Below are 57,434 nucleotides of genomic sequence, written 5' to 3' on the forward strand. Positions count from 1 at the left end.
TCGTCGTCGACGAGGTCACCCATCACTGGGTCTCCTACATCAAGCCGGTCGCCTACGCGATCCTCGGGCTGGCGCTGATGATCGTGGCGGCGACGATCGACATGAACGTCGCCTGGATCATCGTGCTGCTCGCGTTCGGGCTGGTCGGGTACGCATTCTGGCGGGCTCTGGTGATCAGCCGGGACCGGTTCGTGGTCACCAACATGCGGATCTTCCGCGTCCATGGCGTGCTCTCGAGCGAGCTGGCGACCATGCCGCTGGCGCGAGTCCTCGACATCACCGTGAAGCAGTCGTTCACCGGCCAGATCTTCAACTACGGCCACTTCGTCTTCGAGTCGGCCGCTCAGGAGCAGGGCCTGAACAACATCTACTTCGTCGGGCGGCCCACCGAGCGTGACCTGACCATCCAGCGCGTCGTCCAGCGTGCGGGTCTCCGCGGCAGCGTGGGATAAACCACCGTCGGTTGGCCGCTGCGCTGGTCCCTCCTCATAGGATTGAGAACATGACGCAGCAGCCGTTCTCCCGTCCCGGAGCCGTCGACCTCTCCGGGCTCGCCAGCACCACTCCCGCACAGGGCGCCGCCTTCGGCGGTCCGGCCGATGCGGCTCCCGCCCAGGGGCGCAGCGCCGGCTCCTACACCGTCGAGATCGACGAGCAGATCTTCCAGTCGGTGCTCGAGGCGTCGATGACCGCGCCGGTCGTCCTGGTCTTCTACTCGGCCTCCCGCGCTCCCGAGAGCGTCACCTACGCGGGCGACGTCTCGACGGTCGTGGAGGAGTACGACGGCCGCTTCCTGGTCGGTTTGGTCGACATCGACAAGAACCCGCAGATCGCGCAGGCGCTGCAGGTGCCCCAGGTGCCGCTCCTCTACATCCTGCTCGACGGCCGGCCGGTCACCCAGCCGATCCCGGGCGCGCTCAACCTCGAGGAGCTGCGTACGGTCTTCCAGCAGCTCGGGCAGCAGCTCACCACCCAGGGGATCGGCGGGCGGCACAAGCCCAACGCCCTCGGGGGTGCGGTGGCGACCGAGGACGGGGACGAGCCGGCGATGGATCCGCGCTACGCCCCGGCACAGGACGCCCTGGAGCGCGGCGACATCGACGCCGCCGTGGCCGAGTACGAGAAGCTGATCGCCTCCAACCCCGCCGACTCCGAGGCCGCCGCCGGGCTGGCGATGGCCAAGGTGCTGCAGCGTACGCAGGGGGTCGACCTCAACGCGGCCCGTGCCGCCGCCGCGGGCGCGCCCGACGACGTCGAGGCGCAGACGCTCGTCGCCGACCTGGACCTGCTCGGCGGCCACGTGGAGGACTCCTTCATCCGGCTGGTCGAGCTGGTGCGGCGTACGTCCGGGGACGAGCGCAACAAGGCGCGCGAGCACCTGCTGGGGCTCTTCGCCGCGGTCGGCAACGACGACGAGCGAGTGCTCAAGGGTCGTCAGTCGCTGGCTTCTGCGCTGTTCTGACCCGCGAGGGCTGTCAGCACGGCGGTCACCGCCGGCGAGGCGGCCATCGTGCGCCGGTGCAGCGCGAGGACCTCGCGTGTGGGGACCGGGTCGACGACACGTACGGCGACCAGGTCCTCACCCAGCGCCGCGCGTCCCATGCGGGGAATGAGCGCGATCCCGAGGCCGGCTCGCACCAGCGCGAGATGGCTGTCGAACTCCATCGAGACGTGCGCGATCCGCGGCAGCTGGCCGGTGCCGGCGTACATCCGGTTCAACCACTGCCGGCAGATCGTGCCCTCCGGCGTCGCGATCCAGTCCTCGGCGACGAGGTCGTGCGGGGTCACCTTGGCGAGCTGGGCCAGCGGGTGGTCGCGATGGGCGATCACGTCGGCGATGTCGCGGTGGAGCTCGGTGGTGACGAGATGGTCGGGGATGGAGAGCGGCACGTCACCCCAGGAGTGCACGACGCCGATCTCGCTGTGACCGGTGGCGACCAGGTCGACGGTGTCCCACGGCTCGCGCTCGGAGAGGGTGAGGGCGAGCTCGGGATGGGCGGTGCGGAGCTTGCCTGCGACCGGCGCCACCATGCCTCGCATCGCGGTCGAGAAGGCGGTCACCCGCAGTCTCCCAGCCACGGTCGTCGCCTGCTCGTGCAGCCCGGACTCCAGCGACTCCATGTCGGCGAGCAGTCGCGAGCCCTCGTCGACCAGGTGCCGGCCGGCGTGGGTGAGCATGACGCCGCGCCCGATCCGCTCCAGAAGAGGTACGCCGACCTGCCGCTCGAGCCGCTTGACCTGCTGTGACACGGCGCTGGGCGTGAAGCCCAGGGCGTCGGCGGCCGCCACCACCGAGCCATGGGTGTCGACGGCGCGGAGGGCGACGAGCGAGGCGAGGTCGATCATGAAGCGATGCTACGTCATCGGATGAAGAATCATTCGCTGGTGCTTCATTGTCTTTGTTGTCATCGTTGATGGTGTGACTCGCCGTGACTCGCTGCTCGCCGTCCTCGTCGCCGTCCTGTGGGGCTTCAACTTCGTCGTGATCGACTGGGGCCTCGAGGAGCGCGACGGGCATGCGGTGCCGCCGCTGCTGCTGCTCGCCGTGCGCTTCGTCCTGGTCGCGTTCCCGGCGGTCTTCCTGCTTCCGCGGCCGAAGGCGCCGTGGCGGGTCATCGCGGCGGTCGGGATCTTCATGAGCCTGGGCCAGTTCGGGCTGCTCTACACGAGCATGGCCGCCGGGATGCCGCCCGGGCTCGCCGGCCTGGTGCTCCAGGCGCAGGTCGTGCTCACGATCGTCATCGCGGCGGGAGTGCTGCGCGAGCGGCCGACCCTCATGCAGGTGGTCGGCGTCGTCGCCGGCGCCGTCGGGCTGGTGGTGGTGGCGCTCGGGCGGGGCGGTCACGTGCCCGCCGTCGCGCTGGTGCTGTGCCTGCTCGCCGCGCTGTCGTGGGCGATCGGCAACGTCATCTCGCGCGCGGCCAAGGTGCCCGGCGGGCTCTCGCTGACGGTCTGGTCGGCCCTGGTCGTTCCGCTCCCGCTGTTGGCGCTCTCGCTGGTCCTCGATGGGCCCGAGGGGGTCCGCGAGGGGGTCGCCGCCTTCGGCTGGGAGGCGCTCGCCTCCACGGCCTACACGGTCGTGCTGGCCTCGTTCGTCGGCTACGGGATCTTCAACTCGCTGCTCGCGCGGCACCCGGCGTCGTCGGTGGTGCCGTGGATCCTGCTGGTGCCGCCGGTCGCGATCGGCTCCGCGTGGCTGCTGCTCGGCGAAGTGCCGAGCGGCGGCGAGCTCGCCGGTGGCGCCCTCCTGGTGATCGGCGCGCTCGTCGCTCAGGGAGTCGTACGCCTGCCCCGGTCCGGATCAGGTGGGGTCGCGGGGCCGCTCCCGGATCTCGTCGAGAGCGGGAAGCGCCGCTGAGCGCTCTCCTGACCTGAGCGACGGACTGGCCGCATTCGGCCAGTCCGTCACTGAGCCTCCCGTCATACGTGTGACGTGCGCCATACTGAACCTCCGTTGGAGTTGAATCGTTTCAGGAGGTGCGATGAGAGCCCTGCTCACCCTTGCGTTGGTGGCGTCAGCCGTCGGTCTGATGCCGTCCGCGGCGGTTGCGAGCGACCCGTCCGACGGAGTTGCCGCCCCGGCGCGGCTCAGCGTCGGAGGGGTGAGCGACCCGATCGGCATCGACGACCTGACCCCGGATCTGCAGTGGCGCAACGGCGCCGGCGTCGCCCGGCAGACGGCCTACCAGGTCCGCGTCGCCTCGACCCGCAGCCGGTTGGCCGACCCCGACCTCTGGGACAGCGGCCGCGTCCGCTCGGCCGTGATGGCGACCTCATATGCAGGTGATCGCCTCGCCTCCCGCGACAAGGCGCTGTGGCAGGTCCGGGTCTGGGACGCGGCCGGCCTGGTGAGCGAGTGGAGCAGGCCGGCCTCCTTCGAGATGGGCCTGCTCGACGAGTCCGACTGGCAGGGCCGGTGGATCACCGACGAGCGCTGGGCCGCTCCGCTCCACCAGGACGTTGCCATCGGCGTCCAGGAAGCCCGCTACGTACGGCTGACCGTGATCGACCTCGGGCGACCCGGCGAGCCGCTCGATGACCCGAACTGGAAGCCACGTCTCGAGCTCGGCGAGATCGAGGTCGCCAATGGCACCGGCGGGGCCAACCTGGCCGAGGGCGCCACCGTGACGGTCTCCGAGGAGAACTCCGAGCCGGGCGTGTGGGACCCCTCCTACCTGACCGACGGCAAGGTCACCACCGCGGAAGACCCGCGCGGCTACCGCAGCGACTACCACCCCGAGACCGACGTCCAGGACCAGCCGATCGTGATCACGATCGACCTCGGTGAGCCGACGGCGATCGACACGGTCCGGCTCTACTCGCTGTGGGACGCGCCCAGCGACTACGGCACCACGCCGAACTTCCCCCGCGACTTCCAGGTCTCGGTCTCCGCCGACGACACGACCTTCACCAAGGCCGGGCCGCGGACCAAGGTCACCGCGGTGTCCAACCTGCACACCTCGCCGGAGGGGCTGCCGGTGCTGGCCCGGGACTTCACCGCGGGTGACAACATCGCCTCCGCACGGCTCTACGTCACCGGCGAGGGCGTCTACGACGCCTCGCTCAACGGCGAGCCGGTCTCGCCCGACCTGCTGCAGCCCGGCAACACCGAGCACAGCGTCCGCGTCCCCTACGCGACGTACGACGTGACCCGGCTGCTCCGCAAGGGCAGCAACACCTGGGGGATCGAGCTCGGCAACGGGATCTACAACGTCTTCAACACCCCCGAGATCCCCAAGCGCTACATGAAGGCGGCCGCCGGGCACGGCGCCCCGCGGGCGATGGGGCAGCTCGAGATCACCTACCGCGACGGTCGGCGCCAGACGGTCGCGACCGGCTCCTCGTTCAAGTCGACCCTCGGCGAGGTCACCTTCTCGAACTGGTACGGCGGCGAGGACCACGACGCCCGGCGGGGCCTGGGCGCCTGGAACGAGCCCGGCGCGACCCGCGACGGCTGGCTCGACGCGGTCGACATCGGTGCCCCGGCCGGCGACCCGGAGCTGGTGGCTCAGCAGAGCCCGCCGATCCGCGAGGTCGACACCCTGGAGACCGTTGCCGTCAAGGAGCCGAAGGCAGGGACGTACGTCTTCGACCTCGGCACCAACTTCGCCGGCTGGCAGCAACTGACGACCAGCGGCCCGGCCGGGACCACGATCACGATGCGCCCGGCCGAGAAGCTCAAGGCCGACGGCACCGTCGACCAGGGCAGCGTCGGTGGCGACATCCGAGACCGAATCACCCTGGCCGGCACCGGCGAAGAGACGTTCACCCCGAGGTTCGTCTACCACGGCTTCCGCTACCTCCAGGTCGAGGGCCTGACCACTACGCCGACCGCTGAGACGGTGAAGGGGCTGGTGCTGCGCGCCAACGACCGGGCGGTCGGCTCGTTCACCACCTCCGACCCTCAGATGACCGGGATCTACCGGATCATCGACCGCTCGGTGCAGTCCAACATGTACTCCGTCTTCACCGACTGCCCGCACCGCGAGAAGCTCGGCTGGCTCGACCAGACCAACCTGGTCTTCGACACCCTCGCCTACGGCTACGACGTCCAGGCGCACTACCGCAAGATGCTGCAGGACGTCGTGGACGCCCAGCAGGACAACGGGCTGATCCCCACCACCGCACCGGAGGACGCCCTCTTCGCCGGGGCCTTCCGGCACGACGCCAACTGGGGCGCGACCCTCGCGGTCTCGTCCTGGCAGATCTACCAGTGGTACGGCGACGACAGCGCCATGCGCGCCCACTGGCCGCAGATGGTGGAGTACGCCGACTACCTGGCCTCGATCTCGACCGGCGGCATCGTCTCCGGTGGCCTCGGTGACTGGATCACCCCGGCCTCGCCCGCCACGCCTCCGGCATTGACCCAGACCTGGGCCTACCACCGCATCCTCACTCACATGAGCCAGATCGCGGCCGCCCTCGGGCGCGACGCGGACGCCGCTGCGTACGAACGGAAGGCGGCAGATGTGGCCACCGCCTTCCACACGACCTTCTACCACCCGGACACCGGGCTCTACGGCAACGGCGACCAGGCCAGCCAGGCCCTGGCTCTCCAGGAGAACCTCGTCCCGGCCGACCTGCGCGCCGGAGTCCTCGATCGGTTCGTCAAGCAGATCCGCGCCGCCGACGACCACATCGTCGTCGGCGAGGTCGGTCTGTACGCAGCCGTCGACCTGCTTTCTCGGGAACGGCTCGACGATGTCCTCCACGACTGGGTGCAGCGCGACGACGGGGTCAGCTACGGCAAGTTCCTCGCCGCCGGCGCGACCTCGCTGCCGGAGAGCTGGACCAGCTCCGGCGCCTCGCAGAACCACTACATGCTCGGCGCGATCGACTCCTGGTTCACCGGTGGGGTCGCTGGCATCACCCAGGCCGAGGACTCGGTGGCCTGGAAGAAGGTCGTGATCGAGCCCGCGCTCGTCGGTGACGTCGAGTCGGCCGCGTCCTCCTACGAGTCGGTCCGGGGCACGATCTCCAGCTCCTGGGTCCGGACGGACGGACAGGTCCGGCTCACCACCACGATCCCGCCGAACACCACCGCGACCGTCCGGGTGCCGGCTGCCGAGGGTGTCCGCGTCACCACCCCGACCGGCGCACGCCGAGTGCCTTCGACGGTCCCCGGGTTCGCCGAGTTCGAGGTCGGGACCGGCACGTACACGTTCATCACCAGGTAGGGAGCAGAACATGATCCGACTCACCGGCCTTCTCGCCGGCACCGCGGCCCTGGCGACATCGCTCGCGCTCGGCACCGTACCCACCGATCCTGCGGTGGCGACCCAGGCGACCGAGGCGGCGACCGAGGCACGCGGCTTCGATCCGGCGGCCTTCGCCGACCCGCCCAGCGACAGCCGCCCGGCCTTCTACTGGTACTGGACGGGCAACGTGACCCCGGACGTCGTCGACGCGCAGATGGCGGAGATGCGTGACAAGGGCGTCTACGAGGCCGTCCTCTTCCCTTACGGCGGCGACAAGATGCAGCCGGCGTTCTTCACCGAGGCCTGGTTCGACATCGTCGAGCACGTCCTGCGGGAGGCGCAGCGCACCGGGATGCGGATCTGGCTGTTCAACGACAGCAACTTCCCCAGCGGCAAGGCGGGCGGCATCATCGCCAACGGCGGCACCGTCGGGGACAAGACGTACGAGCCGAGCCCCGAGCTGCGGCTGAAGGCGCTGCAGCGCTCGACGCGGGTCGTCGAGGGGCCGGCGACGATCGACCCGGCCGAGTCCAGCGGTCTCAGCGTCGAGGGCGGACGGCTCGTCGTGGACGCGGCGATCCGCGAGGGCGCGCACCCGATCAGCTCCGGCGCGACCTGGGGCGACTACACCGCGACCGGGAAGGTCACCCTGACCGCCTCCGGCGCGCAGCTCGTCGTACGCGCCTCCGAGGACGGCAGCCGCGGCTACCTCGTCGACGTCGACGTGAAGGGCAAGGCGAGCGTCTGGCGCCTCGACGGAGGCTCGCGGACCCGGCTGACCACCGGCGTGAACACGCCGGGCTTCTCGCCGCGGCGGGAGCAGTCGATCAGCGTCACCGTCTCCGGTGACCGGATCCAGCCGGTGATCAACAAGACCGTCCAGCCCGCGGCGGTCGACGCTACGTACGCCACGGGTGCTCCGGCGGTCAGCGCGGAGCTCGGTGGCGTCGGGATCGAGGACGCGGTCGAGGGCCTTCAGCGCGTGCAGTGGAACGACCTGACCGTGACCGACCCGGCCGGGGCGACGCTGTGGTCGCAGACCTTCGACGGCAGCGAGGCGATCGGTGACTTCGGCGGCCCGCTGGTCAGGCTGAGGGACACGGTCGCGGCCGCGGCTCGCCCGACGGGCTCGGCCGACGGCGACGACCTTGTCGAACTCACCCCGAGTCTCGAGGACGGCTCCTGGACGGTGCCGGCGGGGCGCTGGCAGGTGGACACCTTCGCCCACACGACCCTGGTCGACGACACCAGCGGCTATCACCGCGGCTACCTCAACCTGCTCGACCCCGACGCGACCGACCGGCTGCTCGAGGTGGTGCAGGGGGAGTACCTGCGACGCTTCGACTGGGCGATGGGCTCGGTGGTGCCGGGCTTCTGGGACGACGAGCCGTTCATCTCCTCGGCCGAGCCGTGGCCCTTCAAGCGGCTCGCCTGGTCCGACGGTCTCGAGGACCTGATCGAGGACGCGGGCGGGTCTCCGGGCGTCGCGTTCACCGCCGCCTCCGACCAGCTCGGCCGCACCGGTGAGCAGTACGCCGGGACCTACTGGCGCGCGGTCAACGACGCGTTCGCGACCAACTACTACCAGCGCCAGGCCGCCTGGATGGGCGAGCACGGGCTGCAGCTGATCACGAACCCGCTCCTCGACGAGGAGGGTCCGCAGCAGCGGATGCACAGCACCGGCGACCTCGCCAAGAACAACCAGTACGCCCAGGTCCCCGGCACCGACATGATCACCACCGACTACACCGCGGGCCGGCAGACCACCCTGATGCGCAACGCCGCCTCGGCGGCGCACCAGAGCGGTGCCGAGCGCGCCCTGGTCGAGGTGTTCGGCAACTCCGGATGGGGAGTCGCGCCGGAGTACATGCACGCCACGATCGGTGCCCTGGCCACCCGAGGAGCCAACTTCACCGCGCTGCATGCCATGTGGACCGACGAGAAGCAGGTCTACTTCGCTCCGCCGTTCGGCCCAGCCAGCACCTACTGGGACGCGATGGGCGACGTCGACGCCTGGATCGGCCGGGTCATGGAGCTCGGCCGGGGTGACTCGCTCGCCCGGACCGCCGTGGTGCAGCCGCAGCGGGCCGCGGAGCAGACCCGCAGCACCGATGCCGAGCACCAGGTGGACGACCACCTCAGCGGGGCCGCCTTCGCTCTCGAGCGCGGCCAGGTCGACTTCGACCTGCTCAGCGACGGCTCGCTCTCCGGCGACCCGGGCACTCGCTATCAGGCGCGCTCCGACGACGGCGTGCTGAAGGTCGGCGAGGCGAGCTACCGGATGCTCGTGCTGCCGACGACGCCGGTGCTGGACCTGGAGACGGCCCGGACCCTGAAGAAGTTCGTACGCAGCGGCGGCCGCGTGGCGGCCGTCGGCCCGTTGCCCGAGCTGGAGGCAAGCGGTCGGACCGCCGAGCTGGACCGGGAGCTGAGCTCGCTGTTCGGCGGAGCCTCGGAAGGATGGACCCGGCACGGAGACGGCCATGTCGCCGTCGTCGCGGACGCGGACGCTCTCGGTGGGCTGGCGGCTTCCGCCGGTGTCTCCGCCGCCGACCTCAGCCCGGCCGCGCCTGCGGTGCGGGTGCTGCGTACCAGCCGGGACGGGGACGTCGCGTTCCTGGTCAACAACGAGAGCGACCAGGCTGTCACCACCTCGGCGACCCTTCCGGTCGACGGCGTGCCGGAGATCTGGGACCCGCGCGACGGCAGCACCGAGGTCGCCGCGACGTACGACGAGGGCGGGAGCAAGGAGACCACCGTGCCGCTGCGGCTCGACCCCTACGAGACGCTCGCGATCGTCTTCCAGAAGGGCACCAAGGCAGGCGCGCACCTGGTCGGCGACCAAGTGGCCGAGTCGGTGAGCACAGAGGGGAGGTCGCTCGAGGCGACCGTCCTGGTCGACGAGCCCGGGACGACCACCCTCACCGGCACGGACGGGCAGCGGACCTACCGCGGCGAGGCCACGGTGACCGACCCACTGCAGCCGATCGCGCTGAACGGCCCGTGGACGGTGAAGCTCGAGCGTGAGGGCGAGACGGAGCAGACCCGGCCGCTGGGATCGTGGACGACCATCGACCCCCGCTTCTCCGGGAGCGCGACCTACCGCACCTCCGTCGACGTCACCGCCGCCGACCTGGCCGGCCGGCGGATGCTGCTCGACCTCGGCGAGGTGCGCGACATCGCGCAGGTCACCGTCAACGGGGTCGTGCTGCCGCGGGCGCTGTGGCGTCCGTACGTCATCGACGCCACCGAGGCGCTCCGTGCCGGCGCGAACACGATCGAGGTCCGCGTCACCAACACGCTGCTGAACCAGCGCGGCAAGGCCAACCAGGTCCCGCCGACCTCCGGTCTGCTCGGGCCGGTCAGCCTCCGTCCGCGGGCGGTGGTCGTCGCGGAGCTGACGCCGTCGCGGTGAGGTAGGCGCTAGGGGCGGCCCGACTCGGTGTAGCCGGGGCCGCCCCGCAGCGCGGCGAGGGCGGCCTCGACCCGGCGCGCGGTGAAGTCGGCGGCCCGCTCGCGGACCTCGTCGAGGGTGCAGAACGCCACCGAGCGGATCTCGCGCGGCTGGAGGGTGGTCCGCTCGACGATCGAGGCCGGGTGGACGCCGCCGTCGAAGATCAGGCAGACGGCGTCGTCCCAGCCACCCCACGGCGGCAGCCAGTCGGTGAGCAACAGGTCGCCGGCGGGAAGGACGAGGGCGAGCTCCTCCTCGATCTCGCGGGTGGTGGCGAGCTTCGGGGACTCGCCGACCTCCACGATGCCGCCGGGCAGGTCCCAGTCCTTCTTGTAGGTCAGCTGGCACATCAGGACGCGCTCATCGGCATCGCGCACCAGCATCTGCCCGATCGCGCGCTTGCGCGGGAGGAAAGAGTTGAGCAGCGCCCGGAAGCCCTCGGGTGCCTCCACCGGGGCATCGCTCGCGACCCGGGCGTAGAGCATCCGGTCCTTGCCGCCCGCCACACCGCGGAGCAGGCCCTCGCGGTGAAGCCCCGACCAGGTCGCGGTGCGCTGCTCGGTCGGGTCGTCCGGGTCGACCAGCGCCTCCACCCGATGATGGGTGAGCAGCGCGGCAGCCACCTCGCGGCGTACGACATCGACGGCCTCGCCCGCGGCCCACTCGATCCGGGCAACGCCCTCCGCCACCGTCGTCGTCTCTGGCTCGCTCACGCGACCACCCTAGCGAGCCGGGACTGTCACAACCCGGGGGTCGTCGGTGTCTGGATGGTGACGAGATGCTCCGCACGACACAGGAGGGCAACGATGCCCAGTACGTTCAGGATCCCGAAGGCAGATCTGACCGGCCTCTACGGCGCCGTGGTGCGGCGGGTGAGCAAGAAGATGTACGGCGAGGTCCCCGATGTCGGCTACGTCTACTTCCACCACAAGCCGCTGCTGCGCGCGGTGATGGGGTTCGAGACAAAGGTGGGGAAGTGGAAGGCGCTCGACCCGACGTACAAGTCGCTGGCCGAGATGGCCGCGGCGAGCACGATCGGGTGCAGCTGGTGCCTGGACTTCGGCTACTACCTCGCCCGCAACGCGGACCTCGACCTCGAGAAGATCAGCCAGGTGCAGGTGTGGCGGACCGCTGACGTCTTCGACGAGACCGAGCGGAAGGTCATCGAGTACGCCGAGGCGATGTCGTCCACGCCGATGACCGTCACCGACGAGATGGTCGCGTCCCTGCTGGCCGAGCTGGGCACCGAGGCGATGGTGGAGCTGACCCAGATGATCGCGCTGGAGAACATGCGCTCCCGGTTCAACTCGGCCGCCGGGCTGCAGAGCCAGGGCTACTCCGACGTCTGCGAGATCCCGCTCGCGCCGCCGGTAGGGTCGCACGCATGAGCCAGCCGTCCGGCGACGATGCCGCCACGAAGGTCTTCGTCGCCCACCGCAACCTGCTCTTCACGGTGGCCTACGAGATGCTCGGCTCGGCCGCCGACGCCGAGGACGTGCTCCAGGAGACCTGGCTGCGCTGGGCCGAGGTGCCGCTGGAGGAGGTCCGCGACCATCGCGCCTACCTGGTGCGGATCACGACCAGGCTCGCGCTCAACCGCATCCGGACTCTGTCGCGCCGCAAGGAGACGTACGTCGGTCCGTGGCTGCCCGAGCCGCTGCTGACCGCGCCGGACGTCGCCGAGGACGCCGAGCTCGCCGACTCGCTCTCGACCGCGGTGCTGCTGGTGCTGGAGACGCTCTCGCCGACCGAGCGAGCGGTCTTCGTGCTGCGCGAGGTCTTCGCGCTCGGCTATGACGAGATCGCGGCAGCGGTCGACAAGTCGCCGGCCGCGGTGCGCCAGATCGCCCACCGGGCGCGCGACCACGTCGCCGAGCGGCGGCCGCGCGAGTCGGTCTCGGCGGCCGAGGCGCGGCATGCCCTGGAGCGGTTCCGCGACGCCGCGACCGGTGGTGACCTGCAGTCGCTGCTGGACGTGCTCGCCCCCGACGTCGTGCTCTTCTCCGACGGCGGCGGTGTGGTGCAGGCGGCCCGCAAGCCGATCCACGGTGCCGAGAAGGTGCTGCGGTTCTTCGCCGGGCTGGCCACGAAGTACGGCATCCCGAGGTTCGAGCTGACCAGCGTCAACCAGGCCCCCGGGATGCTGATCTACTTCGGCGAGGAGGTCGACGGCGTCGTCACGCTGCACGTCGAGGACGGCATGGTCACCGGCCTCTACTACGTACGCAACCCCTCCAAGCTCAGCGGCGTCGTCGAACAGGTCCATCTGGAACGCTGAGGCCGACGCCGGCGCTGAGGTGGCGCGTGGGAGGGTGACGATCCACGTGCTGCTGCTTGGAGGTTGGCGATGGAACAGCGGGTCGAGAGCCGGCCACTGCTCGCGGTGCTGGTCACGCTCTGTGTGACCGTCACCGCGGCGTACGGCGTCCTCTACTACGCCTTCACCGTCCTGCAGCCCCGGATCGTCGACACCACCGGGTGGTCGGCGGCGGCGATCACCACCGCCTTCTCTGCCGGCACGCTCGTCGGGGCCGTGGCGGGCATCCCCGTCGGGCGAATCATCCAGCACTTCGGGCCGCGGTGGGTGATGGCCGGGGGCAGCCTGCTGGGAGCGGTGTCGCTGCTCGTGGTCGCGGCTGCGCCTTCGTACTGGATCTTCGCGCTGGGCTGGCTGCTGGTCGGGCTCTCGACCGCCGGCACCTTCTATCCGCCGGCATTCGCGGCGCTGACCCACTGGTTCGGTACGCGGCGAGTCGATGCGATCACCACCCTCACCCTCGCCGGCGGGTTCGCCTCGACGATCTTCGCGCCGCTCACCGACGCGTTGGCGGGATGGGTGGAATGGCGATGGACGTACGTCATCCTGGCCGCCGCCTTCGTCGTGCTGACGTTCGTGCCGAGCATCGTCGTGCTCGATCTCGCCTGGAAGCCGGCTGCTCCGGCTGACGGTCGACCTGTGCGGGACCGGGATGTGCTGCGGAGCAGTCGGTTTGTGCTGCTCACGCTTGCTGGCACGCTGGTCTCGATGGTCGTGTTCGCCTCGATCGTCCACCTGGTCCCGTTCCTCGTCGAGCACGGGCTGAGCGCGACCACCGCCGCCTGGGCACTCGGGCTCAGTGGCGCCGGCCAGGTCGCGGGACGTGCGTTCTATCCGATGCTCGCTCGGAGGTTCGGCGTCAGGGCCCGGATGATCGGGGGAGTGCTGTGGTTCGCCGCCTCCGTCGCGCTGCTTCCGTTGCTGCCTGCTGTCGGCTGGGTGATGATCGTCGCCTCGGTGATCACCGGCACCGCTCGCGGGCTCTACACGCTCATCGCGGCGACCGTCGTCAGTGACGTGTGGGGGCCGGAGAGGTACGCCGCGCTCAACGGGGTCTACTCCGCTCCCGCTGGGGTTGCTGGTGCGCTTGCTCCTGCTGTGGGGGCTGCGCTCGCTGCTGTGCTGGGTGGGTATGACGCGCTCTACTGGGTGCTTGCTGGGACTGTCCTCGTTGCTGCGTTGCTTGCTGGGGTTGCGTTGGCGTCGTTTGGGCGGCGGTGACTCAGTCCCTGGGCTCTGTTCGAGAGGGCCTAGGGAACGACAACGGCACGTCCGCGAAGCGTGCCTTCGTGAAGTCGCCGGTACGCCTCCGGCGCCTCGTCCAGGGAGAACCGCTCCGTCTCCACGTGCACGAGCCCGACGCGGGCGAGGTCGAAGACCTCCATCAGCTCCGAGCGCGAGCCCCAGTACGGAGCCCGGATCACCGCGTCGTACGGCTTGGAGAGCGCGCCGACCTGGGCGCTGGCGGTGCCGATGCCGACGATGACCAGGTCGCTCTCCACGCCGATCACGGACGAGGCCAGGTCGACGGTCGGCTGGGCGCCGACGAAGTCGAAGACGGCGGTGACGCCGCGGGCGCCGACTACCTTGCGGATGTTGTCGGCGGCCGTCTTGTCGGACAGGAAGGCGTGGTGGGCGCCGACGTCGGTGGCCAGGGCGAGCTTGTCCTCGTTGAGGTCGAGTGCGATCACGGTGGCCGGGGAGAGGGCCCGCAGCAGCTGGATCGCGACGTGGCCGAGGCCGCCCGCGCCGATCACGACGGCGGTCGAGCCGGCGACCAGCTTGGGCAGCGAGCCCTTGATGGCGTGGTAGGGCGTCAGACCGGCGTCGGTGAGCGCCACGTTGGCGACCGGATCGAGGTCACCGAGTGGCAGCAGGTGGCGGGCGTCCGGCACGAGGACGTACTCGGCCATGGTCCCGTCGGTGCCGAGCCCTGGTGGGCTGATGTGGAGTTCGGCGGCGCGCTCGCAGTAGTTCTCCTTGCCCTGCGCGCAGGGGTAGCAGCGGCCGCAGCCCTGCGGCCCGTAGATCGCCACCGGCTCACCGGGCTCGATCCCGTGCACGCCGTCGCCGAGCGAGTCGACAACCCCGACGCCCTCGTGCCCGAGCGTCATCGGCAGCGGGTAGCCGAACGACTGCCAGGCATCCTCCGGCAGTCCCATCAGGAAGGAGTCGGAGTGGCAGGCGCCGGCCGCGGTGATCCTCACCCGCACCTGGCCCGGTGCCGGCTCCGGCACCGGAACCTCGCTGATCTCCGGCGCAGCGCCGATCGTGACGTACCTCAGAGCCTTCATCGTCGATCTCCAGACCGGCAGGACCCCCGCCCGCCGCTGCGTCCCGTTCTACCCTGGCGTCCGCGGGGACGCCAGGGTAGAAGCGGGTCCGGCTACTGCCCGAAGACCTGCAGCTCCGCCGCGTGGACGATGGTGCCGCGGTCGGAGCCGGTCTTGCAGTCGGTCGTGGTGAGCGGGTCGGCGTCCTGCTCACCGGCGTAGCCGGCATAGCCCGTGCACTGGTTCTCCAACGCCACCAGACGGACCGCCGCGGCGGAGGTGTCGGGGACGTCGAAGGTGCGCAGGTTGAGGTTGGGCGCTACCGGCCTGGGGCGCTTTGCGGGGAAGGCGTCGTCGGCCGAGGTGTAGAAGCGCTTCCAGGTCGCGCCGGCCGTGTCGCACGCGGAGACGCATGCCTCCAGTGCGAACTTCCGGAGTGCGGTGAAGCGCGACCCCGAGTCGGCGTCCGTGTCGGTCGCCGGCGACAGATAGGCGCTGACGTTGACCGTCTTCACGGTGCGCGTCCCGCCGGCCAGGTCGACGGCGATCGAGGGCGTGGTGGCGTCCACGTTGTCCGCGGTCACCCCACCCCAGTTGGTGCTCTCGGTGCCGTCGATCAGGGCACCGGCGTTGCGCGAGCCCTCGGTCGCGGTGAGCACCTTGGCTCCGTTGACGGCCGCGGCCAGGTTGGTCCCGGTCGCGAACGAGACGGTCTTGGTGATCTCTGTGGGGGAGACCGTGACCGTCTTGCGCTGGGCGCCCCCGGTGGCGGAGACGTAGAGGAGCTCGTACGTCCCCGGCACGAAGTGAGCCACCGACCCGAGCGCGGTGTTGGAGAGCGTGTCGGCGATCGGGGTCGCCCGTGCCTCGAAGCGGCCGACGTAGACCTTCCCGGGCGCCGGAGCGCTGAAGGTGACCTTGACGTTGCGCGAGGCCGGCGAGGCGAAGCTCGGGGTCGGCTCGTGGTCGTCGGCGGTCGTGGTGGCGTACTGGCCCATGCCGCGCCGGGCGAACGCATCGGCGATCACCTGGCGGTTGGCGCCGCCGAAGCGCATCTGGTCGGCGGCGAGGAAGGCGTCGCGGGCGTCCAACATCGAAGTCGCACCCTGCTGGAGCAGGAACGAGTCGAAGACCAGCTGGATCCAGCGGCGGTTGCCGGGGCACTTGTCGGCGGCCAGGGGCGACGCGGTCGTCGTCCCGACCGAGCAGCGCCGCTGCAGGGCCTTGTCGGTGTAGGGATAGGTCACGTTGTACTTGTCGACCAGCGCCTGCCGCACCGACCACATCGTCCCATTCCAGATCTCGCCGTCGGCGTGGACCTCGGGCCCGGTGCTGTCGAAGCCGTAGTCGGAGAAGTTGAGCGGGTTCTTGTCGACGGCGAAGTCGCGGATCGCGACGTCGGTGTTGCCGGTGGCGTAGGAGCCGACGGCCCACGGGCTGCCGCCGTTGTAGAGGTCGTGGGCGAACATGTGCTCGGCCGCGGCCAGGTCGCTCCAGGACTCACCCATCGCGCCGCCCTGCTCCGAGGTCAGGCCGTCGTCGGGACCACCGACCATCCGGTTGGAGATGGCGTGGGTGTACTCGTGGCCGACGATCCCGAAGTCCAGCGAGCCGTCGGTGCAGGGCGCGTAGAAGGCGCCGGCGGCTGGCTGGAAGAGGTACTGGTTGGTGACACCCGGAACGCCGTCCATCAGGGTGAGCTGGTTGGCGTTGTTGCGACCGGTCAGGAGCCCGCTCTGCTCGATGATCTGCGAGTCGAACGCGGCGGCCTGCGCGTTGCCGACCTCGGCGTCGAGGCCACGACCGCCACGGCCGAGGTTGTCGGTCTGCAGGTTGTAGTTCTCCTCGGTGAAGCCGAGGAAGTAGGACCAGTCGTGCATCCGGTTGTGGCTGGCGAACAGGTTTCCGACCACGTAGTTCACGTCGTTGCCGCCGGGGACCAGGGTCGTGGGCGAGCACTTGGAGTTGTTCCAGGCGTCGGTGAACGTGCCGGTGTAGTCGCGTACCGGCGAGATCGGCGCCTGCTCGAGCCCACCGGCGGCGAGCGGCGAGAGCCAGCCCTCGTGGGTGTTGGCGTTGTTGCCGATCGTGGTCAGGCTCGGCACCCCGACGGCCGTGTTGAGCAGCGTGTCCCACGGACCGGCGTTGGCCAGGCTCTTCAGCTCCGGCGCGGTGCACTCGGCCACCTTGGTCCAGCACGCGATCACGTCGTTGGCCGGAACCGCTTCACCGCCGGTCGAGGCGGCGTCGGGCGTGCCGGGGAAGTAGGACCAGCGCGGGTTGCTGCCCGGCAGGTCACCGGTCTCCGCACCGGCATCGGAGGAGGCGACGGTCACCGTGTAGCTGCCGACAAGAAGCGAGTCGTCGAAGGGACAGACCTGGACCGCGTACGTCCCGGGGTCGATCTTCTCGGCGGTGTAGGTCGCGGTCTCGGGGCTGGTGAGCAGGTCACCCTCCACGAGCAGCTTCCCGTCCGGGGCGAAGAGCTTCACGGAGAAGTCGTCGGTCGGCAGCCCGACCGCGACCGCGGCCAGGGTGCGGGTCTTGTCGTCGGAGATCTCGAAGGTGTGCTTCGGGCCGCAGGCGCCGAGCGCGGTGCCGGTGAACGGACCCTCGACGTCGTTCTCGTGGTTGACGTTGTCGCGGCGCAGGAGCACCTCGCCGGTGACCGCGTCGACCAGCACCGTCTGCCCCAGCAGAGTGGCGGCGGCGGAGTCGACGACGGTGGCCTGGAAGACGGGACGTACGCCCTCGCCGGGGACGGGGAGGGCCCGCAGCCGCACCAGCTGGTCGGTCGCCAGCCCGGGGACCGTCAGCTTGGTCCAGTCGGTCAGCTTCGCGGCGACGTCGGTGACGATCTCGCCTGCCTTCGCGCCGGAGATCGGGCGTCCGGCCGAGGCCGCCGCCTTCAGCCACGCCTCGGTCGGGGTCAGTTCGGCCTTGGCCGGGGTGCCGGTCACCTTGGACAGCGAGGAGGAGACGTAGTTGATGTCACCGCCGGCCACGCCCACGGTGACCATGCCCTCGGTCGCGGCGGACAGGCCGTCGTAGGTCTGCCGGAAGAGCACCGCATGACCGCCCCCGCCGGCCAGCTTCTGGTCGCTGACGAGCTCGAGGTCGGCCATCTGGGCCGCGGTGAGCCCGAAGACCGCCGCGTTGTCGTCGAGGAAGCCCCGGGCGGCGGCGACCGGGTCCGAGGAGCCGGCCGTGGCCAGTACGCCGTCGGCGGAGATCAGCGAGGTCGGAGTCCCGTGGGCGTTCCAGCGGATGTCGACGGCGTCCAGGGCCTGGGCCGCGGACTCCTGGGTCGAGGTGGGCAGCACGCGGTCGCGTACATCCAGGCCGGCATCGGCCTCGTGACCGAGCAGCCCGCCGGAGCGGGCCGCGTCAGCCATGGTGTTGGCAGTGTCATCAGTAGTGGAGAGCGCGGCACCCGAGACCGGCGTCGCCAGTACGACAGCGCCGAGGGCGATGCTCAGCGCGGCACCGAGGCTCACCCTGGCGCGACTGGAACGAATATCGGTCATGTTATTGAAACGCCCCTTTACCGGCCGGGGTTACGCGATACACGCAACGCCTGTACCGCGAACCGGCACACAAGAGGTGGAAGGCACCCGATAGTGTTCCGGACACATGTAACCGCCTTCACAGACAGGGGAGCGCCACGATGGGTGACTTCGTCAACCTCACCGTCGAGGACGGCATCGGCACGATCCGGCTCGACCGGCCGAAGATGAACGCGATCAGCTTCCAGGTACAGGCCGAGCTGCTCGAGGTCGCAACCGAGGCGGCAGCCGACGATGACGTACGCGCGGTCGTCGTCTACGGAGGCGAGAGACTGTTCGCCGCCGGGAACGACGTCAAGGAGATGGCCGGCCTCTCCTACTCCGAGATGGCCAAGCGGGTCGCGGGCGTGCAGGCCGCGGTGACCGCCGTCGCGGAGATCCCCAAGCCGGTGGTGGCCGCGGTGACCGGCTACGCGCTGGGCGGAGGCTGCGAGCTGGCACTCGCGGCCGACTTCCGGATCGCCGCCGACGACGCGACCTTCGGCCAGCCGGAGGTCCTGCTCGGCATCATCCCGGGCGCCGGCGGCACTCAGCGGCTGGCACGCCTGGTCGGGCCGTCGAAGGCAAAGGATCTGATCTTCTCGGGCCGCTTCGTCAAGGCAGACGAGGCGCTTGCAATCGGCTTGGCCGACCGGCTCGTACCGGCGGCCTCGGTCTATGAGGAGGCGCTCGCGTGGGCGAGCCAGTTCAAGACGGCGGCACCGTACGCTCTGGCGGCGGCGAAGACGGCGATCGACAAGGGCCTCGGGGTGGACCTCGCCACCGGGCTGGCAATCGAGCAGCAGCAGTTCGCCGGCGTGTTCGCGACGCAGGACTCCCAGACCGGGATGGCATCGTTCCTGGAGAACGGCCCCGGCAAAGCCAACTTCGAAGGGAAGTGAATCTCGTGTCCGACACCAAGACGTCCACCGGCCCGGGCATGGTCCACACCATCCGGTCCTACGCGTCCAGGGTGGTTTGGGCGATCGCGCTGCTCGCCGCGCTGGCGCTGGCGATCGGTGCGCTGCTGATCGCGCTCAAGGCGAACCAGGACAACACCCTCGTGGCGTTCATCCTCAACCTCGCCGACATCGCCGATCTCGGCCTGTTCTCGCGGGAGAACGGCATCAAGCAGTTCAGCGGTGAGGACGCCGAGATCAAGAACGCGCTCTTCAACTGGGGCATCGGTGCGCTGGCGTGGCTGATCGTCGGCCGCATCGTGGCCGGTGTGATCCGGCCCTGAGCCCATGTGACATTCTCAACGCGTAGGCACCTGTCATCCGTATGTGACTGACGGGTAACATCGCTGGCGAACTACGACCATTCCAGGAGGGGCCGGCAAGGCCGCACCATCATGAACATTGTTGTGCTTGTGAAGTACGTGCCGGACGCGACCGCGGACCGGCAGTTCGAGGACGACTTCACCGTCGATCGCGTGAACGTCGACGGTCTGCTCTCCGAGCTCGATGAGTACGCCGTCGAGCAGTCGTTGCAGATCAAGGAGAAGCGTGAGGGTGAGGAGATCACCGTCACCGCGCTGACCGTTGGTCCGCAGGCTGCCGAGGCCGCTGTGCGCAAGGCGCTGCAGATGGGCGCCGACAAGGGCGTCCACGTCGTCGACGACGCCATCGCCGGCTCGGACTCCATCGCCACCTCGCTGGTTCTCGCCAAGGCGATCGAGAAGCTCGGTCCGGTCGACCTCGTGGTCGGCGGACTGGCCTCGACCGACGCCGGCATGAGCGTCGTCCCGGCGATGCTGGCCGAGCGCCTCGGCCTGCCGCAGGTGACCCTGGCCTCGGTCGTCGAGACCCAGGGCGACCAGATCCGGATCAAGCGTGACGGCGACGTGGCCACCGAGGTCATCGGCGGCACGCTGCCGCTGGTCCTCTCGGTCACCGACCAGTCCGGCGAGGCCCGTTACCCGTCGTTCAAGGGCATCATGGCGGCCAAGAAGAAGCCGCTGGAGACGTGGTCGCTGGCCGACCTCGGTGTCGACGCCGGCCAGGTCGGCCTCGGTGCTGCTTACACCGCGGTCGAGGAGACGGCGGCCCGTCCGCCGCGTACCGCTGGTGAGATCGTCACCGACGAGGACGGCTCGGGCGCCAAGGCGCTGGCCGAGTTCCTCGCGTCCAAGAAGTTCATCTGAGGCCGGGAAGGATTCTGAATCATGGCTGAAGTTCTCGTTCTCATCGACCACGTTGGTGGTCAGGTCAAGAAGCCGACCTACGAGCTGCTCACCCTGGCAGCCAAGCTCGGCGAGCCCTCCGCTGTCTTCATCGGTGGCGCCGACGGCGCCGCTGGTGCCGCGGAGGCCGTGAAGGGCTACGGCGCCGAGAAGGTCTACGTCATCGACGACGCCCAGATCAAGGGCTACCTGGTGGCCCCGAAGGCCGAGGCGCTCGCGCAGCTGGCCGGCACCGCCTCCCCGGCCGCGATCCTGCTGCCCTCCTCCGCGGAGAACAAGGAGGTCGCCGCCCGTCTGGCGATCAAGCTCGACTCCGGTCTGATCACCGACGCGGTCGACCTCGACGAGTCCGGTGTGGCGACCCAGTCCGTCTTCGCCGGAAACTTCACGGTCAAGGGCAAGGTCACCAAGGGCACCCCGATCATCACGGTCAAGCCCAACTCGGCCGCTCCGGTCGAGAAGGCCGGCGCCGCCGCGGTCACCCCGTTCGAGGTCACCATCTCGGATGCCGCCAAGACCGCCCAGATCGTGGCCTCCCAGCCGCGTAAGGCGTCAGGCCGTCCCGAGCTCACCGAGGCCGCGATCGTGGTCTCCGGTGGTCGTGGCACCGGCGGCGACTTCTCCGCCGTCGAGGGTCTCGCCGACGCGCTCGGTGCCGCTGTCGGTGCCTCGCGTGCCGCGGTCGACTCGGGCTGGATGCCGCACACCTTCCAGGTCGGCCAGACCGGTAAGACCGTCTCCCCGCAGCTCTACGTGGCCAACGGGATCTCCGGTGCGATCCAGCACCGTGCCGGTATGCAGACCTCGAAGACCATCGTCGCGGTCAACAAGGACGAGGAGGCACCGATCTTCGAGCTCGTCGACTTCGGTGTGGTGGGCGATCTGCACACCGTTCTCCCTGCCGTCACCGAGGCTGTGAAGGCCGCTAAGGGCTGACGAGCGAGGCCGAGGGCCGAGCTTGCTCGTGCGCTCGCGCCGAGCGAGGAAGTCCCGCCGCCGAAGGCGGCCGGGCTGAATCAACGTGTGATGTTCGTCCCGAAAACCCGCCTCCGAGCACGGCTCGGAGGCGGGTTTCTTTCGGTTTGGCATCTTGTTCTGGGAATTGTCGTTGCGGCACATACGTCGCTGGGTATAGTCCGGCCGCATGTGGGTGAATGCGCTGAGGTCGAGGACGACCCGGAAGATATCGATCGCTTCGGCTGTGGCTGGCTGCGTTGCTGCCCTGGTCATGGCGACGATGTCCGTGGTTTCGACACCGGCGACCGCGGCGACCTGGTCGCCCCCGGCGGGGCCGTTCTTCAACAACCCGACCGGTGACTCGGCGCAGCGCAACTACATCGTCCACCGGATCAACAACAGCGTCCGCTACGCGCGCGCGGGTTCCTACATCCGGTTCGTCACCTACAACCTGGACCGCGCCGACACCGTCGATCAGCTCATCGCCGCACACAAGCGTGGTGTCCACGTGCAGATCCTGGTCAATCGGAAGATGTGGAGCAGCGGTGAGCGGAGGCTGGCCGACCGCCTTGGCACCAGGCGCTCCCGGCCGAGCTTCATCTACGGCTGCGCCGGCGCCTGCCGTGGATATGACACGGGCAACCTGCACATCAAGATCCACTCGTTCACCCAGGTCGGCGACAGGCGCAACATCATCATCAACAGCTCCGGCAACCTCGGTGGCGGAGCTGCCGGCTCGCAGTGGAACGACGCCCAGACGATCTACGCCAACGACAGCCTGTGGTCGACCTGGCTGCGGATGTTCAACGAGCTCAAGGCCGACAGGAAGGCCACGCCGCGCTACGTGTCGTGGTCCGGTGGCGGCACCTCGGTCGGCTTCCAGCGTCAGCGTACGGGCACGACCAGCGACGAGATCTACGCCCGCGGCACCGGTGACCGGGTGATCGACCGGCTGCGGCTGATCGGTTGCAGCGCGCCGAGCGGCTACGGCACCAAGGGCAAGACGATCCTGCGGATCCACATGTACGCCTGGTACGGCCGCCGCGGCGAGCGCATCGCCGACGAGGTCGTCCGGCTGAAGAAGCGCGGCTGCGTGGTCCGGGTGATCGGCTCGGTCACCAACAACGCGGTCTACCGCAAGCTGAGGGCGGTCGGCATCCCGGCGCGCGACGCCGCCTGGGACTGGGGCCAGAAGAAGTCGACCAGCGGCGACAACATCGTCTACGGCTCGCGCTGCTACTCGCACTACAAGTGGATGAGCGTCAACGGCCGCTTCGCGGACAGGGGCACCTACAGCGTCTGGACCGGCTCGGAGAACTGGTCGCCGCCGTCGTTCAGCAACGACGAGGTCACCTTCCGGTTCACCTCGAAGAGCTACTACACCGCCTACACCGCTCGGTTCAACAAGATGTGGGACAGCCCGCGGGCCACGCACCGGGTCTACCTGGAGCCGAAGACCCGTCCCTGCGCCTGACGCTGGGCGCGCTAACCTCGCCGGGTGAGCTTCGGTGAACTCGGTGGGGGCCTCCGGCCGCTCGACGGCGGCTGGTCGGGAGAGACGTTCCTGGCAGAGGCTGGTGGGGAGAGGTCGGTCGTGCGGGTCTTCGCCGACCCGCGCCACCATCCGCAGGCCGCGGAGATCCACGAGGCCCTGCACCGTCTGGTGCGGGGCCTCGTCCCGGTCCCGGACGTCCTCGAGGTACGCCGCGCCGACCCGGCCACGGGCATGCCCGCGCTGCTGGTGACCGAGTTCGTCGAGGGCGTACGCGGTGACCTGCTGCTGCCCGACCTCGACGAGGCCCAACAGGCCAGGCTCGGGCATTGTCTCGGCGAGCTGGCGGGCACCCTGGCCGGAATGCCGTTCCTGACCGCCGGGACCTTCGCCGACAAGGACCTGCGGGTCGAGGCGTTCGCGCTGGACCTGACCGACTGGGTCGAGTCGTACGCCGACCGTCTCGACTGGTCACCGGCCGATCTGGAGGGTCTGAGGGACGTGGGCGCCGACGCCCAGGACCTGCTCGACACGGTCCCCAGGGTGAGCCTCGTGCACAGCGACCTCAACCCCAAGAACCTCATCGTGGACCCGGAGACACTGCGCGTGCGCGCGGTGCTGGACTGGGAGTTCGCCCATGCCGGCTCGCCGTTCGCCGACCTGGGCAACCTGCTGCGGTTCGACCGGGAGGCGGCGTACGTCTCTGGGGTTCTCGAGGGCTACGTCGCGGTGCGCGGTGGCAGTGCCGCGGAGGCCCTCGATCTGGCCCGCTCCGCGGACCTGGTCGCGCTGGTCGAGCTCGGTGCGCGGCGTACCGCCAATCCGGTGGCTGCCCGGGCGCACGACCTCCTGCTCGAGATCGCTCGATCCGGGGATGTCCACACAGCCCCGGAAGGCTCCGATCGCCGCTAGGATCGGAGCGCGCCGGACGGTGCCGGCGCAACCTGGGGGATGGTTGTGGGAGTGAGTGAGTTCGACGGGGCTCGGGGCCCCGCCGGAGCTTGGTGGCGTGGCTGGACGCCCTGGATCTCGGCGCTCGTGCTGTCGGCGCTGTTCGCGGGGGCGACATCGGGGATCGCGTTCGTGCGGAAGTCCTATGAGCCGCCGATGGACTACCCGGCGATGACCGAGTCCGAGCCGGAGGCGAGCACCTCGTCGTCCGCACCGGCGAAGCAGGACCGGCGCGAGTCGCCGTCGACGCGACCGACGGGCGGGCCCGCCGACCCGACGCCGGTGAAGGCGCCGCGCAAGGCCCGGCCCTCGGCCTCCGGATCGGGGAGTGGCGAGCCGATGGCGACGCCTGAGCCGTCCGAGAGCCCGTTCGACCCGCTCGGCGGTCTCGGCGTGCTGCTGGGCCTGGGCGAGGACTGATCCCGGCCGTGCGGTCCGCACGGCGAAAGGGTGGTGGCTGCGTACGCCGGAACGCATAGGCTTCTGGCATGAGCGCAGAGGCAGTGATCCGTGAGGTGGCGGCGAAGGCACGAGAGGCGAGCTACGAGCTCGCGGTCGCGCCGCGCAGCGTGAAGGACGCGGCGCTGCACGCGATGGCCGACGCCCTCCTGAAGCGATCCGACGAGGTGCTGGAGGCCAACGCGGCCGACGTCGCCCGCGCCCAGGCCTCGGGCAGCCCCGCCAACATCATCGACCGCCTCACCCTGACCCCGGAGCGTCTCGACGGCATCGCCGGCGCCCTCCGCGAGCTCGCCGCCCTTCCCGACCCCGTCGGAGACGTCGTACGCGGCAGCACCCTCGCCAACGGCCTCGAGCTGCGCCAGGTGCGGGTGCCGTTCGGCGTCGTCGGGATGATCTACGAGGCTCGCCCCAACGTGACCGTCGACGCAGCCGGGATCTGCCTGAAGTCCGGCAACGCGGCGCTCCTGCGCGGCTCCTCCAACATCGCGTCCAGCAACGTGGCGATCGCCGCCGTGCTCCGCGACGCCGTCGCCTCCGTCAGCCTCCCTGCCGACGTGATCCAGGTCGTGCCCGGTGAGGGCCACGACTCGGTCAAGGCGCTGATGCGGGCCCGCGGCCTGGTCGACGTGCTCATCCCGCGCGGTGGCGCCGGGCTGATCCGCAGCGTCGTCGAGGAGTCGACGGTGCCGGTCATCGAGACCGGGGTGGGCAACGTACACGTCTACGTCGACAAGGCCGCCGACCTCGAGAAGGCGGTCAGGATCGTGGTCAACTCCAAGACCCAGCGCACCAGCGTGTGCAACTCCGCCGAGTCGCTGCTCGTGCACGCCGACATCGCCAAGGAGTTCCTGCCGATGATCGTCCCCGCCCTGCAGGAGCGTGGGGTGCAGATCCACGGCGACGAGGCCTTCCAGGCCTACGATCTGGTCGAGCCGGCCACCGACGAGGACTACGCGGCCGAGTTTCTGGCGCTGAAGATCAGCGCCGCGGTCGTACCTGACCTCGACGCCGCCATCGCCCACATCCGGCGTTGGTCGAGCGGTCACACCGAGGCGATCCTGACCGAGGACCTGGGCGCGGCTCGGCGCTTCACCGCCGCCGTCGACTCCGCGGCGGTCATGGTCAACGCCTCGACCCGGTTCACAGACGGCGGCGAGTTCGGCTTCGGCGCGGAGATCGGGATCTCGACCCAGAAGCTGCACGCCAGGGGCCCGATGGGGCTGCCCGAGATGACCTCGACGAAGTATGTCGTCACCGGGGACGGGCACGTGCGCTAGCGGCAGCTGCCACAAGGTAATCTGTGCGCCATGTCGAACTCTGTTGTGTCGAGCATCATCACCTCCGCTGAGCACGGGGCCGAGCACGGCACCTCTGGCATCGAGTGGGTCATCGGCGGCGGCGCGCTGGCGATCCTGATCTTCGCGCTCCTGGTCCTGGTCTGGTTCGCCGGCGGCCGTGAGCACTCCTGAGCGCTGATTCGATGGGCAGCGGGGGAGCGCCCGAGCCAGGTCTGGAGGGCCTGACCGGCAAGCGCCGTGTCGGGGTGATGGGTGGCACCTTCGATCCCATCCACCACGGCCACCTGGTGGCGGCCTCCGAGGTGCAGTCGTTCTTCGACCTCGACGAGGTCGTCTTCGTACCGACCGGCGACCCGTGGCAGAAGGCCGACCGCGACGTGTCGCCGGCCGAGCACCGCTACCTGATGACGGTCATCGCGACCGCCGCCAACCCGCGCTTCACCGTGAGCAGGGTCGACATCGACCGGGCCGGCCGGACCTACACCATCGACACGCTGCGCGACCTCGCCAAGGCGCTGCCGGACTCCGATCTCTACTTCATCACCGGGGCCGACGCGCTCGCCGAGATCTTCACCTGGCGCGACACCGACGAGCTCTTCGAGCTCGCCCAGTTCGTGGGGTGCACGCGCCCGGGCTACGCCATGGATCCCGAGGTCATCGCGAAGATCCCCTCCGACCGCATCACCATGCTCGAGATCCCGGCTCTGGCGATCTCCTCCTCCGACTGCCGCGAGCGGCGTCACCGTGGCGAGCCGGTCTGGTATCTCGTCCCCGACGGCGTGGTGCAGTACATCGGCAAGCACGACCTCTACCGGCCCAAGGAAACCAGGGCCCCTCAATCCAAGACTCTCCGAAATAAGGACCGCGTATGACCGCGACCGAGCACGCCATCGAGCTCACCATCACCGCCGCCCGGGCGGCCTCGGACAAGAAGGCCGGCCACATCCTGGCCTTCGACGTCAGCGACCAGCTGGCCATCACCGACGCCTTCGTGCTGGCCTCCGCCCCCAACGAGCGGCAGGTGCAGTCGATCGTCGACGAGGTCGAGCTCAAGCTGCGTGACCTCGGCTCCAAGCCGCTGCGCCGCGAGGGGCACAAGGAGGGACGCTGGGTGCTGCTCGACTACGGCGAGATCGTCGTGCACGTCCAGCACGAGGAGGAGCGCCAGTTCTACGCCCTCGAGCGGCTCTGGCGTGACTGCCCCTCGATCTCGCTGCCCGCCGACGTCGTCTCCGAGGGCTGAGGTCCGGTGGTCGAGCCTGTCGAGATTCGCCGAATCGTCCTGCTCCGCCACGGAGTCACCGGCTGGAACGCCGACGGCCGCTACCAGGGCCAGACCGACATCGAGCTGGCCGAGACCGGCCACCAGCAGGCCAAGGCCGCCGCTCGCGCGCTCGGGACGACCTTCGCCGTCACCCGCCTCGTCTCCTCGGACCTGATGCGGGCACGGCAAACCGCTGCGTACGTCGCCGAGGAGACCGGCCTGGAGGCTGCGTACGACCCGCGGCTGCGGGAGGTCTGCGCGGGGGAGGCCGAGGGGATGAACCGCGCCGAGATCTACGAGCGCTTCGGTGAGATGCCGGCCAGCTGGGAGCCCTACGGCGGGGAGTCCTGGCCCATGGTCGCGGCACGGTTCAGCGGCGCGCTCCACGACGTCGCCGAGACCGTCGCGCCCGGCGAGACCGTCGTGGTCGTCGCTCACGGCGGTGCCATCCGGCAGGGCCTTGCCGCCTTCCTCGGCTGGGACCCGTCCGTCGTCACCACCCTCGCCCCGCTGACGAACTGCGCCTGGATCGAGCTCACCGCCCGGGAGTCCGCCCACGGACTCATCCCGTCGGCGCCCTGGCGACTCGCGACGTACGGAATGGGGACCCCGATTTCGTGATCGCGAGAGCATTCCGCTAATGTTCTTCTCGTTGCCCGGGCTGATCACCGGGACAACGCCACGGGGGTGTGGCGCAGCTGGTAGCGCATCTGCATGGCATGCAGAGGGTCAGGGGTTCGAGTCCCCTCACCTCCACCGAAACACCTGATCACAGGCCATGTTCGAGTCCTAGCAATAGGATCCGAACATGGCCTGTGGCCATTTGGTGGCCTTAGAGTCCGGAGCGTACGGCACATCTCGATTCGCTCTGGTCGGGGTTGCACCTGATGGGCATGAACAGTGACGCCACCATCACCTTGATCGCTGCTACGACCGGCCGGTCCTGACCTTGGCCCAGATCGCCGAGCACATCGGCGTTTCGGTCCAAGCGCTGCGCCTTGTCAGGGCGAAACTCACTGAGGTGACTGGTAGCGTGAAACCGGCCGTGGGCACTGTCGAGGATCGACCCGGCCAGCTCAACAGGTGGCCAGCCCTTGCCGCTCGCCACGATCATGTCGGGTTGACCGGGGAATGGCAGGGGCACGGGATGCAGCGGCGAGAAGACTTGACCACGCGACGGTCCGCAGCGGGGTATGCGGCGACGGTTCGGGCGCGTACGCAGCGTGGGCTGTACCGGTTGCTCGCGCTCGTTCTGGCTGGTCTGTTCGCCGGCCTCGCATGCGTTGGTGCTGAGGCGACGGCCGCCACCGAAGGGCTCCCCGAAGACGCCGAGAGCACTGATGCGGGCCTGACCGAGGTCGGCGGCGCTCGCCAGGCGCTGCCGGTCGAGGAAGAGCTCGCTCACAAGTACGCGCCCGTGATGATGCTGGTCGAACAGAGCGAGGCCTGCGGCCCTGGCGAGCCGTACGTCCCCAGCGACGTCGACGCACTGTTCGACGAGAGGTCCATCGCCCTACGCGGGCCGTGGACCGGACGCGACCTCGTCACCGTCGGCCCGAGCGTCGACGAGCTCGCGCAGGGCTTGGAGGGGTACGCGATCGACCAGCCCGGCGACCCCCTCAAGCCCGGTTGCACCTACGAGAAGTGGGCGGACGCTGTATGGGGGAAGAACCCGACCCCCACCATCTACGCCCACGTGACCACCCAGCCCGGCGTCGAGGACCGGCTGGCTCTGCAGTACTTCTCCTACTATCCGTTCAACGACTACAACAACAAGCACGAGAGCGACTGGGAACGGATCCAGATCGAGTTCCCCGTCGGAGACGCCGAAGCCGCGCTCGAGGCCGATCCTGACCTCGTCTTCTACTCTCAGCACTACGGCGCCGAACGCGCTTCCTGGGATGACAAGAAGCTCCAGCTCGAAGGCGACACCCATCCCATCGTCTACGTCTCGGCCGGTTCGCACGCCAGCCAGTTCTCCGAAGGCCTCTACCTCGGTCGGTCATCCACCGAGGGCTTCGGCTGTGACACCACCATCGGCCCGCATGACGAGGTTCAGCCCGAGGTGCGCACCATCCCCAGCGCCCCAGAGGCGGCCGCGGAGGCGTACCCATGGACGACGTATCGCGGGCATTGGGGAGAGGTCGGCCCGCAACGGTTCTACGAGGGCCCGACCGGTCCGAACATGAAGCAGGCGTGGACGAAACCGTTCGTGTGGTCGAGCAAGGCACGCGAGCACAGCTTCTCCCTGCCGGGCGCTGAGGTGGCCGGAAGCAAGGCTGGGACCTACTTCTGCTCGCTCGTCTCCTCAGGATCGGACCTATTTCGCCGGTTCTCCGCCGACCCCGGCCCAACCTTGCTGTTCCTCGTTGCCATCCTCTTCGCCCTCGGGTGGGTCGTACGCCGCTCCGGCTGGGCCGAAGCCCACCCGCTGCCCCTCATCGCCCGAAGGCATCCCGGGCAGGTCGCCGCGGCGGCTTTGCGGATGCTGCGTGAACACTGGCGTGTGTTCCTGCTGGTCGCGGCACCGGCAGCGGCAGCGTCGGTCACATCCTCGGTCCTCACCGCGGTGGCGCCGGCGGGGGCGCCCTGGTGGTGGTCCGTCCCGTCCGGTGCGGTGCTTCTCGGCCTGGTGCTCGCGCTGGCCTGGGCCCAGGTCGCATCCGCGCAAGCCGTGGTCGACCTCGATGCAGGTCGACCAGTGACGCTCAGCTCCCTCGTGCAGACGACCCGCGCCCGGGTGCCGGCGCTGCTGGTCACGCTCGTCGTGTGGGTGGCCATCGTGGGGCCACTGCTCGTGACCGGCCTTCTGTCACCGGTCGCATTGACGCTGTTCGTGGCATGGTCGCTGGCACTGCCCGTGGTGCAGCTCGAGGGCCTGGCGGGGTGGGCCGCTCTGCGCCGCAGCTGGCGTCTCGTGCGGCGCCAGATTCTCACGGTGCTCCTGGCGCTGGCCGTGTCGCTCGCGCTCGTCTCGTTGCTGGGTGGGGTGATCGCGACGCTGGTGTTCATCGTGTCTCCGGCTCCCTTCGGAGTCGTCTCCGGTGTTCCGCAGCTGGTGATGACCCTGGTGTGGCCTGTGACCGCGCTCCTCACGACGTACGCATGGTCGAACGGAGTCGCCCTCGAGCAAGAACACGACACCGGCGACACCGGCGAGGACGGCTCGCCCGCCGACCTACAGCCCATCGGCGGTACTCCCACACCATGACCCGACGGCAACGCCCACCCCGCCGCCGATGCCGCCGTGCCTCGTCCAAGCCCCACCCCAATGGTGATATAACCCGGCCCTGCCTTCGTGTGGCCTGCGAGGCCTAGCCGCCGGTCGGGGGTTCGACGCTCCTTCGCAGGATCTTGCCTGTCGGGCCTTTGGGCAAGCTGGGGACAAACCAGATCTGTCGGGGGTACTTGTAGTCCGCCAGACGTTCTCGCACAAACCTGACCAGGTCAGCAGACTCGGCCTGAGTTCCGCGCTTGAGTGCCACCGCCGCTCCGACCTGTTCCCCGAGGTGATCGTCCTTGATCCCAATCACGGCGGCCTCGGCGACGGCAGGATGCTCGTACAACACCTCTTCCACCTCGCGTGGATATACGTTGTATCCGCCCCGAATGATGACGTCCTTCTTCCGGTCGACGATGCTGTAGTAGCCGTCACGGTCTCGCCGCGCAATGTCTCCCGTACTGAACCAGCCATCCACAATGGACTCCTCGGTCGCCGTCGGGCGGCCCCAGTATCCCTTCATCACGTTCTCGCCCTTGATCTGGATCTCTCCGGGCGACTCTGGGTCGTTCAGTTCGTTTCCGTTATCGTCGACCAGTCGAAGTTCGCAACCACGCACCGGGGTGCCGATCGTTCCAGCCTTTCGCGGACTTCCTGGCTGGTTGAAGCAAGCAATGGGAGCGGTCTCTGACAGCCCATACCCTTCGTATACGTCGCAGCCAAACTCTTCCTCGAAGGATCTCAACACTTCGACCGGCATCGGGGCGCCTCCAACGATGCAGCAGCGTAGCCTCGAAAGGTCTGCCGAACTCGAATTGGGAGAGTTCAAGAGCGCGGAGTACATGGTTGGGACGCCCTCAAGAACCGTTACCGCATCCCGCTCGAGCACGCGCAGAGCCGCGTCCGCGTCGAACCTGGGAATCAGAGTCAGGAGAGCTCCCGATTTCACCGCGGCGTTCAGTCCGCAAGTCAGACCGAACACATGGAAAAGCGGCAAACATCCCAGGATGACGTCACTGGGAGACGTCTGAATGAGCGTGTCCACGGTGGTGGAAGCATTGGTCACCATGTTGGCGTGAGTGAGTTCTGCCCCCTTAGGACTTCCTGTCGTGCCAGACGTATAGAGCAGCACAGCAGTGTCATCCGCGCCCCGCGTAACTGGTTCCTTGACCGGATTTCCGAGCAGGTCCAGTTCGGTCGGGCCCAGGTCGGCAACGATGAGCGCTGGAATTCCGGCATCATCTGCGGCCTCCGATACCACAACCCCTACCGCGTGAGAGCCATAGATGAGAGACATGCCCGAGTCGTCAATGTAGTACGTGATCTCGCGGGACTTCAGCAAGGGATTCATCGGGACTGCGATGGCCCCCGCCATCAGTACCCCGTAGAACAGGATCGGAAACGCGGGGACGTTCGGCATCACGATACCTACGCGATCACCGGCTCGGATTCCGCGAACTTGCAGGTCGCCCGCCACGGCCGCGGCGGCGCGCCTGAGGTCGGAATAGTCCAGCGTGGTGCCGTCGAGCCTGATTGCCGGCCTATCGCCGAGGGCACGAGCAGTTTCGATGAGGTTGTTGGCTAGATTTGAAGACATGACGGGTTCCTCTCATGATCTGGGTGGCGCCTGATCTGAGCGGTGTCAGTACTGCTCAGTCTCAACGCCAAGGGGTCGGGGCTCAGCCAACTCGAGCAATCGGAGGTCCCCGAGTGGTCGTGGCGCGGCGCGAGAGGCTCGGAACGTGGCGGGTCTACCATGGAGCCCATGGCAGTCTCGTTCTCCAACGGTCTGAGTGGCTCGGAACCTCGGGCCGGCAGGCGGAATCTCAAGGGCGACATGCGAGAGCAAGCGATCCTTCAGTGCGCCTACGAGACCTTGCGCAACGATTCGATGCGGACGGTCTCGATTGATCGGCTTGCCAAGGGCGCTGGTTTGTCTCGATCGTCGTTCTACTTCTATTTCGAGTCCAAATGGCAGGTTCTTTCTGCCCTTCTTTCGAGTGTGACTAACGATGTCTTCAATGCATCGTCGATGATCTTTGATCGGCCGGAAGGGATTTCGCCGGAGGCCGCGATAGAGCATGCAGTATCTGAGGTAGTGGCGGTGTGGGGGCGCCATGGTCACGTACTTCGTGAAGTCGGCGATGCCGCTGCGGCGGAACCGGCGCTGCAGGCGCAGTGGGACCGAATCCTGGGTCGGTTCATAGACGCCGCCGCCGTCGCTATCGAGCGGGACCGTGCTACGGGCGTGGCACTTGATGGGCCGCCAGCTCGTGCTCTGGCGGCGGCGCTTATGTGGATGGGCGAGAGAAATCTTGGTTTGATGACCATGCGTAGCGCGAACGCGATTCCCATGGAAGACATAGTGGAGACGGTTACGACCGTGTGGCTCCGGACTGTATTCGGCCTCGAATATAGGAACGCCTCGAACAGTACGTGAGCCGGACGACGCAATGACGTGTCCTGCAGCCTCATTGGATCATCTTTTGTCGTGACTACCTCGGTCGGCAGTTCCACGAGCATCACGGCCGCTGCCACGGCTGTGGATCGTCTACCCGCTCAATTCCGAATGCCTGGATCTACAGGTCTCGGGGGTGGGGGATCTCGGGGAACATCTCGAGTCCGTAGTTGGTCTTGAGGTTCTCGACCTCGGCTGTGAGTTGTTCGGGGGTGCGTAGTTCTCGGTTGCGGGCTTCGTAGAAGTACTTGTCGATGCCGCCGCCGGGTTCGAAGCCGTTGCTGTTGGGGCCGGGGACGAAGACCACGAGGATTCGGGCTTCCTCGCCGACGACCTCGTAGGTGTGTCGCTGGTCCTTGCGGCCCCAGACGAACTGTCCGGCGCCGGCGTTGTAGGAGCCTTCTTCGGTGTGGATCTTGATCTCGCCGCTCATCACGAAGAAGCCCTCCTCCTCGCGGTGGTGGATGTGCCAGACGGGCTCGGTCCCGCGTACCCAGTTCGTCTCGATGACGATCAGCTGGCCTTGGGTGGTCTCGCCGGTGGCGTGGGTCCAGAAGTCCACGCCGGTCATGAAGTCGCCGGTCATGGTGAAGTGCACGTCGTCGCGGTGGGAGACGTAGCTCTCTCCGTCGCGGGTTGTCGACGGCTGGATCTGGTCGACATCGGATGTGGTGGCCATGGTGGCCCCCTTTCGCTTCGCTCGCTGTGGGCGAGTGGGTGAGGTCTGCCTCGTACGATTCTGAGACTAGACTCACAGTCGGAGATAGTCAACGGACCGTCGATTCGCGAAAGTCAAAGTTCGAGTCGACGTACTGTTGACGACTACCAACGCACCGTGCACAGTGGTAGCTCCGAAGATGACCAGCCTGAGTGTCCGTGACCAGACATGACGCCGGGCGACATGACGACGGAACAGGAAGAATGACTGTGTTGCTGGAAGTGAACCCTTGCCCAGTGGATCGCGCGGCCCAGTAATGGCAACTCTCGATCCTCAGGTCAGCGACCTGCTTGCGTCCCTGTCCAAGGTCCCACCTGCACAACCCTGGGACGTACCCATTGCGGATTACCGGGCGGCCGGCGAGAAGCTCGTCGCGCTAGGGGGAGTTCCGAACTCGCACTGCGACGTGAGGGACTTCGTGATGGACTTGCCGGGAAGGTCGCTCGGGGCTCGCATCTATCGTCCCAAGGGGGCAGTCGGAAGCCTGCCCGGCGTCGTCTACTTTCACGGCGGTGGATTCGTCAGAGGCAGCCTTGAAACCCATGACGTGCTGTGCCGGGAACTGAGCGTACGAGGCGGGTTCAGCCTGGTCTCTGTCGATTTCAGGCTGGCGCCGGAGAACGTTTTTCCGCGGGCTCACGACGACGCGACGGACTCGTTCTGCTGGGTGTCGGATCATGCTGCCGAGCTGAACATACGACCAGACGCACTGGCGGTCGCCGGTGACTCGGCGGGCGCCATGCTCGCGGCATCGGCGGCAGTAGGCGTTCAAGATCGAGCGACCGGAGCATCTGTGCGGGCGCAAGGTCTTCTTTGTCCGGTGCTCGACGTGACACTTGCCAACGACTCTGTCGCACGACACGAGCACGCGCCGTTGTTGTCGCGCAGAGTCCTCGCATGGTGCGTCGATCAGTACTTTCCGGACGTGGAAACGCGACAGTCTGCTGCTGCATCGCCGTTGATGAGGCCGAGCCTCGCGGGGGCTCCTCCTGCTTTCGTTCTCAGCTCGGAGATCGACCCGGTCGCCGATGATGCTCGGCAGTACTCAGCCGAGCTGGAGAAGTTTGGCATCGGATCTGAGCACCAGGAGTTCGCCGGGATGCCTCATAGCTTCTTTCTCCTTGCCGGCGTGCTTGAACAGGGCGAGCGCGCCATCCTCACTTTCGCGGAGAAGTTGTCCGACCTGCTCCGATAGGCGCTCGCCGGTCGACCTGAGACGGGGACGAGCAACCAGAACCGACAGAGCGTTGACTATAACCAACTCGACGTTTATTCTGGTTCTGCTTGACTTTCCATATGTCTTTTGAGGAGACGCGATGAGCATGCTTACCAATCGGCTCTATCGGTTGCGCAGCCGACCAACCGGCGAAGTGACGGCCGAGAATCTGGAGTGGACCGAAGAGCCAGTCCCGCAGATTTCGGAAGGGCAGGCCCTGATCCGCACGCACTACCTATCGGTAGATCCCACAAATCGGGTGTGGATGAGTGAGATGCGCTCTTACATTCCTCCGGTAGAGCTGAACGCAGTCATGCGGGGGGCGGGTGTGGGGCAGGTCGTTGCCAGCATGCGTGAGGACCTTCCTGTCGGCGCCCATGTCGTCGGCCTGACGGGTTGGCAGGACTACTGCGTGGCTGATGCTGCGCACGAGGACATGCCGTTCACGCTCCTTCCCGATCCGTTGCCGGCTCCTCTTCCTGCCTTCGTCGGAGTTCTGGGGCACACCGGAATCTCGGCCTACCTCGGGGTCGAGTTCGGGGATCCCAAGCCAGGGGAGACCTTCTTCGTGTCGGCCGCAGCCGGAGCCGTTGGATCCATCGCGGGTCAGCTCGCGAAACGACGAGGCGCACGGGTCGTCGGGCTCGCCGGAGGTGCCGAGAAGTGCCGATACGTGGTGGAGCAGTTGGGCTTTGATGCGTGCGTCGATCGGCGTGCTGACGACTGGAAGGCTCAGCTCGACCTTGCTACGCCTGACGGCATCGATGTGGATTTCGAGAACGTGGGGGGCGAGATCATGGACCACGTGCTCGATCGCCTGAACATCGGGGCCCGAATCACGCTGTGCGGCCTGATCTCGGAATACAATGCCTACGGCGGCGAGAATCAGCAGCATGGCCTTCGCAACGTCAGCCAACTTCTGATGCAGCGAGCCACCCTCCGCGGGTTCATCGTTTTCGATCATGTGGATCGATACGGCGAGATTATCGCGGAGCTGGCCCAGTATCTGTCTGCGGGTGCCCTGCGTGGCGAGGACACGGTGGTTGACGGGCTGGAAAACGCACGACTCACGTTGAACCGCAGTATCGCAGGAGAGTTCCGCGGGAAAGTCGTGGTCAAGGCAGTTGACTGATGCGCGGGCAAGCGGGCTCGGACGCGGTCTTCGATGCACGACAAGGGGCAATAGCGCCATGCCGGGGACATTTGACGTCACGCGGCGTCGGACGTTTCTGGAATTGGGAGTAAGAATCCCAATGTGTGTGCGCCTTCGCCCTGGTCTACGATAGAGACATGGTGGCTTCATATTCCAACGGTCTCAGTGGCGCCGAGCCTCGAGCTGGCAGGCGGAATCTCAAGGGAGACATGCGGGAGCAGGCGATCCTTCAGTGTGCCTATGAGACGTTGCGCAACGAGTCGATGCGGACGATCTCCATTGATCGCCTCGCGAAGGGCGCGGGTCTCTCGCGGTCGTCGTTCTACTTCTATTTCGAGTCCAAGTGGCAGGTGCTCTCGGCGCTTTTGTCGAGCGTAACTGATGACGTTTTCAATGCGTCGTCGATGATTTTCGATCGACCGGAGGGGATCTCACCAGAGGCTGCGATAGAGCATGCCGTCTCTGAAGTCGTCGATGTGTGGGAGAGGCACGGTCACGTGCTTCGCGAGGTTGGTGACGCCGCAGCGGCGGAGCCGGCGCTGCAGGCGCAGTGGGATCGAATTCTGGGCCGATTCATCGACGCCGCCGCCGCAGCTATCGAACGGGACCGCTCTGCTGGCGTCGCCCTCGACGGTCCACCGGCTCGTGCCTTGGCGGCGGCGCTGATGTGGATGGGCGAGAGAAATCTTGGTCTGATGACCATGCGTAGCGCCAACGCTATTCCTGTGGACGAGATAGTCGAGACGACTACGACCGTGTGGTTGAGAAGTGTATTTGGTCTCGAATATCGGGGTGGATCGACAAAGGCTTGATGCGGTACTGCCAGCGCAGATAGTTCGATCGCAGCGAACCGAGTTCCGTAAGGGGGTCCGGTTCGCTGCGATTGGCGATCCGTCACAGGTGACCATCTGCGTATGGCCAGCATAGGGATCGTGCTCACGTGGCCGACCGCCACGACAAATAGGCCGATCGCGACGAACCGGATTCCGCTAAGAATCTGGTTCGCCGCGATCGTCGGATGTTTGCCTTGACCTTGCTACTGCTGTTGGTCAGCGGCCATCTTTGCCATGTTCAGTCCGGGCATGAGCATGTGGCCGCCATCGACCAGCATCTCGAGCCCGGTCGTCCAACGGGACTCGTCGGACGCCAGCCAGAGGACGGCTTCGCTCATGGCGCGCGGGGGGAGCAGTCCAACGTCACGCAGGACCGACCAGTACTTGGCGCCTTCGAGATCTGCCTTCACGCCCTGACCGGGGCCCTTGCCTGAACACAGGTCGTACCCGCCCTGCCAGTCGAGCGCAGGGGTGTCGGTCGGACCGGGAAGCAGGATGTTCACCCTGATCCCATACTGTCCGAACTCGAGTGCGGCGCTCTTCGCGACCCCGATGACGCCATGCTTCGAGGCCACGTAGTGCGCGTAGTGCGGCGATCCCTCCACGCCGTTTCCGGAGGATGTGACCACGATCGAACCACCACCCCGCTCCTTCATCGCGGGAGTGACAGCCTTCAGCGTTCGCCAGACACCGGTGATGTTGACGTCGAGGACGGCCGAGAACTCGTCCTCGGAAATGTCGGCGAACGGCTGAACCGTCCAGATCCCGGCGTTTGCGACGGCCACGTCCAGACCGCCAAATGCTTTCACGCCTTCAGCGACGAGCTTGTCGAGCGAGGACTGCTTTCGGACATCACCCTCGTGCGCAATGATCCGACGGCCGAATGACTCGACCTCCTTGACTGTGATCTGGAGATCCTCAGTCGTTGCAGTGGGGTAGGGAAGCCCGGTGTCAGGCGGGCAGTCGAGGGCGAGAATATCTGCTCCTTCCTCGGCAAGCCGCACTGCGTGCGCCCGCCCCATTCCACGTCCCGCCCCGGTGACCAGGGCAACCTTTCCGTCCATTCGTCCCATTGTGTTTCCTTCCGTGCATTTCGATATCGAGACTTCAACTGCGTTTGCTATCCCCATCAAGATGGGTGGTTCCCGGGGTGATGATCTGTAGAAGAACGTCGATCCCTGGAGGTTCGGTCCATACATGGTCCGAGCCGGCAATCTGGAACGGCCCATCGATCCGGTCTGGCCGGCCAGGTCCGCGAATGGTGCACCCCCTTAGATCGACCTCGCCCAGTGACTTGTTGAACCTGAGAGCGATATGGTCGATCTTCGCCGGTTCGTGCCCGAGTGCATTCGACAGCGCCGTTGGCTCATCGATAGTGAAAAGCTCGATGGTCGCAGAGGCCAAGGTGAAGAAAGATGCCCGAATGTTGAGTGCGGGAGCTTCGAACGTGGAAGAGACTGAAAGTCTGAATCTTCGCTGCCACTGCTCCGCGGCGGCCTCCAGGTTGCGAACCATTACGCCTACGTGATCAAGCCGTGGAAACTGATCCGGGGCGCTGCTCTCGGAGCCAGGTGTCTGATCGGGCATTGTCACTGATTCCCGGCGGCGACAAAGTTCGGCGTGACGCCCTTGCTGGGTTCTGTCCAGCGCTGAGTGACCACCTTGGACCTGGTGTAGAAGCGGTAGGCGTCGTAGTTCAGTCCGTCGTCGCCTAAGCGCGAATCTCCCCACCCGCCGAAGCCGAACCACGAGATCGGCACTGGAATCGGAACGTTGATGCCGACGCTTCCAGCCTGCACATGGTGTGCGAAGTGGCGGCTCGCCGCGCCACTCGAGGTGAAGATCGACGCGCCATTTCCGTATGGACTGGCGTTGACAACTCGAAGAGCCTCATCGAGATCGTCGACGCGGACCACGCTGAGGACTGGGCCGAAGATCTCGTCCTGGTAGAGATCGCTGTCGGGCTGGACGTGGTCGACGAGACTCGGCCCAACGAAGTATCCCGCCCCACGGGAATCAATTGCTCGACCGTCTACGACGACCGTTCCGCCCTGGCCGCCGGCTGTGTCGAGTGCGCGGTGGACTCGTTCGAGTGCGGCCTGTGAGATGAGCGGGCCCATGTCGGAACCCTCCGCGTCGCCAGGCCCCGTAGTGAACGCTTCGGCTCGTTGTGCTGTCTTCGCAACCACCTGGTCGGCAACATCCCCAACCACGACCGCCACGGGCACAGCCATGCATCGTTGACCCGCAGCTCCGAATGCCGCCGATACCAACGCATCCGCCGCCGCGTCCAGGTCGGCGTCGGGCATCACGACCAAGTGATTGTTGGCTCCGCCCAAGGCCTGCACCTTCTTGCCGGCTTCGGCTGAGCGGCGATAGATCTCCCGCGCGACGGGGGTGGAACCAACGAACGACACGGCGGCCACGTCAGGGTGGTCGATCAGAGCGTTTACTGCCGCGATGCCCCCGTGCACGACGTTGAAGACGCCGCCTGGGAGGCCGGCTTCAGCTAGCAGCTCGGCCATCCGCACGGAAGCTGATGGCACCTTCTCGCTTGGCTTGAGCACGAACGAATTGCCGCAGGCGATCGCGGCTACAAACATCGACACCGGCACCATGACGGGGAAGTTGAACGGGGTGATGCCAGCGCATACTCCGAGTGGTTGGCGGAAGGAGTATGTGTCGACACCATTGGCGACCTGCTCCGCGTATTCACCCTTCAGCTGCTGAACCGCAGACGCCGCAACCTCGACGGCCTCGATGGAACGAGCCACTTCGCCTCTCGCATCAGCCAGTGTCTTTCCTTGTTCCGCGGTGATTATCGAGGCGAGCTCCTCGCTGTGTTCCAGCAGGAGGCTGCGAAAGGCGAGGAGAATCGTGGCTCGGGCAGGGGTCGGAGTCGATGCCCAGGCCTGCGCTGCGCTTCGTGCGCTAGCGACCGCCTGGTCGACGAGATCAGCGCCTCCCAGTCCGACGGTACGAACTGCATGGCCTGTTGCTGGGTCACGGATCTCGGCTTGTTCCGCGGCAGCCGAGTCTGCGGGAGCGCCGTCGATCCAGTGTGGAACTGTTTCGAATTGAACACCGGTGGTAGTCACAGAGATCTCCAAGATGCGAGGTGGCGAGATGGTGTTGAGCGTTTTGATCTACAGGTCTCGGGGGTGGGGGATCTCGGGGAACATCTCGAGTCCGTAGTTGGTCTTGAGGTTCTCGACCTCGGCTGTGAGTTGTTCGGGGGTGCGTAGTTCTCGGTTGCGGGCTTCGTAGAAGTACTTGTCGATGCCGCCGCCGGGTTCGAAGCCGTTGCTGTTGGGGCCGGGGACGAAGACCACGAGGATTCGGGCTTCCTCGCCGACGACCTCGTAGGTGTGTCGCTGGTCCTTGCGGCCCCAGACGAACTGTCCGGCGCCGGCGTTGTAGGAGCCTTCTTCGGTGTGGATCTTGATCTCGCCGCTCATCACGAAGAAGCCCTCCTCCTCGCGGTGGTGGATGTGCCAGACGGGCTCGGTCCCGCGTACCCAGTTCGTCTCGATGACGATCAGCTGGCCTTGGGTGGTCTCGCCGGTCGCGTGGGTCCAGAAGTCCACGCCGGTCATGAAGTCGCCGGTCATGGTGAAGTGCACGTCGTCGCGGTGGGAGACGTAGCTCTCTCCGTCGCGGGTTGTCGACGGCTGGATCTGGTCGACATCGGATGTGGTGGCCATGGTGGCCCCCTTTCGCTTCGCTCGCTGTGGGCGAGTGGGTGAGGTCTGGCTCGGATGAAATGAGACTAGACTCACAGTGGATTAAAGTCAACGGACTGTCGATTTTACGATTTGGCGGTGACCCCAGAAATCGAGTGGGCCGCACATTGCACCTTGCGTGCGAATGTGCGGCCCACCTGCTGTGTCCGGCGCCCTTGCTACTGAAGGGCTACGCGGAAGACCTGGAACTCGATCACCGGGCCTGGTGTGATGCGGCCCTGGCCAACGAAGATCGTCTGGTTGACCCAGCTGTACCTGGGGTCGCCGCACTCGAGCCGAGGCGTGGTGACGAAATAGTGATCGCCGAAGTTGGTGCTCGACTCGCCCCCGGTCAGGGCGGCTTGGGCCGCTTCGGTGACCTCTACCAACCCCTCGTAGCTCATGTAGATGACGGCGCCGTCATTGGTGATGAACTGCGCGCGCACGTCCAGTCGCCCGAAGCCGTCGTCGCCGGCGAGCAGCCAGTCGCCGCCGCCGATCGCCGCCTGGCCGCTGAGGCGATCACCCGTCACGGTTCCGCCTGTCACGGGGAGTACCTGCCGAAGGCCGTACGGCCCGGGCCCGACGATTTGCGGCGCAGCCAACTCCGCGGTGTAGGAAAATTCAGGAACGAGCTTCACTGGGATACCTCCAGGCCCGCGGCGGCCATTACCTGCGACATGCCTTCGGCGATGAGTTCTGTGCCGAATGCTTGCTCGACGACGTTCGGGTCAAAGTACTCGCGCATCAAGATGACCTTGCCGTCTCGAATCCGCATGTGCGTGCAGTACGTGTTTGCGTAGATGTTCCCGTTCTGCCTCACGGTCGCCTTGCCGTGAAGCTCGAGAATGAAGAGTTCGGGATCGGTCGTGTCGTGGACGACCAGAGAGCCGATGGCCAGATCGGGCACCGACTCGAAGAACCAGTCGACGAAGTGGCCGATGAGCGCACCGCCAGGGACTGCCTTCGCGAGCGGCTCTGGCGCAAAGGGCATCTCCCACACTGCGTCGTGCGCGAACCAGTTCTTCCACTTCTCGAGCTCTGCTCCGGTCGGCGGTCCACCTTCGAGATCGCCCCAGAAACCATCAACTACCTTGCGGTTCTCCGCTTGTGTACTCACAGTCGCCTCCTTCAGTGCGGCCAGGCGGCGACGGATGTCTAGGTCGCCACGGCACCGAGACTGCCCGAACTGTCTGTGATAGTCAACACAGTGTCGAAAACTTTCTCGTCGCGCCGATCTCTCACTGCGGCCTTTACTCAACGTAGCGTTGACTATAATCGACGATAAGTCTAGTGTGCGTTTGACCAGGCCGGTTCGCTCTTTCGAACGATCTTCGGCGTCATCCGAAGGAAGGAGTCTCGCCATGCAATGGGCTACGGACCCTGGCCGACGGCCAAGCACCGCCGGCTGCATGTTCCTCGCCTTGCTACTCGTCGCGCTCTGTTCTGGGTGCAGGGCGGTCGACGACCGGGAAGCGAGTGATGAGCGACCGGTGGTGTTGACCACTTTCACCGTGCTCGAGGACATCGCACAGAACGTGGCGGGCGACCGACTACGGGTCGATTCGATCACCAAGGTCGGTGCGGAGATCCACGGCTACGAGCCGACGCCACGCGATGTTGCCAAGGCGTCGGAAGCTGACCTGGTCCTGGACAACGGCCTGAATCTGGAGGCCTGGTTCGGGCAGTTCGTCGAGCCGGTCGATGTTCCGCATGTGGTGGTCTCCGATGGCGTTGAAGTCGTGGACATCACCGAGGACGCCAGCGCGGGCAAGCCCAATCCACACGCGTGGATGAGTGCCCTCAACGCGCAGATCTACGTCGACAACATGGTCGCCGCCTTCTCCGATTTGGAGCCTGCGTACAGCGCGGAGTTCGCTGCGAACGGCGAGGCGTACAAGCGGAAGCTTGAGACGGTGCACCAGGAGATGATCAAGAAGCTGGAGTCTTTGCCTGACAACGAACGAGCGCTGGTGTCCTGCGAGGGTGCGTTCTCATACCTTGCCCGAGACACTGGGCTGAGGGAGAAGTACATCTGGCCGGTCAACGCTGAGCAGCAGGCCACTCCGCAGCAGATCAAGTCTGCGATCGAGTTTGTCAAGACCAACGACGTGCCGGCGGTGTTCTGCGAGTCGACGGTGTCGGACAAGCCCATGCAACAGGTCGTTCGCGCGACGGATGCATCGTTCGGAGGGACGCTGTACGTCGACTCCCTGTCCGAGTCCGACGGGCCGGTGCCGACGTACCTCGATCTGATCCGGCACGACGCCGACACGATCGTCGCGGCATTGACTGGCGGTACCGAGTGATGCCGGCGATCGAAGTGGACCACCTGGTTGTTCGTTACGGGGACGTGTGCGCCCTCGACGACGCAACCCTACGGGTCGGCGAGGGCAAGGTGACGGCGCTGATCGGGATGAACGGATCAGGAAAGTCGACTCTGTTCAAGGCGATCATGGGCCTCGTTCGACCCGACTCGGGTGGGGTCAGGGTCGGGGGCTTGACTCCGGGCGCCGCGCGCCGTCGCGGGCTCGTCACCTACGTCCCGCAACACGAAGCAGTGGACTGGAACTTCCCCGTCTCCGTACGCGACGTGGTGATGATGGGGCGCTATGGCCATCAAGGCTCGACTCGACGCCCGCGTCGGGCAGACCACATCGCTGTGGCAGATGCGCTCGCCCGCGTAGGGCTCACCGACAACGCCGACCGACAGATCGGGCACCTTTCCGGCGGCCAGAAGAAGCGCGCATTCGTCGCGCGGGGCATCGCCCAGGACGCTCGCATCATGCTGCTCGACGAGCCATTCGCCGGGGTCGACAAGCGCTCTGAGACCACCATCACGCGGCTGCTGCGCGAGCTGGCCACCAGCGGGCGGACGGTCTTCACCTCGACGCACGACCTGCACGGCGTGCGACAGCTCGCCGACGACGCAGTGTTGCTCAAGCGTCGTGTGCTCCTCCACGGGCCGGTCGATGAAGTGGTGCGGCCCGATCATCTTGCCCTGACGTTCGGGCTCGACCCGCGCGACCTCGGCGCCAGCAACGACCTGGACGACCTGGACGGTGTGATGTGAGTACCGAGCTGACCTTCCTCGATCTCGTTCTCGAGCCGCTCCAGTACGAGTTCGTGGTCCGCGCCCTGGTGACCACCGTCATCGCCTCCGTTCTGTGCGCGGTGCTGTCGTGCTGGCTGGTCTTGGTGGGCTGGTCGCTCATGGGAGATGCCGTCTCCCATGCGGTCCTGCCCGGTGTCGTGCTCGCTTACGTCATGGGGATCCCGTTCGCCGTCGGCGCGCTCGTGTTCGGGATCCTCGCGGTCGTCGCCATCGGGGCGATCTCGACGACCAGTCGCGTCAAGGAGGACGCTGCGATCGGGATCGTTTTCAGCACGTTGTTCGCGCTCGGTCTCGTCCTCATCTCAGTCACCCCGAGCCAGACAGACCTCAACCACATCATCTTCGGAAACATCCTGGGTGTCTCGACAGCAGACCTTGCCCAGATCGGCGGCCTGGCGGCAATGGGGCTGGTCCTTCTTCTGGCGAAGCGGCGGGACCTGACCCTCTATGCCTTCGATCCGATCCACTGCCACGCACTCGGGATCTCCACGCGACGTCTTCAGGTCCTGTTACTCGGCATGCTCGCCCTCACCGCAGTGGTGTCGCTACAGGTCGTCGGGGTCATCCTCGTGGTCGCCATGCTCATCATCCCTGGGGCAACGGCGTACCTCCTCACCGATCGATTCGGCCGGATGCTTCTCATCGCCCCCACCGTCTCAGCGACATGCGCGGTCGTCGGGATATACCTCAGTTACTGGATCGACGCCGCTTCCGGCGGACTGGTCGTCGTCACGCAGGGAACATTCTTCCTCCTCGTCTATCTCCTGAGCCCTCGCCATGGACTCCTCCGCAAACTGACGAGCTCGATGCGACGAGCCGACACCTCGCCCGTGATCACCGAGGGCTCCGCGCGGTTGGTAGGGACCGACGAGGCGGCGTAGCACGCCGTTCTTGCCGGCCGCTCGGCAGTCGGTTGGTCGATCCTGCGCTTGATGCAGAACCAGTGAAAAACAGTTCGCCCTGGCGCTCGGGGCCAAGCAGAGAGAAACGTGCAATGACCCGCTATCCGCACCTCATGTCACCCATCGAACTGGGCTTCACGACCCTTCCGAACCGCGTTGTCATGGGCTCGATGCATCTGGGTCTGGAAGAGGCGCCGGACGGGTTCGAGCGAATGGCGGCGTTCTACGCCGAGCGCGCTCGCGGTGGTGTCGGCCTGATGGTCACCGGAGGTATCGCCCCCAACCATGCTGGTCGGCCGTTCGAGATCGGCGCGACGATGACGACCGAGCAGGATGTGGACGAGCATCAGGTCATCACCCGCGCCGTTCATGAGGCAGGCGGTCGGATCGTCATGCAGATCCTCCACTTCGGCCGCTATGCCAAGCATGCAGATCTGGTGGCGCCGAGCGCAGTGAGAGCCCCCATCAACCAGTTCACCCCGCGAGCAATGAGTACCGGCGAGGTCGAATCGACCATCGAGGACTTTGCACAGGCGGCGGTCCTCGCGAAGCAGGCTGGATATGACGGCGTGGAGATCATGGGTTCAGAGGGTTATCTGATCAACACCTTCCTGGCGTCGAGCACCAATCTTCGGGACGACGAGTGGGGCGGTGACTTCGTGGCCCGTATGCGTTTCCCGATCGAGATCGTGCGCAGGACCCGCGAACGGGTCGGTGAAGAGTTCATCGTCATGTTCCGGATGTCGATGCTCGACCTCGTGCCTGGCGGTTGCACCATCGAGGAGACGTTGGAGCTCGCCAAGGAGCTGGAGGCCGCAGGCGTGACGATTCTCAATACCGGCATCGGTTGGCACGAGTCTCGGGTGCCCACCATCGCGTCCTCGGTCCCGCGTGCGGCATTCGTGACGGCGACGGAACGCTTGATGGGCAACGTCGGCATTCCGGTGGTCGCCAGCAACCGGATCAACGCTCCCGACGTTGCCGAGCAGATCCTCTCGTCGGGTGCGGCAGACATGGTGTCGATGGCCCGTCCGTTCCTCGCTGACCCGGACTTCGTCTCGAAGTCTAGGGACGGCCAACCGGAGCTCATCAACACCTGCATCGGGTGCAACCAGGCGTGCATCGACCACACGCTCAGCGGCCAGATGACGAGCTGCCTGGTCAACCCGCGGGCATGCAACGAGACCTTGATCGACCTGTCGATCTCTCCGAGGCGACGCCGCATCGGAGTTGTCGGTGCTGGTCCGGCTGGGATGGCGTTCGCTCTGGCAAGCGCGCAGAAGGGTCACGAAGTGGTGCTCTACGACTCCGAGCCGGTGATCGGGGGCCAGTTCGACATCGCCCGGCGTATCCCCGGCAAGGAAGAGTTCAGCGAGACACTGCGGTACTTCCGCAACGCACTGCCTCTGTCGGGTGTCGACCTCCGGTTGGGCGAAAACGTCACGGAAGAAGAGCTTTGCCACGCTGCCTACGACGAAGTCGTCCTCGCGACCGGGATCAGGCCGCGGCCGCTCGACATCCCGGGCGCCGACCACTCCAAGGTCGTCTCCTACCTCGACGTCCTCCGAGGTGAGGTCGAAGTCGGACGCGCGGTCGCGATCATCGGCGCCGGCGGCATCGGTTTCGACGTCGCGGAGTTCATCACTCAGGAAGGGTCTCCGGCGAGCTTGGACCGCGGGAGATTCTTCGGTGTCTGGGGCGTTGACCCCAGCTTCGAGACACCCGGTGGCCTCGCGACGGCGGTGGAAGAGCGGGTCGAGCGCGAGGTGTACCTGCTGCAGCGGAAGGCGTCGAAGGTAGGTGCCGGCCTCGGTGTCACGACCGGATGGATCCACCGGGCAGAGCTGGCCCGCCGCGGTGTCCGGAGCATGTCGGGTGTGACGTACGTCCGCATCGACGACCAAGGCCTCCACGTCGAGGACGGCGGCCGACCCCGGACGCTCGCCGTCGACACGATCATCGTCTGCGCGGGTCAAGAGCCCAACCGCGACCTGTACGACCGGCTGCTCGCGCTCGGAATCACGCCCCACCTCATCGGGGGAGCAGACGAGGCAGCGGAGCTCGACGCCAAGCGAGCAATCCGTCAGGCGACATTGCTCGCGGCGACGATGTGACGCCCAGAGGATGTACGGCGGATCAGATCCAGGCCTGACGTTCCTGGCTGCGGGGGTCGTCGACCTGGGTCCATTCGGAGTCGATGCGCATCGTTGATCGGCGCTCGGTGTCGTACGGGTCCCAGCCGGGGTCGCCGGTCCTGGCGAAGCGGATCCAGGCGTCGTGCATGCGGGCGGCGAGCTCCGCGGGGGGCTTGTCTGGGCCGAGCAGCGCGTTGGCACCCTGCAACTGGGGGAGCTGGGCGAGATCGAAGACGAAGGGGAGCTCCACTGCGTGCGTGGCGCCGAGCTCTCCGTCCAGAGCCTGCGACCGCCAGGCGAACTCGTAGCTGAAGGTCGCGGACTCGGGGTGGGCCGCGTGTGCGCCGGCGAGGGCCCAGCTGCCCGCGCCGAACAGCGCGTCGCCCATGATGGCCGACCGTAGCTCGCCGAAGGACGCCTCGGGCCGTGCCTTCTGGTACGTCTCGACGAGCTGCACCGGCTCCGGGTGCGCGCGGGCCGCCACGTCGTCGATGTCCGCTGCGGTCGAGGTCGAGTACTTGCCCACGGGGACCAGGTAGAGGTTTCCCTCCTCGGTGTTGGTGCCGATGAGCAGGTCGACATCGGCGTTGACCCCGGCGGCGACGGATTCGGCGGGCTGCGTGTCGAGGACCAGGCTGAAGGGGCTGAGGCCGACCAGCGGGTCGTGGTGTGTCTCGGTCTGCAGGTCGATGCCGGCGAGCGGGGAGGCGGCCTCGACCAGACGCTCGTCGGAGATGTCCGCGAAGGCGTCGACGTGGGGCTCGACGCCCAAGGCCTCGGCCGCGGCCTTGGTGACGCGGGCAGCCTGCTCGGTCGTGAACGCCCCGAGCCCGCTGCCGCTTTGGACGATCGCCCGGCGGAAGAGGCCCGTCGCTTCGGGGGCGGCGAGTACGCCGCCGACGATGGTTGCCCCCGCCGACTGGCCGAAGAGGGTGACGTTGCGGGGGTCACCGCCGAAGGCGGCGATGTTCTCCCGGACCCAGTGCAGCGCGGCGAGGACGTCGAGCAGGCCGCGGTTGGCGGGCGCTCCGGGAAGGTCGAGGAACCCGGCGATACCGAGCCGGTAGTTGAGGGTGACGAGGACGACCCCGTCGCGGGCGAAGGCGGAGCCGTCGTACATCGTGGATCGCGTCGATCCGGCGACGAATCCGCCGCCGTGCACGAACACCATGACGGGCAGGTTGTCGCCCGCGGATGCGGGCGTCCAGACGTTGACGGTGAGGTAGTCCTCGCCATGGCTCCAACCGGCGCCGAAGTAGGGCGACATGTCCACGCTTCCGAGCTTGCGCTCGGACTGCGGCGCGTTGGGGCCGGGCTCGGTGGCGTCCCGTACGCCGTCCCAGGACTCGTGCGGCTGCGGCGGCGCGAATCGACCGGCACCTAGAGGAGGGGCTGCGTAGGGGATGTTCAAGAACGCGGTGGTGTGGTCCTGGCGCCGGCCGCGGACCGCTCCCTGGGCGGTGCTCACGACGGGGTCGGGGTGGTGGTTCACAGCGATGTCCTTCCGCGGGCCTCAGCCTGCTCGGAGTAGGGGGTGAAGGGGGCCCAGTCCTTGATGGCGAACCTGCTTCCGTCGCGTACCACCTCCGCGGCGCCGTGGCCGCCGAGGTGTGCGGGGATCACGAGTGCGTTGTTGTCTGCCGCCCAGCCGAGAAGCTTGCGGCGGGTGGCGCGGGCGCCGACGGGGTCCTCGCAGAAGCAGCTGTTGGTTTCCGGGTCCAGGATCTGCGCCGGGCTGTGCAGCAGGTCGCCGACGAACACGGCGCGGTCCGACCCGGAGGCGAGGGTCAGCACGGAGGAGCCGGGGGTGTGTCCGGGAGCCGAGTCCAAGCGCAGGTCGGCGTCGATCTGGTAGCTGTCTTCCCACAGCAGCGTCTGGCCGGCCTCGTGCACGGGTGCCACGCTGTCCTCGAAGACGTTCTGGTTACCGCGGCCGAGCAGCGGCTTGTGGCCGTTCTCGGGATTCCAGAAGTCGAAGTCGTCCTTCGGCATCAGATAGGTGGCGTTGGGAAAAGTGGGAACCCAGCGCCGCCCGTCCAGGTACGTGTTCCAGCCGACGTGATCGATGTGGAGATGCGTGTTGACCACGATGTCCACATCCTCGGGTGCGACGCCGGCCCGGGCGAGATTGGCCAGGAAGTCGGTCTCGAGACGACTCCAGACCGGCGCGTACGGGCGCTCCTTGTGATTGCCCACCCCGGTGTCGACGAGGATGGTCTTGCCCTCGCTGCGCAGCAGCCACGTCTGGATCGCGCTGTTCACGATGTTGGTCTCGGGATCGAGAAAGAACGGGGTCAGCCCGGAGGCGCCGTCTTCCCAGATTTCCTGGGGACTTCCAGGGAAGAAGGTGTCGGGCGTCATCTCAACGGGTCCGTAGTACTCCCAGACCCGAGTGATCGTGACGTCGCCGAGATTGATCTGTTCCATGAGACTTCCTTGGGAGATCGGAGGCTTTCCTGGAACCGTATGCACGCTCCAGTGCGCGCGGTATCCGTCAGGTGACTGCACCTGCACAGGTCACGGCCCGGCCGCTTGTAGCCTTGGGTGGTCAACGCAAGGCTCCGATCGTGGAGCGACAATCCCTGGAGACTCCATGGACGGGCACACAGGCGAACTCGGCGCCGTCACGAGACCGGAGCCGGGTCCGGGGGAGCTGATCATCGGCCGCGACGCAGAGCTGGCACACCTGTTTCGTGCCATGGACTCGCCATCAGCCGATCCGGTCGTGGTGCTGGTCGGCGACGTGGGCGCGGGCAAGAGCACGCTGCTGGAGCACGCGGCGCGTCGGGCCACAGCAAGCGGCGTCCGCGTCCTGCGCGCGCAGGGTAGCGAGTCGGAGTTGAGCCTTGCCTTCTCCGCACTGCATCAGTTGCTGCAACCGGTCATGGCTGAGGTGGACCGGCTGCCGGAGAGGCAGCGCGCGGCGCTGCACCATGCCTTCGGCACGGGACCGGCGACGGCGGGGCCCGACCTCATGCTGATCGGGGTCGCCGTCCTGACCCTGCTCTCCACGCTCGGCGAGCGGCATCCCGTGCTCGTGGTGCTCGATGACGCTCAGTGGTGCGACCGTGCTTCTCTGGACGCCCTCTCCTTCGCCGCCAGACGCCTGCCAGGGGAACCGGTCACGGTGCTGATCGCGGCCCGCGTCGGCGATCATCTCGTCGGATTCGACCGTCACGTGCCGACCCTCACCTTGAGCCCGCTCGATCACGCTGCGGCCATCCAGTTGCTGGATATGCAGCCGAAGAGCCCCACCGGCCGAACCAGGACGCAGATCCTCGACCAGGCCGGCGGCAACCCGTTGGCACTGACCGAGATGGCGAGGTCGGCCACCGCGTACGGCCCGGGGCCGGCGTCGGCGGGTCCGCTCCCGCTGACCGACCATCTGGAGCGGATCTTCGCCACCCGCCTCGACGAGCTGCCGCCCTCCACCAGGCAGGCACTGCTGCTTTTGGCAGCCATGGACGCCGTCGACTCCGCGATCGCGGTCCCGGCCGTGCTGCCGAACGTCGAGGACGACGCATGGCTGCCCGCCGAGCAGGCCGGGCTGGTCCTGGGGACCGGCCGGGACCTTCGGTTCCGCCACCCGCTGGCCCGGTCCGCGGTGTATCACGCCGCATCCTTCGCCGCCCGGCGCGAGGCCCACCTTGCGCTCGCCGAGGCCCTGCGGGACGAGCCGGATCGACGCGCCTGGCACCTGGCCGCTGCGACTGTTCGCCCAGACGCGGCCGTGTCTGTGGAACTGGAGCAGACCGCCGAACGGGCCCGCCGCCGCGGTGGTCATGCCGCCGCGGCCAAGGCGCTGCAACGCGCCGCGGAACTCGCACTGCGGCCCGACGACAGTGCCCGACTGCTGGTCGAGGCCGCCACGGCGGCCGCGCTCACCGGTGACCTCGGCTGGGTGGAGGAGCTGGCGGCGGCGGCACGCGCGCGTACCGACGACGCGTCGCTCCTGGCTCGTGCCGCCGTGCAGGTCGGACGGCTGGCGGCGCTGACCGTGCGCCATTCCGTGGTCTCTTCCCGACTGACCGACACCGCGGAGCAGCTGGCTCTCACGCAGCCTGCCACCGCGCTGGACCTGCTGGCCGACGCCGCCGTGGTCGGCTACTACTCCGGAGATGACGCCCATCGGCGCCGCATCCAGGACGCCCTGGACAACCATCCCGAGGACGCGTCGCACGCATGGCTGCGCACCTGGGTGCGGACAGTGTCGGACCCCTTCGACAACAGGACAGCGCTTCTCTCCCGGCTCCGGCAGATGGCCGCCGAGGCGGAACGCCGGCCCGACCAGCTCACCTCTCTCGGCATCATGGCGTGGCTGCTGGACGAGACTCCGCAGGCCGTCCGGGCTTTCGACGAGGCCTTCGACCGCTGGGGGTCGCTCGGGCCGCTGCCGGAGGGATTGGGCGGCGCGGCAGCCTGGAGCTATGTGGAACAAGGAAGGTGGGGACGGGCCAGAGAGGCCTGTGCCCGCAGCAGCGCGGTCGCATCGGCGGTCGGCCTGGACCACGCAGTGGCATGTGCGGCCGCGGTGGATGCCGTCGTGCTGGCCTATCAGGGGGACGCGGCAGCAGCCCGCGCCCGGGCCGATGACGCGCTCGCCCTCATCGACCCGCTGGAGAGCCGCTCGGTATCCGTCTATGCCCGTCGTGCACTCGCCGCCGCGGCCGTCGCGGAAGGTGCGCACGAGGCGGCGTACGACCAGCTCCGCATGGTCTTCACATCAGACGGTGCGCCCCTGCACTATCACGCCTCCTATCCAGCCCTTGCGGATCTGGCCGCCGCCGCTGTACGCACGGGCCGGGGCGAGGAGGCCACCGCGATCGTCGAGCGTTCCGCTCGCGCGCTCGCCGACAACGCCTCACCCCGCCTTCGCGCACTGATCGGCAGAGCCCGCGGCCTCCTGGCAGATCCCGAGGACGCCGAGCCGCACTACCGGGCGGCGCTGGCGGACCCGGTGCTGGAGCACTGGCCCTTCGAACGCGCCCAGACGCTGCTCGACCTCGCCGAATGGTTGCGGCGCCGTCGCCGCATCGCAGAGGCCCGAGTCCCGCTCACCGAGTCCCTGGAGATCTTTCGGCGCCTGGGCGCCCGCCCGTGGATCGAGCGCGCCCGAGCCGAGTCGCGCGCCGCCGGCATCGACGTCGCGGCCTCGACCCCCGACGAGCTCGCCGAGCTCTCCCCGCAACAGCAGCAGATCATCAGGCTCGCCGCTCGCGGACTGACCAACCGCGAGATCGGCGAGAAGCTCTTTCTCTCCCCGCGCACGGTCAGCTCGCACCTCTACCGCAGCTTCCCCAAGCTGGGGATCACCGCCCGCTCACAGCTCCGCGACCTCATCGAGGGCAACCTCGCCATCGCCCGCCGTCAGGCTGGGGAGATCACGCCCCATCGCTCGGAAGATGTGAGCGCGGGCGCTTGAGCGTGGAGTAGGTGAACTCGACGAGGTAGTCGTTCAAGGCCAGGGATGCCTTCGATGCTCTGTCGGGGTCGGCGTCGCCGGTAGCGCGAAGTACGTTGGCGTGAAGCTCCGCGGCGAGGCTCAGCTCGGTCGCTGGGTCGCGGAGCTGTCCGAACCAGAAGCGTCGGGACAGACCCTGGAGCGGGGCCATGGCCAACAGCAGATACTCGTTGCCCGCGGCACGCACGGTGACCCGGTGGGCTCGCTTGAGGAAGGCCCCGAACGCCTTGAGATCGGCACCCTCGTACTGATCGAACCTGTCGGCCAGCTCGTACATCTCGTCGCGCTGGTCGGGGTCTGCGCGCTGCGCGGCCAGTCGCACCGCGAGCTCTTCGACAGGGCGTCGAAGCTCGAGCATCTTGAATTGTGCCTCCACGGTGATCGGGGACACGAACACGCCCCGGCTGGGGTGAATCTCAACCATGCCCTCACGGGCGAGGCGTTGGAGTGCCTCCCGAACTGGGGTCCGCCCGAGGTCGGTGACCTGCATCAGACGAGCCTCGGACAACATCGCGCCCGGCGGCAGCTCCTGAAAGGTGATCATCTCCTCGAGCTGGTTGTACGCCTGATCGGCCTTGTTCGGCCTCTCCTGTGCCGTCATGGACGCTCCTTCCCGAGGTTTCCCCGCTCCGACTTCTCCCGCGGAGTCTCATTGTGCCGTTGTGACGGTTGACACATTACCTCATGCCGGTCTACAACGGATACATGACCGATATATCGGATGATCGCTGGAAGCTCACGCCTGACCAATCGCGGGATGGAGATCTCCCGGTGCTGGCGGAGGTGGACGTGCTTGTCGTGGGCGGCGGCGCCGCGGGGGTGGCCGCAGCCACGGTCGCAGCCGAGGCCGGCCTCCGGGTGATGCTGGTCGAGAAGTACGGCTTCTGTGGCGGCGCGGCCGTGGCCGGCATGTCCGGAACCGTGTGCGGGCTGTATCTGGCATCGGACGGCTCTGATGGCCCGAAGCAGGTCGTGTTCGGGTTCGCCGAGAGGTTCCGTCGCGGCCTGGAGGAGCGGGGCGGGCTGAGCGGACCACAACGGTACGGAAAGACCTGGACCGTCGCCCATGATCCGCTGGTCTGGCGCGAGGTCGCCGATCAGATGCTGGAAGCCGCGGGTGTTCAGCTGCTCTTGCACACCACCGTCGTCGGGGTTCTTCTCGAGGGCGAGACCCACGCCGGGGTGGTGGTCGAGTCCAGCGCCGGTCGGGCGATGATCCGCGCCGCCCGAACGATCGACGCCTCGGGAGACGGCGCCGTAGCCGCCCGCGCCGGCCACGACTACCGATTCGGCGATGCCGGGAGGATCCAGAACCCCACGATGTTCTTCCGCATCGGCAACGTCGACACCGACCGGTTCTGGGACTTCTACGGTGAGGACACGATCTGTCCCCCCGCGGTCACCGAGGCCATCCGCGCGGCACGGGACGAGGGGCTGGATCTGCCCCGCGACAAGATCTGGGTCTTTCGCACCACCCGTCCTGGCGAGCTGATGGTCAACGCCACCCGGTTGTCGGGGCGGGACGGACGGATGCTGAACGTGATCGACCCCGCCGACTTCACCGAGGCTGAGATCGTCGGTCGCCGCCAGGTCCGCGAGTACGCCCGGTTCCTCCAGCAGCATGTCCCCGGCTGCGAGGCCAGCCACGTGGTCGACACCGGGGTGGAGGCGGGCATTCGGCAGACCCGAACCATCGTAGGAGCCAAGACGCTACGCAACGCCGATGTGGTCGAGGCTCGCAAGTTCCCCGACGGCATCGCCCGCTCGCCGTGGCCGATCGAGCTGCACAGCGGCAACCAGCCCAAGCTGGAGTGGTTGCTCGACGACGTCTACGAGGTGCCGTATCTGACCTTGGTTCCTGCGACCGGGGAGAACCTGATCGTGGCTGGACGGTGCCTGAGTGCCGAGCACGAGGCGCTGGCCTCGGCTCGGGTGACTGCGCAGTGTTTCGAGTACGGGCACGCGGCCGCCGTGGCCTCAGTGCTCTCCCTGACTAGCGAGATGCGATACCGAGACATCCCCGGAGCCGACGTCCGTGCGGCCATGACCAAGAACGGAAGTGCACTATGACCGAGCTGCGCAGCAACTTCGAGCCAGGGACCACCCGATGGGCGGTACGGCGTGCCCAGTGGACGGCGATGGGGATGACGCCGGAAGAACAGGCTCGTCCCAAGATCGCGATCGTCAACACATCGTCTCGGCTCTCGGTGTGCTTCGCACACCTCGACGACGTCGCCCGTACGGTGGCCGAGGCGGTTCACAGGGCGGGCGGGCTCCCGCTGGAGATCCGTACGACCGCACCGAGCGACTTCGTCACCAGCGCCGGGCGCAAGGCGCGCTACCTGATGCCGACCCGCGACCTGATCGTCAACGACATCGAGGCCGCGGTGGAGGGGGCGGTGCTTGATGGCATGGTGTTGCTCTCCTCGTGCGACAAGACCACGCCCGCCCACTTGATGGCCGCGGCACGGCTCGACCTGCCTGCCGTAGTCGTGGTCGGCGGCTACCAGCGTGGTGGCACCTTCTCGGGTTGCTCGGTGGACATCGACACCGTCTATGAATCGGTGGGCCCGGTCGCCGCCGGAGAGATGAGCGTCGAGGAGCTCGGCGCCCTGGCCGACAGTGCGATCGAGGGCCCCGGAGTCTGTGCCGGACTGGCCACCGCCAACACGATGCATTGCCTCGCCGAGGCGCTGGGGATGACCATGCCCGGCTCTGCGCCTACCCGCGCCAACTCTCCGTCGATGCTGGAGCGGGCCGTGGCGGCCGGCGAGCGGATCGTCGAGATGGTCGCCGAGCAGCTGACCGCGCGCAAGGTGCTCACCCGGGAGGCGGTCGAGAATGCGATCGAGGTCGCCCTCGCGCTGGGAGGGTCGGTCAACTGCATGCGCCACCTCGCGGCCGTTGCCGCCGAGGCTGATCTCGACATCGACGTCGTCGGTGCCTTCGAGAGCCATGGCCGTGACGCGGTGCAGCTGGCGGCCATTCGCCCCAACGGCACCGACCAGGTCTGGGATCTGGACCGGATCGGCGGTGTCCAGACCGTTCTCCGCACCCTGCTGCCTCGGCTGCACGGTGAGGCGCTCACCGTGTCGGGGCGAACCGTCGCCGAGCTCGCGGCCGACGCGCAGCAGGCTGACGGACAGGTGCTTCACGAGCTGACCGACCCCATCAGGCCCGAGCCCGGGTTGCTGATCCTGCGGGGGTCGCTGGCCCCCGACGGTGCGATCGTCAAGGTCGCGGGTGTGGGCGCGGCCCGCCGTCAGTTCACTGGCCCCGCCTGCGTGTTCGCGGGTGAAGACGCCGCGATCGACGCTCTCGGCCGTGGCGAGGTCAAGCCCGGCCAAGTGATCGTGCTGCGGGGTATGGGCCCCCGCGGAGGACCCGGCACCGTCTTCGCGGCCAGCTTCGTCGCAGCCCTCAACGGCGCCGGACTCGGCGGGCAGGTCGCGGTGGTCACCGACGGTGAGCTCTCCGGTCTCAACCACGGTCTGGTGGTAGGACAGGTGATGCCGGAGGCAGCAGACGGCGGCCCGCTGGCCGGCGTCGGCGATGGCGACCAGATCCGAATCGATCTCGATGCCCGGTCCCTGGATGTCGACCCGGTACGCGATGGGGCGCCGGTTCGCGCATCAGACAGCAAGGACGAGGTGGGCTGGCTGGGTCAGTACGCCGTTCTTGTCGGCCCCGTCCAGACCGGTGCAGTGCTGCGCCGCCCCACAGGCCGCGGATGAGTTCGCCCCATCAAACAGGAGAAGATGATGAGTTCTGATTCCACCTTCAGCGACGCGCAACGGGCACAGGCTCGTAAAGCGGGGATCGCGGCGCTCGTCGGCACCACCCTGGAGTGGTACGACTTTCTGATCTACGGGACCGCGGCCGCGTTGATCCTGAACGAGCTGTTCTTCCCCAGCGTGAGCGCTGCGGCGGGCACCCTGGCCGCATTCGCCACCTACGCGATCGGATTCCTTGCCAGGCCGTTGGGCGGACTGGTGCTCGGAAACCTGGGGGATCGGATCGGCAGGCGCGCCATGCTGCTCCTCACGATCGTGCTCATGGGTGTGGCCACCACCCTGATCGGGCTGCTTCCCACGTACGCCAGTATCGGCGTCTGGGCGCCCGTGATCCTCATTCTCCTGCGGCTCCTTCAGGGCTTCGGGGCGGGCGGCGAATATGCGGGTGCCGTGGTGATGTCGGTCGAGCATGGCAACCAGTCCCGGCGCGGGGCCGCTGGAGCCTGGGCGCCGATGGGGTTCGCGCTCGCGACCTTGCTGTCGACCGGCATCTTCCAGCTCGTGGTCCTTCTTCCCGATGACCAGTTCCGTGCCTGGGGCTGGAGGGTTCCATTCCTCCTCGGCTTTGCCCTGCTCTTCGTCGGCTACTTCATCCGTCGACACATCCATGAGACCCCCGCATTCGAGAACGCACGAGAGCTGGAGCGGCAAGGCGCTGTCCAGCCGGCCAAGACGCCGGTGTTCGCGGTGCTGAAGGAGAACCCGCGCAGCTTCCTGGTCGTGGTCGGCGCCCGATTCGCCGAGAACGGCTTCGCCTACCTGTTCCCCGTGTTCGCAGTGGCGTACGCCATCAACGAGGTCGGATTGTCACGCCAGACCACCCTGCTCGCGGTCGTTGTCGCATCCGCGGTGCAGCTCGCTGCGATTCCGATCTTCGCGATCCTTTCAGACCGTGTGGGGCGGCGGCCCGTCTATGCCCTGGGGGCGGCTTTGTCCCTCGTATGGCTGGTGCCGTTCTTCGTCATCTTGGATACCGGCAACACGTTGCTGGTCATGTTCGCCATGGTGGTCGGCCTCGGCATCCTGTACCCCGCCATGCTGGCGCCTCAGGCGGCCTACTTCGCAGAGCTGTTCAGCACCAAGACACGGCTGTCGGGCTTTGCATTCGCACGGGAGATCGGCTCCGTGCTCGCCGGTGGATTCCTCCCCCTGGTTGCCACCGCTGTCCTGGCCTGGGCCGGCCACTGGTGGGCCGTTGTGGCGTACATGTCCCTGCTCACTGCTCTGACCTTGATAGCGCTCGCTTTCGGGCCTGAGACCCGCAGTACGAGCCTGATGGAGACCAAGCAGGACCCGACGGTAGACGAGGCTGCCGACCTAGAGCTGACATAGCACTTCTCGACAATCGGAGGCGGTGCGCCGGCCAGGCAAGCTTCGTGGGCGCACCGCCGTTTCCGATTCGCGTACATCTTCCGAACCTCGTGCACGCCAGATGCCTCGACCCCGAACACCGCTGCTGGTCAGAGTCAACAGCGCGTCAGCTGCTGCTTTCAGTGAGGTCTTCGAGAGCTTCCTTGCGCCCGTGGCCGTAGACGATGGAGCTACGGAACTGAACGACTTCACGGCGGCTGCTGAGATTGTCGACCAGGAAGGAGTGCAGTGCGGCGATGTCACGGACCCCGACGTGCAGGAGGAAGTCATCACCCCCGGCGAGCACGAAGACCGCCATCACTTCGGGCATCGCCAGCGCGTCATTGTGGAACTGGTCGATGAGGTCGCGGCTCAGTGGTCGTACCTGGGTGAACACCATCGCCTCGACGGACCGGCCGAGGGCCCCGAGGTCCACGGCCGTGTGGAAGCCCGTGATCACG

49 protein-coding genes and 1 tRNA gene (1 of these 50 running past the window's edge) are annotated in these 57,434 nt (G+C 67.5%); 34 read left to right on the top strand and 16 right to left on the bottom strand.

Annotated features, from left to right (window positions below; genetic code table 11):
- A partial coding sequence (locus tag AB0F44_RS03530; RefSeq protein WP_357352722.1) for a PH domain-containing protein occupies window positions 1–452 on the top strand: 452 nt, incomplete at its 5' end.
- A gap of 50 nt (window positions 453–502) precedes the next feature.
- On the top strand, window positions 503–1,462 hold the full coding sequence (locus AB0F44_RS03535) for a tetratricopeptide repeat protein (protein ID WP_357352724.1): 960 nt from the start codon (window positions 503–505) through the stop codon (window positions 1,460–1,462).
- Here the strand turns inward: AB0F44_RS03535 and AB0F44_RS03540 are convergent.
- A complete protein-coding gene (locus AB0F44_RS03540; protein WP_357352726.1) occupies window positions 1,435–2,346 on the bottom strand; it encodes a LysR family transcriptional regulator in 912 nt (303 codons plus the stop codon). The two genes, AB0F44_RS03535 and AB0F44_RS03540, sit on opposite strands and share 28 nt — an antisense overlap.
- A gap of 73 nt (window positions 2,347–2,419) precedes the next feature.
- Between AB0F44_RS03540 and AB0F44_RS03545 the strand changes: the two genes are divergently transcribed.
- From AB0F44_RS03545 to AB0F44_RS03555, 3 genes are all read left to right on the top strand, one after another.
- Window positions 2,420–3,358: an EamA family transporter gene (locus AB0F44_RS03545; protein WP_357352728.1), complete on the top strand. Its 939-nt coding sequence runs from the start codon at window positions 2,420–2,422 to the stop codon at window positions 3,356–3,358.
- A gap of 124 nt (window positions 3,359–3,482) precedes the next feature.
- Window positions 3,483–6,677 (top strand): family 78 glycoside hydrolase catalytic domain, encoded by a 3,195-nt coding sequence (locus AB0F44_RS03550; RefSeq protein WP_357352730.1) that lies wholly within the window; start codon window positions 3,483–3,485, stop codon window positions 6,675–6,677.
- 10 nt (window positions 6,678–6,687) lie between these two features.
- Window positions 6,688–10,113 carry a glycosyl hydrolase gene (locus tag AB0F44_RS03555; RefSeq protein ID WP_357352732.1) on the top strand — a complete coding sequence of 1,142 codons (3,426 nt, stop codon included), beginning with the start codon at window positions 6,688–6,690 and terminating at the stop codon, window positions 10,111–10,113.
- 8 nt (window positions 10,114–10,121) lie between these two features.
- Here the strand turns inward: AB0F44_RS03555 and AB0F44_RS03560 are convergent, their stop codons facing one another.
- Window positions 10,122–10,865 (bottom strand): NUDIX hydrolase, encoded by a 744-nt coding sequence (locus AB0F44_RS03560; RefSeq protein WP_357352734.1) that lies wholly within the window; start codon window positions 10,863–10,865, stop codon window positions 10,122–10,124.
- Between the two features lie 93 nt (window positions 10,866–10,958).
- Here AB0F44_RS03560 and AB0F44_RS03565 point away from each other — a divergent pair, with 93 nt between their 5' ends.
- From AB0F44_RS03565 to AB0F44_RS03575, 3 genes are all read left to right on the top strand, one after another.
- Complete coding sequence (locus AB0F44_RS03565) at window positions 10,959–11,540, top strand: carboxymuconolactone decarboxylase family protein (RefSeq protein ID WP_357352736.1); 582 nt, start codon at window positions 10,959–10,961, stop codon at window positions 11,538–11,540.
- Window positions 11,537–12,430 (top strand): RNA polymerase sigma-70 factor, encoded by an 894-nt coding sequence (locus AB0F44_RS03570; RefSeq protein WP_357352738.1) that lies wholly within the window; start codon window positions 11,537–11,539, stop codon window positions 12,428–12,430. Before AB0F44_RS03565 ends, AB0F44_RS03570 begins: the two co-directional genes overlap by 4 nt.
- A gap of 69 nt (window positions 12,431–12,499) precedes the next feature.
- Entirely contained in the window at window positions 12,500–13,690 is a 1,191-nt protein-coding gene (locus AB0F44_RS03575; RefSeq protein ID WP_357352740.1) for an MFS transporter, read from the top strand.
- Between the two features lie 29 nt (window positions 13,691–13,719).
- Here AB0F44_RS03575 and AB0F44_RS03580 read toward each other — a convergent pair whose 3' ends face one another.
- Window positions 13,720–14,763, bottom strand: coding sequence for an NAD(P)-dependent alcohol dehydrogenase (locus AB0F44_RS03580; protein WP_357352742.1), 1,044 nt, complete (start codon window positions 14,761–14,763; stop codon window positions 13,720–13,722).
- Between the two features lie 92 nt (window positions 14,764–14,855).
- Window positions 14,856–18,269: a M36 family metallopeptidase gene (locus AB0F44_RS03585; RefSeq protein ID WP_357352744.1), complete on the bottom strand. Its 3,414-nt coding sequence runs from the start codon at window positions 18,267–18,269 to the stop codon at window positions 14,856–14,858.
- A 140-nt stretch (window positions 18,270–18,409) separates the two neighbouring features.
- Between AB0F44_RS03585 and AB0F44_RS03590 the strand changes: the two genes are divergently transcribed.
- The 14 genes from AB0F44_RS03590 to AB0F44_RS03655 all read left to right on the top strand — a co-directional run bounded on the left by AB0F44_RS03590 (window position 18,410) and on the right by AB0F44_RS03655 (window position 30,107).
- Window positions 18,410–19,189: an enoyl-CoA hydratase-related protein gene (locus tag AB0F44_RS03590; protein ID WP_357352746.1), complete on the top strand. Its 780-nt coding sequence runs from the start codon at window positions 18,410–18,412 to the stop codon at window positions 19,187–19,189.
- Between the two features lie 5 nt (window positions 19,190–19,194).
- The gene (locus AB0F44_RS03595; RefSeq protein WP_357352748.1) at window positions 19,195–19,530 is read left to right on the top strand and encodes a hypothetical protein; all 336 of its coding nucleotides are present in this window, start codon (window positions 19,195–19,197) and stop codon (window positions 19,528–19,530) included.
- A gap of 111 nt (window positions 19,531–19,641) precedes the next feature.
- On the top strand, window positions 19,642–20,433 hold the full coding sequence (locus AB0F44_RS03600; RefSeq protein ID WP_350659733.1) for an electron transfer flavoprotein subunit beta/FixA family protein: 792 nt from the start codon (window positions 19,642–19,644) through the stop codon (window positions 20,431–20,433).
- 21 nt (window positions 20,434–20,454) lie between these two features.
- Window positions 20,455–21,408 (top strand): electron transfer flavoprotein subunit alpha/FixB family protein, encoded by a 954-nt coding sequence (locus AB0F44_RS03605; protein WP_357352750.1) that lies wholly within the window; start codon window positions 20,455–20,457, stop codon window positions 21,406–21,408.
- Window positions 21,409–21,715: 307 nt separating this feature from the next.
- A complete protein-coding gene (locus AB0F44_RS03610; protein ID WP_357352752.1) occupies window positions 21,716–22,903 on the top strand; it encodes a phospholipase D-like domain-containing protein in 1,188 nt (395 codons plus the stop codon).
- Window positions 22,904–22,927: 24 nt separating this feature from the next.
- On the top strand, window positions 22,928–23,833 hold the full coding sequence (locus tag AB0F44_RS03615) for a phosphotransferase (protein ID WP_357352755.1): 906 nt from the start codon (window positions 22,928–22,930) through the stop codon (window positions 23,831–23,833).
- 51 nt (window positions 23,834–23,884) lie between these two features.
- A complete protein-coding gene (locus AB0F44_RS03620; protein WP_357352757.1) occupies window positions 23,885–24,292 on the top strand; it encodes a hypothetical protein in 408 nt (135 codons plus the stop codon).
- A 68-nt stretch (window positions 24,293–24,360) separates the two neighbouring features.
- Window positions 24,361–25,611 (top strand): glutamate-5-semialdehyde dehydrogenase, encoded by a 1,251-nt coding sequence (locus AB0F44_RS03625; RefSeq protein WP_357352759.1) that lies wholly within the window; start codon window positions 24,361–24,363, stop codon window positions 25,609–25,611.
- A gap of 30 nt (window positions 25,612–25,641) precedes the next feature.
- Window positions 25,642–25,803 carry a hypothetical protein gene (locus tag AB0F44_RS03630; RefSeq protein ID WP_350659739.1) on the top strand — a complete coding sequence of 54 codons (162 nt, stop codon included), beginning with the start codon at window positions 25,642–25,644 and terminating at the stop codon, window positions 25,801–25,803.
- A gap of 11 nt (window positions 25,804–25,814) precedes the next feature.
- Window positions 25,815–26,504: a nicotinate-nucleotide adenylyltransferase gene (gene nadD / locus AB0F44_RS03635; RefSeq protein WP_357352761.1), complete on the top strand. Its 690-nt coding sequence runs from the start codon at window positions 25,815–25,817 to the stop codon at window positions 26,502–26,504.
- A complete protein-coding gene (gene rsfS / locus AB0F44_RS03640) occupies window positions 26,501–26,875 on the top strand; it encodes a ribosome silencing factor (RefSeq protein WP_357352763.1) in 375 nt (124 codons plus the stop codon). The genes nadD and rsfS overlap by 4 nt, the downstream gene beginning before the upstream one ends.
- A 6-nt stretch (window positions 26,876–26,881) precedes the next feature.
- Complete coding sequence (locus AB0F44_RS03645) at window positions 26,882–27,517, top strand: histidine phosphatase family protein (protein WP_357352765.1); 636 nt, start codon at window positions 26,882–26,884, stop codon at window positions 27,515–27,517.
- A 62-nt stretch (window positions 27,518–27,579) separates the two neighbouring features.
- A tRNA-Ala gene (locus AB0F44_RS03650) sits at window positions 27,580–27,652 on the top strand.
- A 409-nt stretch (window positions 27,653–28,061) separates the two neighbouring features.
- Window positions 28,062–30,107: a hypothetical protein gene (locus AB0F44_RS03655; protein ID WP_357352767.1), complete on the top strand. Its 2,046-nt coding sequence runs from the start codon at window positions 28,062–28,064 to the stop codon at window positions 30,105–30,107.
- Window positions 30,108–30,210: 103 nt separating this feature from the next.
- Here the strand turns inward: AB0F44_RS03655 and AB0F44_RS03660 are convergent, their stop codons facing one another.
- Window positions 30,211–31,713 carry a long-chain fatty acid--CoA ligase gene (locus AB0F44_RS03660; RefSeq protein ID WP_357352769.1) on the bottom strand — a complete coding sequence of 501 codons (1,503 nt, stop codon included), beginning with the start codon at window positions 31,711–31,713 and terminating at the stop codon, window positions 30,211–30,213.
- A gap of 168 nt (window positions 31,714–31,881) precedes the next feature.
- On the opposite strand from AB0F44_RS03660, the gene AB0F44_RS03665 reads away from it, so the two are divergent.
- Window positions 31,882–32,556: a TetR/AcrR family transcriptional regulator gene (locus tag AB0F44_RS03665; protein ID WP_357352771.1), complete on the top strand. Its 675-nt coding sequence runs from the start codon at window positions 31,882–31,884 to the stop codon at window positions 32,554–32,556.
- A gap of 139 nt (window positions 32,557–32,695) precedes the next feature.
- On the opposite strand, the gene AB0F44_RS03670 is transcribed toward AB0F44_RS03665, so the two are convergent.
- Window positions 32,696–33,253, bottom strand: a complete 558-nt coding sequence (locus AB0F44_RS03670; RefSeq protein WP_357352773.1) for a cupin domain-containing protein — start codon at window positions 33,251–33,253, stop codon at window positions 32,696–32,698.
- 295 nt (window positions 33,254–33,548) lie between these two features.
- On the opposite strand from AB0F44_RS03670, the gene AB0F44_RS03675 reads away from it, so the two are divergent.
- The 3 genes from AB0F44_RS03675 to AB0F44_RS03685 all read left to right on the top strand — a co-directional run bounded on the left by AB0F44_RS03675 (window position 33,549) and on the right by AB0F44_RS03685 (window position 36,473).
- A complete protein-coding gene (locus tag AB0F44_RS03675; RefSeq protein ID WP_357352775.1) occupies window positions 33,549–34,487 on the top strand; it encodes an alpha/beta hydrolase in 939 nt (312 codons plus the stop codon).
- A 121-nt stretch (window positions 34,488–34,608) separates the two neighbouring features.
- The gene (locus tag AB0F44_RS03680) at window positions 34,609–35,640 is read left to right on the top strand and encodes an NADP-dependent oxidoreductase (RefSeq protein WP_357352777.1); all 1,032 of its coding nucleotides are present in this window, start codon (window positions 34,609–34,611) and stop codon (window positions 35,638–35,640) included.
- A gap of 230 nt (window positions 35,641–35,870) precedes the next feature.
- The gene (locus AB0F44_RS03685) at window positions 35,871–36,473 is read left to right on the top strand and encodes a TetR/AcrR family transcriptional regulator (RefSeq protein WP_357352779.1); all 603 of its coding nucleotides are present in this window, start codon (window positions 35,871–35,873) and stop codon (window positions 36,471–36,473) included.
- Window positions 36,474–36,697: 224 nt separating this feature from the next.
- Here AB0F44_RS03685 and AB0F44_RS03690 read toward each other — a convergent pair whose 3' ends face one another.
- The 6 genes from AB0F44_RS03690 to AB0F44_RS03715 all read right to left on the bottom strand — a co-directional run bounded on the left by AB0F44_RS03690 (window position 36,698) and on the right by AB0F44_RS03715 (window position 41,336).
- Window positions 36,698–37,558 carry a mycofactocin-coupled SDR family oxidoreductase gene (locus AB0F44_RS03690; protein WP_357352781.1) on the bottom strand — a complete coding sequence of 287 codons (861 nt, stop codon included), beginning with the start codon at window positions 37,556–37,558 and terminating at the stop codon, window positions 36,698–36,700.
- 43 nt (window positions 37,559–37,601) lie between these two features.
- The gene (locus AB0F44_RS03695) at window positions 37,602–38,081 is read right to left on the bottom strand and encodes a VOC family protein (protein ID WP_357352783.1); all 480 of its coding nucleotides are present in this window, start codon (window positions 38,079–38,081) and stop codon (window positions 37,602–37,604) included.
- Window positions 38,082–38,083: 2 nt separating this feature from the next.
- Window positions 38,084–39,592, bottom strand: coding sequence for a CoA-acylating methylmalonate-semialdehyde dehydrogenase (locus AB0F44_RS03700; RefSeq protein WP_357352785.1), 1,509 nt, complete (start codon window positions 39,590–39,592; stop codon window positions 38,084–38,086).
- A 48-nt stretch (window positions 39,593–39,640) separates the two neighbouring features.
- Window positions 39,641–40,198 carry a cupin domain-containing protein gene (locus AB0F44_RS03705; protein WP_357352773.1) on the bottom strand — a complete coding sequence of 186 codons (558 nt, stop codon included), beginning with the start codon at window positions 40,196–40,198 and terminating at the stop codon, window positions 39,641–39,643.
- Between the two features lie 197 nt (window positions 40,199–40,395).
- The gene (locus tag AB0F44_RS03710; protein WP_357352787.1) at window positions 40,396–40,857 is read right to left on the bottom strand and encodes a DUF3237 domain-containing protein; all 462 of its coding nucleotides are present in this window, start codon (window positions 40,855–40,857) and stop codon (window positions 40,396–40,398) included.
- Entirely contained in the window at window positions 40,854–41,336 is a 483-nt protein-coding gene (locus tag AB0F44_RS03715) for a nuclear transport factor 2 family protein (RefSeq protein WP_357352789.1), read from the bottom strand. The genes AB0F44_RS03710 and AB0F44_RS03715 overlap by 4 nt, the downstream gene beginning before the upstream one ends.
- A 292-nt stretch (window positions 41,337–41,628) precedes the next feature.
- Here AB0F44_RS03715 and AB0F44_RS03720 point away from each other — a divergent pair, with 292 nt between their 5' ends.
- From AB0F44_RS03720 to AB0F44_RS03735, 4 genes are all read left to right on the top strand, one after another.
- Entirely contained in the window at window positions 41,629–42,525 is an 897-nt protein-coding gene (locus tag AB0F44_RS03720) for a metal ABC transporter substrate-binding protein (RefSeq protein ID WP_357352791.1), read from the top strand.
- On the top strand, window positions 42,525–43,289 hold the full coding sequence (locus AB0F44_RS03725; RefSeq protein WP_357352793.1) for a metal ABC transporter ATP-binding protein: 765 nt from the start codon (window positions 42,525–42,527) through the stop codon (window positions 43,287–43,289). The genes AB0F44_RS03720 and AB0F44_RS03725 overlap by 1 nt, the downstream gene beginning before the upstream one ends.
- A complete protein-coding gene (locus AB0F44_RS03730; protein ID WP_357352795.1) occupies window positions 43,286–44,212 on the top strand; it encodes a metal ABC transporter permease in 927 nt (308 codons plus the stop codon). Before AB0F44_RS03725 ends, AB0F44_RS03730 begins: the two co-directional genes overlap by 4 nt.
- Window positions 44,213–44,325: 113 nt before the next feature.
- Complete coding sequence (locus AB0F44_RS03735; protein WP_357353214.1) at window positions 44,326–46,347, top strand: NADPH-dependent 2,4-dienoyl-CoA reductase; 2,022 nt, start codon at window positions 44,326–44,328, stop codon at window positions 46,345–46,347.
- Window positions 46,348–46,369: 22 nt separating this feature from the next.
- Here the strand turns inward: AB0F44_RS03735 and AB0F44_RS03740 are convergent, their stop codons facing one another.
- Window positions 46,370–47,860, bottom strand: a complete 1,491-nt coding sequence (locus AB0F44_RS03740) for a carboxylesterase family protein (RefSeq protein ID WP_357352797.1) — start codon at window positions 47,858–47,860, stop codon at window positions 46,370–46,372.
- Entirely contained in the window at window positions 47,857–48,795 is a 939-nt protein-coding gene (locus tag AB0F44_RS03745; RefSeq protein ID WP_357352799.1) for an MBL fold metallo-hydrolase, read from the bottom strand. Before AB0F44_RS03745 ends, AB0F44_RS03740 begins: the two co-directional genes overlap by 4 nt.
- Before the next feature lie 166 nt (window positions 48,796–48,961).
- On the opposite strand from AB0F44_RS03745, the gene AB0F44_RS03750 reads away from it, so the two are divergent.
- Window positions 48,962–51,790, top strand: a complete 2,829-nt coding sequence (locus tag AB0F44_RS03750; protein ID WP_357352801.1) for an AAA family ATPase — start codon at window positions 48,962–48,964, stop codon at window positions 51,788–51,790.
- On the opposite strand, the gene AB0F44_RS03755 is transcribed toward AB0F44_RS03750, so the two are convergent.
- The gene (locus AB0F44_RS03755) at window positions 51,750–52,430 is read right to left on the bottom strand and encodes a GntR family transcriptional regulator (RefSeq protein WP_357352803.1); all 681 of its coding nucleotides are present in this window, start codon (window positions 52,428–52,430) and stop codon (window positions 51,750–51,752) included. The two genes, AB0F44_RS03750 and AB0F44_RS03755, sit on opposite strands and share 41 nt — an antisense overlap.
- Window positions 52,431–52,600: 170 nt before the next feature.
- Between AB0F44_RS03755 and AB0F44_RS03760 the strand changes: the two genes are divergently transcribed.
- From AB0F44_RS03760 to AB0F44_RS03770, 3 genes are read left to right on the top strand one after another with little or no spacing between them, the layout of a single operon-like run.
- Window positions 52,601–53,899 (top strand): FAD-dependent oxidoreductase, encoded by a 1,299-nt coding sequence (locus AB0F44_RS03760; protein WP_357352805.1) that lies wholly within the window; start codon window positions 52,601–52,603, stop codon window positions 53,897–53,899.
- The gene (gene ilvD / locus AB0F44_RS03765) at window positions 53,896–55,563 is read left to right on the top strand and encodes a dihydroxy-acid dehydratase (RefSeq protein WP_357352807.1); all 1,668 of its coding nucleotides are present in this window, start codon (window positions 53,896–53,898) and stop codon (window positions 55,561–55,563) included. Before AB0F44_RS03760 ends, ilvD begins: the two co-directional genes overlap by 4 nt.
- A 27-nt stretch (window positions 55,564–55,590) precedes the next feature.
- On the top strand, window positions 55,591–56,955 hold the full coding sequence (locus tag AB0F44_RS03770; protein ID WP_357352809.1) for an MFS transporter: 1,365 nt from the start codon (window positions 55,591–55,593) through the stop codon (window positions 56,953–56,955).
- Between the two features lie 145 nt (window positions 56,956–57,100).
- On the opposite strand, the gene AB0F44_RS03775 is transcribed toward AB0F44_RS03770, so the two are convergent.
- Window positions 57,101–57,434, bottom strand: partial view of an Lrp/AsnC family transcriptional regulator gene (locus AB0F44_RS03775; RefSeq protein WP_357352811.1) — the 3' portion only. It continues 152 nt past the right edge of the window; 334 of the gene's 486 nt are visible here — the last part of the coding sequence; its start codon lies beyond the right edge, outside the window; it ends in the stop codon at window positions 57,101–57,103.

This window comes from Nocardioides sp. NPDC023903 (genome assembly GCF_040639295.1).
Taxonomy (GTDB): domain Bacteria; phylum Actinomycetota; class Actinomycetes; order Propionibacteriales; family Nocardioidaceae; genus Nocardioides.

What these genes read in the sequence shown, in the direction of transcription:
- AB0F44_RS03535 (WP_357352724.1), top strand. Translation starts at nt 503, where the DNA reads ATGACGCAGCAGCCGTTCTCCCGTCCCGGAGCCGTCGACCTCTCCGGG.
- AB0F44_RS03540 (WP_357352726.1), bottom strand. Translation starts at nt 2,346, where the DNA reads ATGATCGACCTCGCCTCGCTCGTCGCCCTCCGCGCCGTCGACACCCAT.
- AB0F44_RS03550 (WP_357352730.1), top strand. Translation starts at nt 3,483, where the DNA reads ATGAGAGCCCTGCTCACCCTTGCGTTGGTGGCGTCAGCCGTCGGTCTG.
- AB0F44_RS03555 (WP_357352732.1), top strand. Translation starts at nt 6,688, where the DNA reads ATGATCCGACTCACCGGCCTTCTCGCCGGCACCGCGGCCCTGGCGACA.
- AB0F44_RS03565 (WP_357352736.1), top strand. Translation starts at nt 10,959, where the DNA reads ATGCCCAGTACGTTCAGGATCCCGAAGGCAGATCTGACCGGCCTCTAC.
- AB0F44_RS03570 (WP_357352738.1), top strand. Translation starts at nt 11,537, where the DNA reads ATGAGCCAGCCGTCCGGCGACGATGCCGCCACGAAGGTCTTCGTCGCC.
- AB0F44_RS03575 (WP_357352740.1), top strand. Translation starts at nt 12,500, where the DNA reads ATGGAACAGCGGGTCGAGAGCCGGCCACTGCTCGCGGTGCTGGTCACG.
- AB0F44_RS03580 (WP_357352742.1), bottom strand. Translation starts at nt 14,763, where the DNA reads ATGAAGGCTCTGAGGTACGTCACGATCGGCGCTGCGCCGGAGATCAGC.
- AB0F44_RS03585 (WP_357352744.1), bottom strand. Translation starts at nt 18,269, where the DNA reads ATGACCGATATTCGTTCCAGTCGCGCCAGGGTGAGCCTCGGTGCCGCG.
- AB0F44_RS03590 (WP_357352746.1), top strand. Translation starts at nt 18,410, where the DNA reads ATGGGTGACTTCGTCAACCTCACCGTCGAGGACGGCATCGGCACGATC.
- AB0F44_RS03600 (WP_350659733.1), top strand. Translation starts at nt 19,642, where the DNA reads ATGAACATTGTTGTGCTTGTGAAGTACGTGCCGGACGCGACCGCGGAC.
- AB0F44_RS03605 (WP_357352750.1), top strand. Translation starts at nt 20,455, where the DNA reads ATGGCTGAAGTTCTCGTTCTCATCGACCACGTTGGTGGTCAGGTCAAG.
- AB0F44_RS03625 (WP_357352759.1), top strand. Translation starts at nt 24,361, where the DNA reads ATGAGCGCAGAGGCAGTGATCCGTGAGGTGGCGGCGAAGGCACGAGAG.
- AB0F44_RS03630 (WP_350659739.1), top strand. Translation starts at nt 25,642, where the DNA reads ATGTCGAACTCTGTTGTGTCGAGCATCATCACCTCCGCTGAGCACGGG.
- nadD (WP_357352761.1), top strand. Translation starts at nt 25,815, where the DNA reads ATGGGCAGCGGGGGAGCGCCCGAGCCAGGTCTGGAGGGCCTGACCGGC.
- rsfS (WP_357352763.1), top strand. Translation starts at nt 26,501, where the DNA reads ATGACCGCGACCGAGCACGCCATCGAGCTCACCATCACCGCCGCCCGG.
- AB0F44_RS03660 (WP_357352769.1), bottom strand. Translation starts at nt 31,713, where the DNA reads ATGTCTTCAAATCTAGCCAACAACCTCATCGAAACTGCTCGTGCCCTC.
- AB0F44_RS03665 (WP_357352771.1), top strand. Translation starts at nt 31,882, where the DNA reads ATGGCAGTCTCGTTCTCCAACGGTCTGAGTGGCTCGGAACCTCGGGCC.
- AB0F44_RS03670 (WP_357352773.1), bottom strand. Translation starts at nt 33,253, where the DNA reads ATGGCCACCACATCCGATGTCGACCAGATCCAGCCGTCGACAACCCGC.
- AB0F44_RS03675 (WP_357352775.1), top strand. Translation starts at nt 33,549, where the DNA reads ATGGCAACTCTCGATCCTCAGGTCAGCGACCTGCTTGCGTCCCTGTCC.
- AB0F44_RS03680 (WP_357352777.1), top strand. Translation starts at nt 34,609, where the DNA reads ATGAGCATGCTTACCAATCGGCTCTATCGGTTGCGCAGCCGACCAACC.
- AB0F44_RS03685 (WP_357352779.1), top strand. Translation starts at nt 35,871, where the DNA reads ATGCGGGAGCAGGCGATCCTTCAGTGTGCCTATGAGACGTTGCGCAAC.
- AB0F44_RS03690 (WP_357352781.1), bottom strand. Translation starts at nt 37,558, where the DNA reads ATGGACGGAAAGGTTGCCCTGGTCACCGGGGCGGGACGTGGAATGGGG.
- AB0F44_RS03695 (WP_357352783.1), bottom strand. Translation starts at nt 38,081, where the DNA reads ATGCCCGATCAGACACCTGGCTCCGAGAGCAGCGCCCCGGATCAGTTT.
- AB0F44_RS03705 (WP_357352773.1), bottom strand. Translation starts at nt 40,198, where the DNA reads ATGGCCACCACATCCGATGTCGACCAGATCCAGCCGTCGACAACCCGC.
- AB0F44_RS03720 (WP_357352791.1), top strand. Translation starts at nt 41,629, where the DNA reads ATGTTCCTCGCCTTGCTACTCGTCGCGCTCTGTTCTGGGTGCAGGGCG.
- AB0F44_RS03725 (WP_357352793.1), top strand. Translation starts at nt 42,525, where the DNA reads ATGCCGGCGATCGAAGTGGACCACCTGGTTGTTCGTTACGGGGACGTG.
- AB0F44_RS03735 (WP_357353214.1), top strand. Translation starts at nt 44,326, where the DNA reads ATGACCCGCTATCCGCACCTCATGTCACCCATCGAACTGGGCTTCACG.
- AB0F44_RS03745 (WP_357352799.1), bottom strand. Translation starts at nt 48,795, where the DNA reads ATGGAACAGATCAATCTCGGCGACGTCACGATCACTCGGGTCTGGGAG.
- AB0F44_RS03750 (WP_357352801.1), top strand. Translation starts at nt 48,962, where the DNA reads ATGGACGGGCACACAGGCGAACTCGGCGCCGTCACGAGACCGGAGCCG.
- AB0F44_RS03755 (WP_357352803.1), bottom strand. Translation starts at nt 52,430, where the DNA reads ATGACGGCACAGGAGAGGCCGAACAAGGCCGATCAGGCGTACAACCAG.
- ilvD (WP_357352807.1), top strand. Translation starts at nt 53,896, where the DNA reads ATGACCGAGCTGCGCAGCAACTTCGAGCCAGGGACCACCCGATGGGCG.
- AB0F44_RS03770 (WP_357352809.1), top strand. Translation starts at nt 55,591, where the DNA reads ATGAGTTCTGATTCCACCTTCAGCGACGCGCAACGGGCACAGGCTCGT.